Source organism: Nostoc sp. DSM 114160 (genome assembly GCF_053470305.1).
The window spans coordinates 3,661,116-3,717,510 of sequence record NZ_JBPFGO010000001.1 but is presented as its reverse complement, the minus strand read 5'-3'; the positions used below and the strand labels follow the sequence as shown (position 1 = coordinate 3,717,510).

Annotated in this window: 65 protein-coding genes, 1 pseudogene and 2 CRISPR repeat arrays (2 of these 68 only partly in view); of the genes and pseudogenes, 23 read left to right on the top strand and 43 right to left on the bottom strand. The window is 40.9% G+C overall.

Annotation, left to right across the window (positions count from 1 at the left end; all coding sequences use genetic code 11):
• The 5 genes and pseudogenes from NSTCB13_RS16355 to NSTCB13_RS16335 form a co-directional block, all read right to left on the bottom strand.
• A protein-coding gene (locus NSTCB13_RS16355) for a CopG family transcriptional regulator (protein ID WP_445632177.1) crosses the window boundary here: on the bottom strand, nucleotides 1-125 show its 5' portion. It extends 10 nt beyond the left edge of the window; the window shows 125 of its 135 coding nt (coding positions 1-125); it begins with the start codon at nucleotides 123-125; its stop codon lies beyond the left edge, outside the window.
• 76 nt (nucleotides 126-201) lie between these two features.
• Nucleotides 202-393: pseudogene (locus NSTCB13_RS16350) on the bottom strand (HU family DNA-binding protein); the annotation flags it as partial.
• Between the two features lie 214 nt (nucleotides 394-607).
• Nucleotides 608-988, bottom strand: coding sequence for a hypothetical protein (locus NSTCB13_RS16345; protein WP_445627640.1), 381 nt, complete (start codon nucleotides 986-988; stop codon nucleotides 608-610).
• A gap of 512 nt (nucleotides 989-1,500) precedes the next feature.
• Complete coding sequence (locus NSTCB13_RS16340) at nucleotides 1,501-1,821, bottom strand: hypothetical protein (RefSeq protein WP_448273011.1); 321 nt, start codon at nucleotides 1,819-1,821, stop codon at nucleotides 1,501-1,503.
• Nucleotides 1,822-2,088: 267 nt separating this feature from the next.
• Nucleotides 2,089-2,424: a UvrD-helicase domain-containing protein gene (locus NSTCB13_RS16335; protein ID WP_448273010.1), complete on the bottom strand. Its 336-nt coding sequence runs from the start codon at nucleotides 2,422-2,424 to the stop codon at nucleotides 2,089-2,091.
• 16 nt (nucleotides 2,425-2,440) lie between these two features.
• On the opposite strand from NSTCB13_RS16335, the gene NSTCB13_RS16330 reads away from it, so the two are divergent.
• A complete protein-coding gene (locus tag NSTCB13_RS16330) occupies nucleotides 2,441-2,644 on the top strand; it encodes a hypothetical protein (protein WP_448273008.1) in 204 nt (67 codons plus the stop codon).
• 340 nt (nucleotides 2,645-2,984) lie between these two features.
• On the top strand, nucleotides 2,985-3,251 hold the full coding sequence (locus NSTCB13_RS16325) for a hypothetical protein (protein WP_445627644.1): 267 nt from the start codon (nucleotides 2,985-2,987) through the stop codon (nucleotides 3,249-3,251).
• On the opposite strand, the gene NSTCB13_RS16320 is transcribed toward NSTCB13_RS16325, so the two are convergent.
• Nucleotides 3,237-3,731, bottom strand: a complete 495-nt coding sequence (locus NSTCB13_RS16320; protein WP_448273007.1) for a hypothetical protein — start codon at nucleotides 3,729-3,731, stop codon at nucleotides 3,237-3,239. The two genes, NSTCB13_RS16325 and NSTCB13_RS16320, sit on opposite strands and share 15 nt — an antisense overlap.
• 245 nt (nucleotides 3,732-3,976) lie before the next feature.
• Here NSTCB13_RS16320 and NSTCB13_RS16315 point away from each other — a divergent pair, with 245 nt between their 5' ends.
• From NSTCB13_RS16315 to NSTCB13_RS16275, 9 genes are all read left to right on the top strand, one after another.
• Nucleotides 3,977-6,715 (top strand): PKD domain-containing protein, encoded by a 2,739-nt coding sequence (locus NSTCB13_RS16315; RefSeq protein WP_448273006.1) that lies wholly within the window; start codon nucleotides 3,977-3,979, stop codon nucleotides 6,713-6,715.
• On the top strand, nucleotides 6,648-7,232 hold the full coding sequence (locus tag NSTCB13_RS16310) for a hypothetical protein (RefSeq protein ID WP_445627649.1): 585 nt from the start codon (nucleotides 6,648-6,650) through the stop codon (nucleotides 7,230-7,232). The genes NSTCB13_RS16315 and NSTCB13_RS16310 overlap by 68 nt, the downstream gene beginning before the upstream one ends.
• Complete coding sequence (locus NSTCB13_RS16305; RefSeq protein WP_448273004.1) at nucleotides 7,229-8,413, top strand: class I tRNA ligase family protein; 1,185 nt, start codon at nucleotides 7,229-7,231, stop codon at nucleotides 8,411-8,413. Before NSTCB13_RS16310 ends, NSTCB13_RS16305 begins: the two co-directional genes overlap by 4 nt.
• Nucleotides 8,414-8,592: 179 nt before the next feature.
• A complete protein-coding gene (locus NSTCB13_RS16300) occupies nucleotides 8,593-9,504 on the top strand; it encodes an SDR family NAD(P)-dependent oxidoreductase (protein WP_448273002.1) in 912 nt (303 codons plus the stop codon).
• Nucleotides 9,505-9,864: 360 nt separating this feature from the next.
• Nucleotides 9,865-10,296: a cupin domain-containing protein gene (locus NSTCB13_RS16295; RefSeq protein WP_445627653.1), complete on the top strand. Its 432-nt coding sequence runs from the start codon at nucleotides 9,865-9,867 to the stop codon at nucleotides 10,294-10,296.
• 85 nt (nucleotides 10,297-10,381) lie between these two features.
• Complete coding sequence (locus NSTCB13_RS16290; RefSeq protein WP_448273001.1) at nucleotides 10,382-11,131, top strand: glucose 1-dehydrogenase; 750 nt, start codon at nucleotides 10,382-10,384, stop codon at nucleotides 11,129-11,131.
• 122 nt (nucleotides 11,132-11,253) lie between these two features.
• Entirely contained in the window at nucleotides 11,254-11,820 is a 567-nt protein-coding gene (locus tag NSTCB13_RS16285; RefSeq protein ID WP_448273000.1) for an MOSC domain-containing protein, read from the top strand.
• A gap of 221 nt (nucleotides 11,821-12,041) precedes the next feature.
• The gene (locus NSTCB13_RS16280; RefSeq protein WP_448272999.1) at nucleotides 12,042-12,911 is read left to right on the top strand and encodes an alpha/beta fold hydrolase; all 870 of its coding nucleotides are present in this window, start codon (nucleotides 12,042-12,044) and stop codon (nucleotides 12,909-12,911) included.
• 9 nt (nucleotides 12,912-12,920) lie between these two features.
• Nucleotides 12,921-13,229, top strand: coding sequence for a hypothetical protein (locus tag NSTCB13_RS16275; protein WP_448272998.1), 309 nt, complete (start codon nucleotides 12,921-12,923; stop codon nucleotides 13,227-13,229).
• A 22-nt stretch (nucleotides 13,230-13,251) separates the two neighbouring features.
• Nucleotides 13,252-13,662: direct repeats of the CRISPR family, unit length 37 nt; unit sequence GACACTATCCCCGTGAGGGGTAATGAGGTTTGGAAAC.
• A 220-nt stretch (nucleotides 13,663-13,882) separates the two neighbouring features.
• On the opposite strand, the gene cas2 is transcribed toward NSTCB13_RS16275, so the two are convergent.
• The 5 genes from cas2 to NSTCB13_RS16250 all read right to left on the bottom strand — a co-directional run bounded on the left by cas2 (nucleotide 13,883) and on the right by NSTCB13_RS16250 (nucleotide 16,018).
• A complete protein-coding gene (gene cas2, locus NSTCB13_RS16270) occupies nucleotides 13,883-14,176 on the bottom strand; it encodes a CRISPR-associated endonuclease Cas2 (RefSeq protein WP_448272997.1) in 294 nt (97 codons plus the stop codon).
• 74 nt (nucleotides 14,177-14,250) lie between these two features.
• Nucleotides 14,251-14,928, bottom strand: coding sequence for a CRISPR-associated endonuclease Cas1 (cas1, locus tag NSTCB13_RS16265; protein WP_448272996.1), 678 nt, complete (start codon nucleotides 14,926-14,928; stop codon nucleotides 14,251-14,253).
• Nucleotides 14,922-15,146 carry a CRISPR-associated endonuclease Cas1 gene (locus NSTCB13_RS16260; protein WP_448272994.1) on the bottom strand — a complete coding sequence of 75 codons (225 nt, stop codon included), beginning with the start codon at nucleotides 15,144-15,146 and terminating at the stop codon, nucleotides 14,922-14,924. Before NSTCB13_RS16260 ends, cas1 begins: the two co-directional genes overlap by 7 nt.
• Before the next feature lie 54 nt (nucleotides 15,147-15,200).
• Nucleotides 15,201-15,800 carry a CRISPR-associated protein Cas4 gene (cas4, locus tag NSTCB13_RS16255; protein ID WP_448272993.1) on the bottom strand — a complete coding sequence of 200 codons (600 nt, stop codon included), beginning with the start codon at nucleotides 15,798-15,800 and terminating at the stop codon, nucleotides 15,201-15,203.
• Nucleotides 15,801-15,829: 29 nt separating this feature from the next.
• Complete coding sequence (locus NSTCB13_RS16250) at nucleotides 15,830-16,018, bottom strand: DEAD/DEAH box helicase (protein ID WP_445632179.1); 189 nt, start codon at nucleotides 16,016-16,018, stop codon at nucleotides 15,830-15,832.
• Here NSTCB13_RS16250 and NSTCB13_RS16245 point away from each other — a divergent pair.
• Nucleotides 15,957-16,088, top strand: coding sequence for a hypothetical protein (locus NSTCB13_RS16245; RefSeq protein WP_445627661.1), 132 nt, complete (start codon nucleotides 15,957-15,959; stop codon nucleotides 16,086-16,088). The two genes, NSTCB13_RS16250 and NSTCB13_RS16245, sit on opposite strands and share 62 nt — an antisense overlap.
• Before the next feature lie 216 nt (nucleotides 16,089-16,304).
• On the opposite strand, the gene NSTCB13_RS16240 is transcribed toward NSTCB13_RS16245, so the two are convergent.
• The 16 genes from NSTCB13_RS16240 to NSTCB13_RS16165 form a co-directional block, all read right to left on the bottom strand.
• Entirely contained in the window at nucleotides 16,305-16,574 is a 270-nt protein-coding gene (locus NSTCB13_RS16240) for a transcriptional regulator (RefSeq protein ID WP_448272991.1), read from the bottom strand.
• Nucleotides 16,575-16,606: 32 nt separating this feature from the next.
• Complete coding sequence (locus NSTCB13_RS16235) at nucleotides 16,607-16,966, bottom strand: type II toxin-antitoxin system RelE/ParE family toxin (RefSeq protein WP_445627663.1); 360 nt, start codon at nucleotides 16,964-16,966, stop codon at nucleotides 16,607-16,609.
• Between the two features lie 241 nt (nucleotides 16,967-17,207).
• Nucleotides 17,208-18,299, bottom strand: coding sequence for a hypothetical protein (locus NSTCB13_RS16230; RefSeq protein ID WP_448272990.1), 1,092 nt, complete (start codon nucleotides 18,297-18,299; stop codon nucleotides 17,208-17,210).
• Nucleotides 18,277-18,582 carry a type II toxin-antitoxin system HigB family toxin gene (locus NSTCB13_RS16225; protein WP_448272989.1) on the bottom strand — a complete coding sequence of 102 codons (306 nt, stop codon included), beginning with the start codon at nucleotides 18,580-18,582 and terminating at the stop codon, nucleotides 18,277-18,279. The genes NSTCB13_RS16230 and NSTCB13_RS16225 overlap by 23 nt, the downstream gene beginning before the upstream one ends.
• A 140-nt stretch (nucleotides 18,583-18,722) precedes the next feature.
• Nucleotides 18,723-19,787 carry an RAMP superfamily CRISPR-associated protein gene (locus tag NSTCB13_RS16220; protein ID WP_448272988.1) on the bottom strand — a complete coding sequence of 355 codons (1,065 nt, stop codon included), beginning with the start codon at nucleotides 19,785-19,787 and terminating at the stop codon, nucleotides 18,723-18,725.
• Nucleotides 19,788-19,789: 2 nt separating this feature from the next.
• The gene (locus NSTCB13_RS16215) at nucleotides 19,790-20,233 is read right to left on the bottom strand and encodes a hypothetical protein (protein ID WP_448272987.1); all 444 of its coding nucleotides are present in this window, start codon (nucleotides 20,231-20,233) and stop codon (nucleotides 19,790-19,792) included.
• Complete coding sequence (locus NSTCB13_RS16210; RefSeq protein ID WP_448272985.1) at nucleotides 20,230-21,177, bottom strand: RAMP superfamily CRISPR-associated protein; 948 nt, start codon at nucleotides 21,175-21,177, stop codon at nucleotides 20,230-20,232. The genes NSTCB13_RS16215 and NSTCB13_RS16210 overlap by 4 nt, the downstream gene beginning before the upstream one ends.
• Before the next feature lie 30 nt (nucleotides 21,178-21,207).
• Nucleotides 21,208-21,828: a hypothetical protein gene (locus tag NSTCB13_RS16205; RefSeq protein WP_448272984.1), complete on the bottom strand. Its 621-nt coding sequence runs from the start codon at nucleotides 21,826-21,828 to the stop codon at nucleotides 21,208-21,210.
• Nucleotides 21,829-21,830: 2 nt separating this feature from the next.
• A complete protein-coding gene (gene csx7 / locus NSTCB13_RS16200) occupies nucleotides 21,831-22,745 on the bottom strand; it encodes a type III CRISPR-associated RAMP protein Csx7 (protein WP_448273218.1) in 915 nt (304 codons plus the stop codon).
• 7 nt (nucleotides 22,746-22,752) lie between these two features.
• Nucleotides 22,753-23,913, bottom strand: coding sequence for a putative CRISPR-associated protein (locus tag NSTCB13_RS16195; protein WP_448272982.1), 1,161 nt, complete (start codon nucleotides 23,911-23,913; stop codon nucleotides 22,753-22,755).
• A gap of 18 nt (nucleotides 23,914-23,931) precedes the next feature.
• Nucleotides 23,932-24,348: a hypothetical protein gene (locus NSTCB13_RS16190; protein ID WP_448272981.1), complete on the bottom strand. Its 417-nt coding sequence runs from the start codon at nucleotides 24,346-24,348 to the stop codon at nucleotides 23,932-23,934.
• Nucleotides 24,345-25,622 (bottom strand): type III-D CRISPR-associated RAMP protein Csx10, encoded by a 1,278-nt coding sequence (gene csx10 / locus NSTCB13_RS16185; RefSeq protein ID WP_448272980.1) that lies wholly within the window; start codon nucleotides 25,620-25,622, stop codon nucleotides 24,345-24,347. The genes NSTCB13_RS16190 and csx10 overlap by 4 nt, the downstream gene beginning before the upstream one ends.
• Nucleotides 25,619-26,359 carry an RAMP superfamily CRISPR-associated protein gene (locus tag NSTCB13_RS16180; RefSeq protein WP_448272979.1) on the bottom strand — a complete coding sequence of 247 codons (741 nt, stop codon included), beginning with the start codon at nucleotides 26,357-26,359 and terminating at the stop codon, nucleotides 25,619-25,621. The genes csx10 and NSTCB13_RS16180 overlap by 4 nt, the downstream gene beginning before the upstream one ends.
• Nucleotides 26,356-28,659 carry a type III-B CRISPR-associated protein Cas10/Cmr2 gene (gene cas10, locus NSTCB13_RS16175; protein WP_448272978.1) on the bottom strand — a complete coding sequence of 768 codons (2,304 nt, stop codon included), beginning with the start codon at nucleotides 28,657-28,659 and terminating at the stop codon, nucleotides 26,356-26,358. The genes NSTCB13_RS16180 and cas10 overlap by 4 nt, the downstream gene beginning before the upstream one ends.
• An 18-nt stretch (nucleotides 28,660-28,677) precedes the next feature.
• On the bottom strand, nucleotides 28,678-29,598 hold the full coding sequence (locus tag NSTCB13_RS16170) for a CRISPR-associated protein Csx3 (protein ID WP_448272977.1): 921 nt from the start codon (nucleotides 29,596-29,598) through the stop codon (nucleotides 28,678-28,680).
• Nucleotides 29,599-29,655: 57 nt separating this feature from the next.
• Nucleotides 29,656-29,961, bottom strand: coding sequence for a CRISPR-associated protein Csx3 (locus NSTCB13_RS16165; protein ID WP_445627675.1), 306 nt, complete (start codon nucleotides 29,959-29,961; stop codon nucleotides 29,656-29,658).
• A gap of 100 nt (nucleotides 29,962-30,061) precedes the next feature.
• On the opposite strand from NSTCB13_RS16165, the gene NSTCB13_RS16160 reads away from it, so the two are divergent.
• A complete protein-coding gene (locus tag NSTCB13_RS16160) occupies nucleotides 30,062-31,429 on the top strand; it encodes a TIGR03985 family CRISPR-associated protein (protein ID WP_448272976.1) in 1,368 nt (455 codons plus the stop codon).
• An 8-nt stretch (nucleotides 31,430-31,437) separates the two neighbouring features.
• Nucleotides 31,438-31,581, top strand: coding sequence for a hypothetical protein (locus NSTCB13_RS16155; RefSeq protein ID WP_445627677.1), 144 nt, complete (start codon nucleotides 31,438-31,440; stop codon nucleotides 31,579-31,581).
• 60 nt (nucleotides 31,582-31,641) lie between these two features.
• On the opposite strand, the gene NSTCB13_RS16150 is transcribed toward NSTCB13_RS16155, so the two are convergent.
• From NSTCB13_RS16150 to NSTCB13_RS16140, 3 genes are read right to left on the bottom strand one after another with little or no spacing between them, the layout of a single operon-like run.
• Complete coding sequence (locus NSTCB13_RS16150) at nucleotides 31,642-32,124, bottom strand: cyclic nucleotide-binding domain-containing protein (protein WP_448272975.1); 483 nt, start codon at nucleotides 32,122-32,124, stop codon at nucleotides 31,642-31,644.
• A gap of 19 nt (nucleotides 32,125-32,143) precedes the next feature.
• Nucleotides 32,144-32,782, bottom strand: a complete 639-nt coding sequence (locus NSTCB13_RS16145; RefSeq protein WP_448272974.1) for a DUF7005 family protein — start codon at nucleotides 32,780-32,782, stop codon at nucleotides 32,144-32,146.
• Nucleotides 32,766-33,335, bottom strand: coding sequence for a DUF7005 family protein (locus tag NSTCB13_RS16140; RefSeq protein WP_448272972.1), 570 nt, complete (start codon nucleotides 33,333-33,335; stop codon nucleotides 32,766-32,768). The genes NSTCB13_RS16145 and NSTCB13_RS16140 overlap by 17 nt, the downstream gene beginning before the upstream one ends.
• 629 nt (nucleotides 33,336-33,964) lie before the next feature.
• On the opposite strand from NSTCB13_RS16140, the gene NSTCB13_RS16135 reads away from it, so the two are divergent.
• The 5 genes from NSTCB13_RS16135 to NSTCB13_RS16115 all read left to right on the top strand — a co-directional run bounded on the left by NSTCB13_RS16135 (nucleotide 33,965) and on the right by NSTCB13_RS16115 (nucleotide 40,189).
• Nucleotides 33,965-36,220 carry an ABC transporter transmembrane domain-containing protein gene (locus NSTCB13_RS16135; RefSeq protein WP_448272971.1) on the top strand — a complete coding sequence of 752 codons (2,256 nt, stop codon included), beginning with the start codon at nucleotides 33,965-33,967 and terminating at the stop codon, nucleotides 36,218-36,220.
• Entirely contained in the window at nucleotides 36,162-36,668 is a 507-nt protein-coding gene (locus tag NSTCB13_RS16130) for an ATP-binding cassette domain-containing protein (RefSeq protein WP_448272969.1), read from the top strand. Before NSTCB13_RS16135 ends, NSTCB13_RS16130 begins: the two co-directional genes overlap by 59 nt.
• Nucleotides 36,669-37,019: 351 nt before the next feature.
• Entirely contained in the window at nucleotides 37,020-37,952 is a 933-nt protein-coding gene (locus NSTCB13_RS16125; protein ID WP_448272968.1) for a UPF0489 family protein, read from the top strand.
• Nucleotides 37,953-37,959: 7 nt separating this feature from the next.
• Nucleotides 37,960-39,375: a SagB family peptide dehydrogenase gene (locus tag NSTCB13_RS16120; RefSeq protein ID WP_448272967.1), complete on the top strand. Its 1,416-nt coding sequence runs from the start codon at nucleotides 37,960-37,962 to the stop codon at nucleotides 39,373-39,375.
• A 352-nt stretch (nucleotides 39,376-39,727) separates the two neighbouring features.
• Nucleotides 39,728-40,189, top strand: coding sequence for a tetratricopeptide repeat protein (locus tag NSTCB13_RS16115; RefSeq protein WP_445627683.1), 462 nt, complete (start codon nucleotides 39,728-39,730; stop codon nucleotides 40,187-40,189).
• Nucleotides 40,190-40,598: 409 nt separating this feature from the next.
• Here the strand turns inward: NSTCB13_RS16115 and NSTCB13_RS16110 are convergent, their stop codons facing one another.
• From NSTCB13_RS16110 to NSTCB13_RS16050, 13 genes are all read right to left on the bottom strand, one after another.
• The gene (locus NSTCB13_RS16110; RefSeq protein WP_448272966.1) at nucleotides 40,599-42,773 is read right to left on the bottom strand and encodes a TOMM precursor leader peptide-binding protein; all 2,175 of its coding nucleotides are present in this window, start codon (nucleotides 42,771-42,773) and stop codon (nucleotides 40,599-40,601) included.
• A gap of 392 nt (nucleotides 42,774-43,165) precedes the next feature.
• Nucleotides 43,166-43,456, bottom strand: coding sequence for a Nif11 family protein (locus NSTCB13_RS16105; RefSeq protein WP_445627685.1), 291 nt, complete (start codon nucleotides 43,454-43,456; stop codon nucleotides 43,166-43,168).
• A 66-nt stretch (nucleotides 43,457-43,522) separates the two neighbouring features.
• Nucleotides 43,523-43,801 (bottom strand): Nif11 family protein, encoded by a 279-nt coding sequence (locus tag NSTCB13_RS16100; RefSeq protein WP_448272965.1) that lies wholly within the window; start codon nucleotides 43,799-43,801, stop codon nucleotides 43,523-43,525.
• Between the two features lie 140 nt (nucleotides 43,802-43,941).
• The gene (locus NSTCB13_RS16095) at nucleotides 43,942-44,223 is read right to left on the bottom strand and encodes a Nif11 family protein (RefSeq protein ID WP_445627687.1); all 282 of its coding nucleotides are present in this window, start codon (nucleotides 44,221-44,223) and stop codon (nucleotides 43,942-43,944) included.
• 72 nt (nucleotides 44,224-44,295) lie between these two features.
• Nucleotides 44,296-45,012, bottom strand: a complete 717-nt coding sequence (locus NSTCB13_RS16090; RefSeq protein WP_448272963.1) for a hypothetical protein — start codon at nucleotides 45,010-45,012, stop codon at nucleotides 44,296-44,298.
• Entirely contained in the window at nucleotides 45,009-45,386 is a 378-nt protein-coding gene (locus NSTCB13_RS16085; RefSeq protein WP_448272962.1) for a hypothetical protein, read from the bottom strand. Before NSTCB13_RS16085 ends, NSTCB13_RS16090 begins: the two co-directional genes overlap by 4 nt.
• 63 nt (nucleotides 45,387-45,449) lie before the next feature.
• Nucleotides 45,450-45,725, bottom strand: a complete 276-nt coding sequence (locus NSTCB13_RS16080; RefSeq protein ID WP_448272961.1) for a Nif11 family protein — start codon at nucleotides 45,723-45,725, stop codon at nucleotides 45,450-45,452.
• 471 nt (nucleotides 45,726-46,196) lie between these two features.
• Nucleotides 46,197-46,475, bottom strand: coding sequence for a Nif11 family protein (locus tag NSTCB13_RS16075; RefSeq protein ID WP_448265518.1), 279 nt, complete (start codon nucleotides 46,473-46,475; stop codon nucleotides 46,197-46,199).
• Nucleotides 46,476-46,546: 71 nt separating this feature from the next.
• Nucleotides 46,547-47,161: a hypothetical protein gene (locus NSTCB13_RS16070; protein ID WP_448272960.1), complete on the bottom strand. Its 615-nt coding sequence runs from the start codon at nucleotides 47,159-47,161 to the stop codon at nucleotides 46,547-46,549.
• Between the two features lie 98 nt (nucleotides 47,162-47,259).
• Nucleotides 47,260-47,637 carry a hypothetical protein gene (locus NSTCB13_RS16065; RefSeq protein WP_448272958.1) on the bottom strand — a complete coding sequence of 126 codons (378 nt, stop codon included), beginning with the start codon at nucleotides 47,635-47,637 and terminating at the stop codon, nucleotides 47,260-47,262.
• A gap of 42 nt (nucleotides 47,638-47,679) precedes the next feature.
• A complete protein-coding gene (locus NSTCB13_RS16060) occupies nucleotides 47,680-49,917 on the bottom strand; it encodes an NHLP family bacteriocin export ABC transporter peptidase/permease/ATPase subunit (RefSeq protein ID WP_448265515.1) in 2,238 nt (745 codons plus the stop codon).
• A gap of 30 nt (nucleotides 49,918-49,947) precedes the next feature.
• Nucleotides 49,948-51,399: an NHLP bacteriocin system secretion protein gene (locus tag NSTCB13_RS16055; protein WP_448272957.1), complete on the bottom strand. Its 1,452-nt coding sequence runs from the start codon at nucleotides 51,397-51,399 to the stop codon at nucleotides 49,948-49,950.
• Nucleotides 51,400-51,413: 14 nt separating this feature from the next.
• A complete protein-coding gene (locus tag NSTCB13_RS16050; protein ID WP_448272956.1) occupies nucleotides 51,414-52,439 on the bottom strand; it encodes a cyclic nucleotide-binding domain-containing protein in 1,026 nt (341 codons plus the stop codon).
• 770 nt (nucleotides 52,440-53,209) lie between these two features.
• On the opposite strand from NSTCB13_RS16050, the gene NSTCB13_RS16045 reads away from it, so the two are divergent.
• From NSTCB13_RS16045 to NSTCB13_RS16030, 4 genes are all read left to right on the top strand, one after another.
• Entirely contained in the window at nucleotides 53,210-53,557 is a 348-nt protein-coding gene (locus NSTCB13_RS16045) for an Ig-like domain-containing protein (RefSeq protein ID WP_445627697.1), read from the top strand.
• 165 nt (nucleotides 53,558-53,722) lie between these two features.
• Nucleotides 53,723-54,895: a CRISPR-associated endoribonuclease Cas6 gene (gene cas6, locus NSTCB13_RS16040; RefSeq protein WP_448272955.1), complete on the top strand. Its 1,173-nt coding sequence runs from the start codon at nucleotides 53,723-53,725 to the stop codon at nucleotides 54,893-54,895.
• Nucleotides 54,896-55,126: 231 nt separating this feature from the next.
• Nucleotides 55,127-55,599: a CRISPR direct-repeat array (repeat unit 37 nt; unit sequence GTTTCCACAGACCATTACCCCGCGAGGGGACTGAAAC).
• 68 nt (nucleotides 55,600-55,667) lie between these two features.
• On the top strand, nucleotides 55,668-55,835 hold the full coding sequence (locus NSTCB13_RS16035) for a hypothetical protein (RefSeq protein ID WP_292705164.1): 168 nt from the start codon (nucleotides 55,668-55,670) through the stop codon (nucleotides 55,833-55,835).
• A 65-nt stretch (nucleotides 55,836-55,900) separates the two neighbouring features.
• Nucleotides 55,901-56,395: the start of an IS4 family transposase gene (locus NSTCB13_RS16030; protein ID WP_448272954.1), read on the top strand. Its footprint extends 873 nt past the window's final position; the window shows 495 of its 1,368 coding nt (coding positions 1-495); its start codon is at nucleotides 55,901-55,903; the stop codon falls past the right edge of the window.

Sequence of the window (56,395 nt, the reverse complement as noted above, 5' to 3'; positions counted from 1 at the left end):
TTAGGTGTTTCTCCAGTTGGTAAAGAACGGATTAATTCCCGAATGATATCGGTTGTTGGCCGTCCTGTGATTGAGCAGTACTTTTCTAGGCTTTCTGCTTCGCCTGATGTCAGATTTATTGTTATTCGTTTAACTGGAGTTTAGACTAAAAGCGATATGAGAGAACGCAAATCAAATGGAATTAGAGATTAAAAATATTATCTTTGGATTCAGCCCTTCACATTCGGAACGTTCGCGTCGCTCGAATGAGCCAAAACCAACCAATGTTACCTTATCCCCATTCGCTACAGCTTCGGTAACAACTTCTAAAAAAGCTGATATCACTTCCAATGCTTCTTTTTTTGTGATGTTGGCCTTTGCTGCTATAGCATCTACTAATTCACCCTTGTTGATAAATTCCCCTGAAGTATTGCAAGTATTGGAAATTTAGCATCAGTAAGTCTTGTTAGCAAAGGGGAAAAAGGAATAAAAATCAAAAATGTAATACTACTACAAATTCTTTTGAGTTTATAACCACCTATCTAGTGGAAGCAACTTCTCTAATTTTGCCAGAGAAGTTGCAAGATAAATTCGTAAACTCTCAAAATTAGAGATTACGAATTATTGTTTATTTCCTCAAAATATTAATAGCTGCACCTGCTGCTGCGCCATCTAATAAATCGCCAGCCACATCTTCGCGCCCGCCAATAATAGCGCGAACTCCGGCGCTAGTTGCTGCCCCGACTGCGGCATCTCTACCTAAGTTACGTTTTTTCTTACGTCCAACTAAATTGACGGCAGCACCAGCCGCAGCACACTTAGCAGCATTGCGTAAAACACTACCACGTCTTCTAGCAGCTCCAGTTACTACACAAGTACCAGCACCAAGGGCTGCATCTCCTAAAATTCGGTCGTTAGCTGCTGCTGGTTGAAGAGGAACTAAGGAGATTCCAGTTAAACTGGCAGCCATGAAACTGGGTAGAAATGCGCGTTTGAGAATTCGATTCATAGTAGATACCTTCTTAAAAAATCAAACGACTGTTCAAAAGACTAAAGAAAAATTCAATTTGTTGCAGCCACAGATGCGCTCCTGACTAGTTTAGACCTGGAGTTTAGTCAGAAGTGCGAAACCCAAAGCCTTACAGTGATTGAGATAGGGAAAATGTACTCAATCGTAAGGCAGACAATAAGTGTTACAGAAAAAATATCACATTGACCGAGAGTTCAATATTATTATCTTGCTCCTGGGTGGTGAAATGGATAGACAAATGAACTACCCAGGAGCTAGCTTTGCTTGAGCCAGGGGTTTCTCCCGGATTTCTCACAATAAAGAGCGATCGCAATCCTCATAATCCTTAGCCAGAATATGTTTCGGACATTTTTGATAGATGATTTTTGGATTTGTGTGAAAAACCAGAATCTAGATTTTATAAGGGTTTGAGAATTGTGGCGAGAAATGCGGGTTCTACATCCCCTGGGGACTAGCCTGAGATTTTTGACGCTTCTTTTAACCCAGTTTTTTCATGCTTCCCGCAGTCTTACGGGGCTTCTGCACACTCGTATTTGAGGAATAACAACAAAATTTTCAGATCCATAGCCTCGCTCTCGATCTAAATCTATAGCAATATTAATTAAGGTTTTAACGGTAGGTTCTGTTAAGCTACGACCAGTACGTTCAAAAAAATCCTCACATCTTTGCTGAACTGATTCTTCAGGATTTAAAACTAGGCTATAGTCTTTCTGTAAAGCATTAATCAGCAATTGAGTAGAACGATTATTGACTAAAGGTATAGTATTATTTTTCAAAGTATAAGTAGAAATATTTTCTTTTTCTAATAGCAATCTTATATGATTAAGTTCATCTCAGTTACGTGCTAAAATAGCAATCTCATTTGGGAAAGAGCCTGAGTCTAGCCACACTTTGATATTATCTTTAATCCACCCAGCTTGCTAAGATATATTTTTGAAATTCAAAGCTCTAACAGGCTGTCCCTTAGTTACTTGCCTCTCATGGTTAATGCGAATTTGTTCTTCTGGAGCCTATTTACATTTTTTAGGATTTTTTTAAATTAACTCATTAGCAACTTTAATAATATTATCTGTAGAGCGTTAATTTGCGGTCAGTAGTAATCTTTTGGCTTTATATTCTTGTTCAAATTGAAGGATATACTTGGTAATAGCTCCATTAAATTCAAAAATATTTTGGTCATCATCACCAATAGCGCAAAGATTAATTTGCACCGAGCGTGTTTCGTCTTCAGATTGATTTAACCCAACAATTGACTTAATCAGACGATACTCCTTTTCACTAACATCTTGATACTCATCAACAAAAATGTATTCTAATTTTCCTAATAATTGAATTCGTCGCGCTTGAGTATCGTTATCTGCATCTTCAAATTCTTCATCAAAGTCACCCTCTTGAAAGATTTCATTGGTTGTCACCCAAAACCAATCGTCTTTGGCACTGCCAAAAGTGCGATCGCCTTACTACTGCACTACTGGCCACCACAGTCATCAAGCGACCCCAACAGTTCGGTTGAAAGACCGTTTTAAAAAGGCTAAATCGGCATCGGTCAGTGAAAGGTTACGCTTGAGAGGGGCAATCGCACTTGTACACAGCAGGAGCGATCGCCCGATCGTCAAATCTGCGATTCAACATTAGATAATCGAAACTGGCAATTACCGTATAATCAAAAGCACAGTTAATACAAAACTGTTTCAAGCAGAAAGCTTGTCACCTTTATTAGTGGCTTTGGTAATTTTTAGGCTTTTATTAGTTGTACACTAACTCTATAATTGAATGGCACTAAGAAAAGCTCTAAGCTATGTGGAATAGGAGCTATAGCTTGAAATGCGGGACGAGCAGTAATGGCATAGGCAGGCGATCGCTAATGGAGGGATGATGTACAATTGTCCAAAAGTTTTTGGAAGTAAAAAAAGCTTACTCGTCCGTGAAATACTGTTTTTGAGACGAATAAGCCAAAACCAAAATTACTACTACTGTGACACTAAGAGTACAAATCCTCAAGGATAAATTTAATCAGAGTTTAGGTTTACCTTTCAAAGAACTATTGCCAGAGTTTGTAATAAGACAAGCAATTTCCGAATTAAAGATTAAATACAAAAAGCGGTTATTTGATCCGTTTGTAACATTGTGGGCATTTTTATCTCAGGTTCTGGATACCGACAAAACTTGCCATAATGCTGTGAGTAAAATAATTGCACATCTAGCAGAATCAGAAGTAGAAGTTCCCTCAACGGAAAAATAGTGGATATTGCCAAGCCAGAGCAAGGCTCCCAGAGAAATTATTAGAGAAACTTTTCAATTTCTCAGCACAAAATCTAGAAGAGAAAGTGACAAAAAAACATTTGTAGTGTGGTCGCAATGTCTTAGTAATAGACGGTTCAACTGTTTCCATGCCAGACACCATTTGAGGGCGACGACCCCCAGTGACAAATGGCTCCTTGGCATAGGCTCCATCAACTGCAAGATAACGAATTTGGTGAGGTAATTGAGGTTGAGCAATTTCCAGGTGATGGAGATAGTAGTCCATCCGAGTCAGGTCGGGACAGAAGCCTTGGTCAAATGTTTGTTCAGCAAGCAGACTATAGGCCACTTCAGTTTCTACATCTACTACCGCCACCAAGGATACCTCTAATCCTCTCTCGACTCGATTGTGACTGCCATTATAAAATTGGTCGTATCCATTGGTCTTTTTCCCGCTTTTGGCAATGAATGAACAATCCATCACGGCAATCATCGAGTGATCAAGAGACGTTGCTGTTTTGATTAGTTCCGCGTTGAACTGAGCAAAATCAAACTGTTTTTTAACACGAAACCGGACACTTATTAGGTATAATCAACGGCTACAGTGAATTCGATCGCTACATCCAAACCATCAACAACACCAAAACCTTCATCGGCAACAACATCACCGCCACCCTCACGAATGACGGTAGCCACCTCGACTCCAAAATACACCCCTACGACCTGATGAACAACACCCTCGCCCCAGGCGTGCGTAAACTACCATCATGGCTCAACCTCCAAATGCTTAATGCCATCCGTACCGGAGATGGGGGGATGGGGGGATGGGGAGATGGGGAGAATACCCTGCAAGCACCACTTGGCGCGATACTGCTTGCAGACATCACCAACGGCAACTTCGACTTTACTGACACCAGCAAACCCGAATATGGCTGGACAACACGCGGTGCAGCCACCATCATGAATCAAGAAGCAGTCCTCACCGAAGACTCGCCATTTAACAGCAACTTCACCCAAACCTTCATCATCCCCTCACACGCCAAATACCTACAATTCACCATCCTTGACACCCACCTGGGAACCAACGAATTCGCCCCCAACGACGCCTTTGAAGTCGCCCTATTAGATGCGCGTACCCTCACCCCCCTAGTCGGCACATCTATAGGACTCAGCCAAACCGACTCCCTCCTCAACCTCCAGCAAACCGGCAACGCATACTTCAGCGATAAAGTAAAAGTCGCAGGTGCAAACACCTCCGGCGACAAAATAGCCCTGAACACACCGCGCACTGTCAAAATTGACATCAGCAACATTGCTCCTGGAACCCTTGCCACCTTATACTTCGACCTATTAGGCTTCGGTACAAAAGATGGCAAAGTCATCATCGATAACGTCATGCTACTAGACAAAGACCTGATTAGCCCAACAGCGTTCGCAGACACAGCCACCACCGACCAAGCAAAACCAGTATTAATCAACCTCCTCGCCAATGACAGCGACGCAGACAGCAGCATCAACCCCACAACCTTAACCATCAAAACCAATCCTAGCAACGGTGCGATCGCAATCAAAGGGGATGGTACAGTTACTTACACCCCCAACCCCACCTTTGTCGGCACAGACACCTTCACCTACACCTACACCATCACCGACACAGACGGCTTAACATCCAACACCGCCACTGTCAACATCACAGTCAACAATATTGCCCCAGTTATTACGGTAATTACAGGCGACACCACCACAACCGAAGGCACCATAGCCAACTTTAGTGCCACAGCAGTTGACCCAGGTGATGAACTTACCTACCTCTGGAACTTCGGCGACGGTTCCCAGCTACTAGAAGGTCAAAATGTCAGCCACGCCTACGCCGACAACGGCACATACATCGCCACCCTTACCGTTATAGATAGCCAAAGCGTAAATAGCTTCCAGTCTCTAGAAATCACAGTCAACAACGCCGCACCAAAAGCTAATGCAGGCGCAGACCAAAGCATCAACGAAGGTCAAACAGCCACCTTCAACGGGCAATTTAGCGACCCCGGTATTCTCGACACCCACACAATCACTTGGGACTTCGGCGACGGTACAACCATCGCAGGTATCCTCAACCCAACCCACATTTACACATCAGATGGCACTTACGCAGCAAGCTTGACCGTTGCTGACAACGCCAGGGCATCCACAATCGACACCCTCACCGTCACCGTTAACAACCTCGCCCCCACCATTACACAACTCACGGGCACAACTGAAGTTGCAGAAGGCACACCAGCTAACTTTAGCGCCAGTGGTACTGACCCCGGCAACGACACCCTTACCTACACCTGGAACTTTGGCGATGGTTCTGCCCCCGGACAAGGAAAAGATATTAGCCACACCTTCGCTGACAACGGCATCTACACCGTCAGCTTGACAGTCAGCGACTCTGACGGCGCTTCTACATCCCAAACCCTACTGACAAAAGTCAACAACGTCGCTGCCACCGTCAACGCAGGTACAGACCAAACCATGTACCAAAACGAACCCGTCATCTTCGACGGACAATTCAACGACCCCGGTATATTAGATACCCACACAATCGAGTGGAACTTCGGTGATGGTAACACCGTAACTGGCGTTCTTAACCCCAATCACATTTACACCCAACATGGCGAATACACCGTCACCCTCACCATCACTGACAATTCGGGCGCAGTCTCCAACGATACCATGACTGTCACGGTGAAGAAGCCACCCACCATGTCCGTTAGCGATATCTCAATTATTGAAGGAGATAATGGTAACAAGTACGCCGTCTTTACTGCTAGCTTAAACGAAGCCAGTCTGCGTACCATCACCGCCAACTATTCTACCACTGACGGTACGGCAACTGCGGGTAAAGACTACACCGCCACCAACGGTACAATTACCTTTGTTTCAGGGGAAATCAGCAAAACCATCACCGTTCAACTAATTGGCGACACCCTTGACGAATTCGACGAAACCTTCAGAATCAACTTTACTAATGCCACAAATGCCACAATTCTTACCAACCAAGCGATCGCTACAATCCTCGACGACGACGCAGCCCCAACCCTGACAATTGGTAACAAAACCATCACCGAAGGTGACAACAGTACGGCAACCATTACCTACACCGTGAACCTCGACACAGCCAGCGCTAAACCAATCTCAGTTAAATATACAACAGCAGATGGGACAGCGATCGCGGGTAATGACTATACCGCAACCAACGGCACAATTAGCTTTGCTCCTGGTGAAACTACTAAAAATGTTACGGTACAGGTACTTGGCGATACCATTGATGAGTTTGACGAAACCTTCTTCCTCAACTTGAGTGATGCTACAAATGCCACAATTGCTGATAATCAAGGTGTAGGTACAATCGTTGATAATGACCTACCACCTGTACTCACCATCAATCATTGTAGAGGTAATTGGCGATCGCACCAGAGGTGCTGATGAAACCTTCGCGATTAACCTGAGCAACGCCACCAATGCTACCATCAGTGATGCCCAAGGACTGGGTACAATTGTTGACGATGACCGCACAGATGGATTTGGGATTCGAGCCGAAGGAACGGTGACTATCAATGGTAGTAGCGACTTTGACGGCAATCCCCTTGATGTGTACGATGACACATTAATCTATGCAGCCAAGGGTTTCAATATCAATGGAAATTCAGTACTCCCTGTAAAACGAGATGCAGCTGGTAATCCGATTCGAGATGCCAAAGGTAAATTGATTCTAGTTGAAAATGCTGTAGCAGTAGCACCAGGATATACAGTCAGCAATGCTTCAAATGGCAATCAGTATGCCAACTTAATTCCTCCACAAATTGTAGAGCCACAGACTATCGTTGTGCCAGCTTACGCTTTGGTAAAACAGCAAGAACTAGAACGGAGAATTCGTGTCACAGTAGTAGTAATTTTGGTTGGTGTCCTTCTTGCAAGACAGTACTTGCCGATGAGCAGGTGATTGGCGGCGAATGCGAACGGTGTAGCACGATCGCCATTCAACGGGAATTGGAACAGTGGTTTTTCAAAATCACCCAGTATGCTCAACGGTTGTTGGACAATTTGGATCGATTGGACTGGTCAGAAAAAGTCAAAACGGCTCAACGCAACTGGATTGGGCGTGACGAAATAAATGGCACAGTGCAGTATCACTTGCGAGATTGGTTAATCTCACGGCAACGCTATTGGGGCCCGCCAATTCCGATTATTTACTGCGATTGCTGCGGGATAGTGCCCGTGCCAGAGGAGCAATTGCCAGTGCAGTTGCCGGAAACTGAAAATTGGTTGCCTCAAGGAACTGGGAATTCGCCTTTGGCGGACATTCCAGAATTCGTCAATACAACCTGTCCCTGCTGTGGTGGTGCAGCACGGCGAGAAACGGATGTGTCTGATAACTTTTTGGATTCTGCTTGGTATTTTTTGCGCTATCCCTGTTGCGATCGCGCTGATGTTCCATTCGATCCAGCAATTACAGCTAAATGGTTGCCTGTGGATATGTATATTGGTGGTGCAGAACATCATCTGTTGTACAGTCGATTCATCACAATGGTGTTGCACGATTTGGGGCATATCCCCTTTGAGGAACCCTTTCAACGATTCCGCGCCCACGGATTGCTGACTAAACAGGGTGCGAAAATGAGTAAGTCGAAGGGTAATGTGGTGAATCCCGATCGCTATATCGAGGAATATGGTGCAGATACATTGCGGACTTACCTGATGTTTTTGGGTCCATACGACCAAGGAGGCGATTTTTCCGATCGCGGGATTGCTGGTATCCGGCGATTCTTGGAAAGAGTGTATCAATGGGCGAACAAACACAAAAATAGTTTGCAACCAAATCCGCCTGATTTGGGATCGCAGCGGCGTTTACATCAAACAATCCACAAGATTTCCAAAGATATTCAATCGCTGAAATACAATACAGCGATCGCCGCCTTGATGAGTTACTTCAATATGTTGCAATCAAAGTCAAGTATTGCAGAGGTGGAATTGAAGTCGTATCTATTGATGTTGGCTCCCTTTGCACCCCATGTCACAGAAGAACTCTGGCAGCAATTGGGTGCTGATTGCTCGATTCATCAGCAGACTTTTCCCCAGTTCGATCCAGAATTTTTGATTTTGGTGAGAAGGCAGCGGATTTAATTAAAGCAGGTCGCACAGCACGAACGGTTCTCAGCAAATCTAACGTCCAAAATCCGGCGTATTCATCTATTTAGAAACGAGCGATCGTCTTTGATAAATTTCAGATTATCATACCTGTTGAGCGTTTATCGGTCGATGTTAGGCAAACAGAACACTCGACCTCTGTAAAGGGATACACAATGGCTCTGATTACAACACCATTTGGACGACATTCCACTGCCGCCGAGGTCGTAGAAGGAATTGATCTTTCCGGCAAGCGGGCGATCGTCACGGGAGCCGCATCAGGCATCGGCGCAGAAACGGCGCGGGCACTGGCTCAAACTGGAGCGATCGTCACACTAGCTGTGCGTAATACCAATGCTGGAGCGCAAGTCGCGGCTGACATTATGGCTACTACTGGGAACCGGAATATTTATGTTGCTTTGCTTGATTTAAGCGATCGCAACTCAATTGCCAAGTTCATTGCTGCCTGGCGTGAGCCGCTACACATCCTCGTTAATAATGCAGGGGTAATGGCACTGCCCAAACAGCGCACACCCGAAGGCTGGGAGATGCAATTTGCCACTAACTATCTCGGACACTTTGCTCTAACGCTCGGACTACACGACGCTCTCGCTGCTGAGGGTGCCGCCCGTATCGTGTTGGTTAGTTCTAGCGGGCACCTGATGTCGCCCATTGTGTTCGATGATATTCACTTCATGTTCCGTCCTTACGATCCGTGGTTGGCGTATGGACAGTCCAAGACCGCAAGCATCCTCTTTGCAGTGGGTGCTACTGCGCGCTGGTTCAAGGATGGCATTACCGCTAATGCCCTGATGCCTGGGGCGATCGCAACCAACCTCCAGCGTCATACGGGCGGTCTTAGAACCCCACCTGAGCGGCAGAAGACAATAGCGCAGGGTGCGGCAACTTCCGTTCTGTTGGCAACCTCTGGGCTACTAAAGGGCGTTGGCGGACGCTATTTCGAGGACTGCAATGAAGCCACTCTCGTCACCAACGGGAACGGCTATATGAGCGGAGTTGCCCCCTACGCCCTAAACCCAGACAATGCCGATCGGCTCTGGAATGAATCGTTGCGCCTGCTCGCTTGACCTGGCAGTAACAGTGAGCTTCATGCTGTTGATGAACGAATTGCCGGTCGTAAGCCTGCCAGCCTTTTGTCCATCATGCCCACGATCGCCACGGGAAATACAAACGCACCCACTATGATGATTGCTGGGAAGGCAGCAGATTTAATTAAAATGGAGCGTACTTCGCAAAGTGTTCTTAACAAGCTTAATGTTTAAAATCTGACACACTCATCTATTTAGGAGTTCGGAAATCTCCCTTTTCAAGAGTTTATCTGACACTTCGCTTTAGCACTCGGTTTCCATGACGTACTGGCATTGACGGCATGAACGCCTGCTTTATCTGAGTCGTAAGCTTGAACATTCATTAGAAGGATCTATTTTATGATACAATCTTTCTGGCTTTTTGGTTCTCGCCTCACCATCGTCGCCGACCACACTACGACCGATGGTAAATACGATCTGATTGAAGGTTATTTCCCTCCTGGCACACAGACTCCACCCCATCGCCACACACGTTATTCCGAACAACTTTATGTACTCGAAGGAGAGTTCACTGTCTGGGTTGGTAAGAATAAGGTTGTGCTAGGCCCAGGTGAAAGTGCCTTCATTCCGATGGGTACACCCCATGTCGTTGCTGCACTCAGCGATCGACCAGCTCGCGGGTTAGTTGTTGCTTCGCCCAGTGCCTTTGCTCACCTAGTTGAAGCAACAGGGACGCTAAACGAGAATGAGGAAGCTGACTTAGCATTATTCATACGCGTCTCTAGCGAAATTGGCGACGAAACTCTGGGTGTACCTGGAGATATCCCTTAAAGATTAAGTTGACCATTCTTCCTCCTGACTCCGCTCTCCATAAGCAACTGACTGCTTTAAACCCAACAATCAAAGGATCGGCATAATGAAAAAACTAGAAGGAAAAATCGCCCTTGTCACGGGTGGCAACAGTGGTATCGGTCTTGCCACTGCCAAACAGTTTGTTGCTGAAGGAGCCTATGTTTACATTACGGGTCGTCGCCAAGCCGAACTGGATGCTGCTGTAGAAGCCATTGGTAAAAATGTTACGGCTGTGCAGAGCGATGTTTCTAATCTGGCAGACCTCGATCGCCTGTTTGCCACCATTAAGCTTGAGCTTGGACACCTCGATATTATCTTCGCTAATGCTGGCGGTGGACAAATTGCCCCACTTGGAGCGATCGCTGAGGAACATTTTGACAAAACATTCAACGTAAACGTCAAAGGTTTGCTGTTCACCGTACAAAAGGCACTGCCACTGTTGCCAGAGGGCGCTTCTATTATCCTGAATGCTTCGATTACTTCTATAAAAGGTACGCCAGCTTTCAGTGTTTACAGTGCCTCCAAAGCCGCCGTGAGATCGTTTGCTCGGAATTGGATACTCGACCTCAGAGAACGCAAGATCCGAGTGAATGCCATTAGCCCTGGTGTGGTTCCGACTCCTGGTTACGATCGTTTGGGACTCAATGACCAGCAGTTGCAAGAATTTGTGGACAGCCAAGCCAGCACCATCCCACTGGGACGAGTCGGCACACCCGATGAAATTGCCAAAGCCGTTGTTTTTCTGGCTTCAGATGATAGCAGCTTTGTGAACGGCATTGAGTTGTTTGTTGATGGCGGTATGGCACAGATTTGAAGTCCAAAAGGGGTTAAAGATGAAGCTGATCTCTGTTAATGTCGGGCTGCCGCGTGAAGTGACCCTGGAAAGGAAAACCCGTCCGCACTGGAATTTTTAAAGAGCCAGTTAATTCCAGAGTGATGGTGCGCGAACTCAATTTAGATGGCGATCGCCAAGCGGATCTCACCGTTCATGGCGGAATTGACAAAGCCGTATATGTCTATCCTTTTGAACATTATGATTACTGGCGAAGTGAATTGCCTGACACAGAGTTAACGCCAGGAATCTTTGGTGAAAATTTCACAGTTACAGGATTTAAAGAAGAGGAAATTAACATTGGCGATCGCTTCAAAATCGGCAGTGTGGAACTAATGGTGACTCAACCGCGCTTACCTTGCTACAAACTAGGGATTCGCTTTGGGCGAGCGGATATGGTGAAACGATTTCTCGCCAGTCGTCGCACCGGATTTTACTTTCGGGTTTTGCAAGAGGGCGAAGTTGTAGTCGGAGACACTTTAGAGTTGATGAGTCGAGATACCAACAATATTACTGTTGCTAATATCATTCAGCTTTATGTTCGTGAGCGACACAATCCAGAATTACTGCATCGTGCTGCTCAACTTCAAGCGTTACCCGAAAGCTGGCGGGACTACTTTCAGGAGCAGATCCGTCAACGCCCTTCGGGCGGGGAAAAGGGTAAAGGTTAAAGGGTAAAGGGAACCCCATACTAAAGTTAGGGGCTTGATACTATGAGGCTGTATTCCTCGTACTACGTATCTGGAAATACATCTTTTTTCCTTTTCCATGTTTAAAAACTCTTTCTTGCGCCCTTTCCCCTTTCCCCCTCTTCGGTTGTCAGGATGCGAGATAGATCGACCTGTCGGAAAACGCCATCATGTCACTTTTATCACTTACAAGGAGTAATCTGATGACTACATATCGCACAGTTTCAATTGATGGTTTAGATATCTTCTATCGTGAAGCGGGTTCCCGTGATAATCCAACGATTCTGTTATTGCACGGCTTCCCAACTTCCTCTCATATGTTCCGCAATGTCATACCAGCCCTCGCTGATAAATTCCATCTCGTTGCTCCTGATTACCCTGGCTACGGCAACAGTTCGATGCCAACTGTAAATGAATTTGATTACACGTTCGATCGCTTGGCCGAGATTGTGGAGAAATTTATTGACGCGATCGCTCTCAAAAAGTACAGTCTTTATGTGATGGATTATGGCGCACCGATTGGCTATCGGATTGCAGCTAAATATCCAGAGCGCGTGCAATCTCTGATTGTGCAAAATGGCAATGCTTATGAGGAAGGTCTACGCGAATTCTGGGAGCCGATTAAGGCATACTGGCAAGAGCGATCGCCTGAGAATGCAGACAAACTCAAATATCTTGTCACCCTAGAAGCGACGAAGTGGCAATATACGAATGGTGTTCGCAATCTAGAAGCGATTAGCCCCGATACCTGGACTATCGATCAACATTTCCTCGATCGCCCTGGCAACGGTGAGATTCAACTGGCACTGCTGTATAGCTATGGTACGAATCCACCGCTCTATCCCCAATGGCAAGAGTATTTTCGTAAATATCAACCTCCAACTCTGATTGTTTGGGGCAAGAACGATTACATCTTTCCTGCTGACGGTGCTTATCCCTACCAGCGTGACTTAAAAAACCTGGAGTTCCATTTACTCGATACGGGACACTTTGCTTTGGAAGAAGATGGGGATGCGATTGCAAACTATATCGATCAATTTCTCACATCACGACTGCAATCCGTTCTCACCTGATCGGTGGAAATGATGCATTATCCCAGCATGGTTCCCTACCTGCGGGGACATGGATCAACCCGTTTTCTCGACAGCGCCACACCACGCTCCGGGCTGCAAGCTGCGCTCGGTGTCGATGCGATCGCCCTTGGAGTGGCTTGTTGGATTTCCTGTTGTGGAGTAGGTTGTGGTGCTGTTGCGGAAACTGTGGGCTGTTCAATAACCGATGGCTCCCATCCGATTGGCGGCAAGGGGGAAGGTAGGGTTTTCTCTGGGGATAAGGGGCGGGGGAAAAAGGGGAAAGGGTTTAAGAGGATAGTTATTTTGTACAGTGCATAGGTTCTAGTATTATTTCGGGTGAGACACTATCCCCGTGAGGGGTAATGAGGTTTGGAAACAGTGGAGCGCTGGTTGTTTGGTAGGGCGATACGCAAGGACACTATCCCCGTGAGGGGTAATGAGGTTTGGAAACGTTGAGTCGCCTGATAAAAAGAACCTGTAACTGCAACATGACACTATCCCCGTGAGGGGTAATGAGGTTTGGAAACTATACTTAAAAACCACAAAATAATATATACGCAAGACACTATCCCCGTGAGGGGTAATGAGGTTTGGAAACTTAGTCTTAAATAAAAAGCGATCGCCTGAAGTGACAAGACACTATCCCCGTGAGGGGTAATGAGGTTTGGAAACTTCCGCCGCACCGGAGGTCATAAGCATTATTTATGGTTTTAAGACACTATCCCCGTGAGGGGTAATGAGGTTTGGAAACAGCTCGGTGCTGAAACTTAACCAGAGCAAGCTTCCTGGGGAGTGATTTGACGGATCGAAAAAATAGGTCATTTTCAGCCGTCCTTATTGCAAATTATTTGCAACTCTCCCATTTCATGAAACGCTATAACTATTATTTTGTCAAGGTTCTGGCGATTTTGACGAGTCTCCAGGGTTTTTGACCCCGCTTCGACTTGTCAAACATCAAGTTTGTAAATTCATCATAAGACTATTGTTTGCTCTTGTCGAGGAATTTCCGAACCGTATGTGATAGTTTTTTTGACTGCACCTGCATCAAGCACATATATACGTACAGCATCTTCTTCTGATTTGATGAGTTTTTCTATTTTTGTTTGTAGTGTAGCAAATTGAACCGTTGTTAAGAAGCACTCGAATACGCTGTACTGTGTCCATTTACCATAGCCTGACAACATTTTGTGTAAAGGAGTACGACGCTTATTCGCTGCTTTATTATCTGGTAGATCGTAAATAATCAAATAGAATAGTGTAGTCATCGTAGAGCTAGAGCTTTATAAGGAATCCCTTCTTGCAAATGCCGACTTAGTAATCGAGCTTGCAGTTCTATAGCTCAGCGATAGGTACATCTGTACTCAAAAACAGGATGTTTGAACTCATCGTTCATTTTTCGCTCAAATGCTTGCAAGAAGGATTTACGGGCATCTTCCTTTAAGCGATACGCACCCAAGCTTTCAGAGAAATCTTGTGGCTGAATTTCGCGTTTATGCAAAACGGTCAATACCACATTATCAGCTATCAAAGCACGAAACTCTTCCATCAAATCGAGTACCATCGAAGGCTGACCGTGATGTACTTCATGTAGATATCCTATATATGGATCTAAACCAGCTACATGAACCGCAGCTGTTACTTGAACGCGCAGCAAACCATAAGCAAAACTCAGCAAAGAATTCACTGGGTCGGTAGGGGGACGGCGATTTCTGCCATTAAAAGTCCATTGCTTTCCAACCATACGCGGCCAACAAGCAAAATATTCCCGTGCGGCTAAACCTTCGATACCCCTTACTCGATCGATAGTTTTCTGGCTCTTGACCTGGCTTTTACGTTCTTTAAGAGGATTATCTCGCTCGTTATGACGGTATAGAACTTGATACTGATTGTGAATTTTAGCCGCCACGATCGCTTTGACTAATTCTAAACGCCGTACAGGATCGTTATACAGTTGATACTGCGCTAACCGCAATTGTCCATTACGTGAATAGCCAGGAAGTGCCGAACCATTTACCAAAGTGAGAAAGGTAGTAGAACCGGCATTCCTAATTCTAAGGCATAAACAAGCGCATCTCCTGTAACTTGAGGATTGCCCATAAGCACAACTTGCTCTACAGTTTGTGCAGGAATACTTTGTTTTTTCCAAGAACCATCTTCCTGCTTTAAAGTCACATTAAAAGCTTCATAATTCTTGCTCAAAACAGCATCAGCTTGAGTAACGTACAGAACTGACATATCAAAGGTGTGTAATTAGTAGTGAATAAAAGTTGTTAATGGAGTAGCACTGATTCAATCATCAGTTTCAGCAGTTTGTAGATTTTGTAATTGCTTAACTTCAACAGGTAGACAAATTCCTTGTAAGCTGCATGAATGACATTTTTTAGGATGGTCAATTGGGGATGGCATCGCTCTATTAGCCGCAAGTTGAGCAAGAGCGATCGCTTGCTCGGTCATTTGTCTTAGTTGTGGTGTAAATGCTACTGTCTGCCTTCTGCGGTTAGCATGATAGAAAATATCACCGTAAGTAATACTGCGTCCAGTGCGTTCTTCTAAACATAAAGCGGCTGCACAAAGTTGAAAGTGGTCGTTAAGATGCTGTGCCATCTTAGCTTTTTTGTATTCCACAGGCACAAGTTGCTCGTTGCATTCTTCTACGGCATCGATGATTCCAGCAACCTTGAGGCGATCGCTCCAGACCCATTGCTGTTGATGAATTAGTGTTTCACCCTCTTGAAACGTGGTTTCTTCATTGATGTTGCGGTGGATGTGACGACCCAAAATGATGTGTTCGTTATCTTCCATCTCACCCAAGACATATTCTAAATAAAATCTGCGTGGGCAATATTCCCAAGCGTTAAGATACGCCAGGGGCAAATAATCTTCATTCATAAGTTGTTAGTCAAAAGCTATTTAATTAATCAATTGATTGTCCGTGACAGTTGCGTAAGTCCTGCTAAAGTTTCGGCACGTTGGCGTAGGCTGTTAGCCAGGGTTCGCAGGGGGACAACGTAGATAAGTTTGTTGGGGAAGTCAAGGTTGAGATGTTTGGCGAAAAGAAAAGGTGCGATCGCTGTTTCTGTTTTCCCTGACCCTGTAGGTGCGCGCAGGAGGATGTCTTGGCGGTTGAAGATGCGTGCGATCGCTTCAATATATCAAAAAAAGGTAACTGCTTTGTAACCAGCATTTACCTCATAACAATGTGTTTTGTAACTTTTAGTCCCCTTGCGGGGAAGTGGTGAAAACTGAAACAACTGTTCAATCACCATACTAGAGGAGTGTTTCAATCCCCTTACGGGGAAAACACTTTTTCTCTAGTCATAAAAATAATAGCTTGACATTTTTGATAAGTCAAGCTATTATTTAATGCTTTTGTTTTTCAAAAAGAACTAGTTTTTACTCAAATTGAGCAAGAACAATTTCCTCTTGGGGGAAATTAGCTACTATTTTTAGATTCCCACCAAGAGCTTTAATATAGCGCGAGAGAGTGGAAATTTGAATGTCTTCTTGGTTCTCTAACTCCAAAATAGTAGACTCGACATCACTGAGTTTTTTTTCCAAATCATCCTGTGTCACGCCCAATGATTCTTGTAGTTCCATTAGGGTAATATGAAGTGACATAAGTTTAGCGCGGATTTCGCTTTTTGCCCTTTGCTCAGGTGACATTTGTTTTCGCAATTCACTAAAAGGCTTTGTCTTCATATCAATTTTTCATCCTCAAGCTCTTTTAGCAATTCGTCGTAGAGTCTATCAGCTTTTGGGACATTCTCTTCATACCAGCGATCGTTACCTTTTTTGTTACCTCCTAAAAGGAGTACGGCGATCCTACGGGGATCGAAGCAATACAATATTCGGTATGGTTCTCCCTTATGTTGTATCCGAAGTTCCCGCATATTTCCATGACGAGAACCCTTGATATCTGAGCTATAGCGAGAGCGAAGATTTGGGCCATGTTCTTGAAGTAACTTGACTACAGCATCCACAGAGACTTGCTCTGCTGCATCAAGTGTAAGCCACCACTGCTCAAACTCGTCTGTATACTCTACTTCGGTTGCCATGTGTAATAATTGCCTATTTATAAAATACTTCGTGCTGTATGCTGGTTGAAAAGTTGATTCAGTCCTACTGTTTGCTAGTTGAAGAGTTGATTCAGTTGAGCTTGAGCTTATAACAGGGGGCGATTCACCCAAGTATGTGGTTATTTGTGAATTCATGTTTTGTTCCTACAAAGATTGCTGGCTAAGATAGCCTTACTTTATATACTATTAGACCTAATAAATTAGTGGTAAGAATTCATCATTAATCAATAAATTTCACACTTTTAATACTTCCATCATCCTTAAGAGACACGATTTTTACTTGCACAGTTTGTCCTTCTTGGAGAGAAGTGGCTTTTTTTGGTTCCTTCTCGGTTAACTTAATCGTCCCCAAAATTTCATAGGTGACTTTGTTACCATTGATTTTGGTAACTTTAGCTTCGATAATTTGCCCAACTTGAAAGTCTTGCGCTTGGGCTATTTTAGCAATTTCCGCTTGACGTGCTGACTCAAAAACAGGTGTTGAGGGAGGAGCAATTTCCCCTATTGGAACACCAGCATCTCTGTAGTAACGCATCAGGCGAGATACCCAGCCTAAAATTTGCAGCATGGTATGAGCATCGTTCACACCTTTAAGATAATCGCTACAAGCTTTCTCGATGCTGCGGTAATAATCTGTGGTTCTACCACTGTGTCCAATTTGTCTACCACTACTGACTAAGGTTTTCAGGTAAGTGAAAAATCGGGATGTTGCATTTGGTTGCTGAACAGAGGAACGGAGATAAGCAACTGCTTTTCCCAATTCGTTGACATCTGTATTATCTTTGACTAGGGTTTGAGCGATCGCATGGGCAATTTCCCACTGTGGATCTGTGAGAGATTCCAAAGTAGATTCAGTTATGGGCATATTTAATACATTATCGGGAGTTTGTGGTTGTTGGAATAGCAAAACATTTTTAGTGAATAAACTAGATTCAACATGAAAAAAATCTCCTAGCTTTTGCGCTTGTTCTGGAGTAATTTTGTGCTGTCCATTTAAAATCTCCTCCATCAAAATTTTTGATCCTAAAACTACCTCTAAATCTTCTCTGCTTTTCTCAGATTGTTCTAAAAGAAACTCAATCATTGATTTAGGATTAATCTGCTCATCAATTTGATAATATTCTCGTTCAAAATTTTCAATCAAAGTAATCAGTAAGTTAAATAATTCATTTTCTTCAGGAGTAAGTTCCTGGTGCATTAAATCTTGTATGATTGCTAAAGCTTCTTCATTTTCAGTTTCACTATTAATAACTTTATTAGTATAAGTTTTTAGTAAATTTTTATACTTGTTAGTTTTGGAAGTAAGGGTCATTTTTCCATTCCTCCTTATCATATTCAGCATGAGTGAGAATATATTTAATATAAATTAATTGCCTTTGATAATTTATATCAACAATTAATCTGTATTTATTACCTTTGATATTGAAAACTGTAAAATTACTAACAGCTTCAGCTTTCAGAAAAACTTGTTGTACTTCGACTAAATTTGACCATTTAGCTTTACTAGCAATTTTATACCAGTTATTAAGAGCTTCTTGACAATCTGCATGTGTTTTTCCATATTCTTTTAAAATTTTATGACTAATAACGTGCATCTTTTCATAAAAATTTAATTAATACATAACTTCTACTTAAGTTATTGCAATGGACTATGTTCTATCGAATGCGATCGCATGGGCAATTTCCCACTGTGCATCTGTTAGAGATTCTGAGGAGAATTCAGCTATTGTCATGATTAGTACATTCCAGACGGTGGTTCGCGGTCGGTTGGATAGCGCAAAATAGCAGCGAGTTCTTCTAGTTGCTGTTTTTGAATCAGCCGTGAATGTGCTGCTTGAATATTTTTTTGGATGAATTGTTGTAATTTTTCCCCAATCAACTCATCAGATTGATTGAGATTATAGGAAGAATAACGCTGTTTGAGGTTTTGTGGCTGATGGATTTTGTCAATTTTGACCGTCATTGTTCCCATACCTATGGGTTTACCACCGCCCACTTTTAAAGCCATAGGATATTTAGCATCTTGTCCTAAGACAATTAATAAAGTTCCTAATTCTTCATCTGTCAAATTTTTAAAATGTAATTGAGTGGTAAAAATATATTCTCTGCCAGCTTGTTGTACAGGTATCCCAGCATTTTGTCCTTTATCAATTGCTCTAATAGTGTTGTAATAAAACTTACGTCCTGCAACTTTACCTCGAACAAAGTATGCACTACTTTCATCTGGGCGGGGACGATATAAAGAAGGCATAAACCCTGTAGAAAAGTCGATACTTTCACACTTTGCATCGTTAAAATCTATCAACCCTTGCCAATCTAATGCACCAAAAACTCTACTCGCAGGACAAAGTTGTTCTTTGTTGCGACAAGGTAAGCGTTCTTGCGGAATTTTATCTCTATATCTATTAGTAATTACTGCTAAAGTACTATTAGTAATTGCCTCATATACAGACCGGATGCAACCTTTAAGGGAACTGCCTTGAATTGACAGCTTTTGGTCAACACCTTGTACCATCGTTTTAATTAAGGAAATGCGGTTGTTACCAATGTCGCTACCCATAACCACTACTCCAGTAGAGACGTGAAGAGATGTCTGCACTTTTAGGGTGAGGAATAATGTACCATGTAGGCGATCGCTCAAATATTTGTAATGTCCAGCCGGACGCTGTAAATTAGGGCGGTCTTGCGGAAAGGAAACGAATTCATAAGGTTTTGGCGGAAGTTCTGGTGATGAACCCCCACCACTAGGACGGTTAGGTTTACTAGGTGGTTGAGGTCTTGATGGACGATTTGCAGTCATAATTATTGTTTAATTGTCAAAGCGACAAAATGAACTGTAGTGGTTTGTTTATCGATAAAATAGCGTTGGGCGATATTTAATTCTTGAGCAGGAAATCCTTTAGGAAAACGTGTTTCTGTGGGAGAATGTAAATGAGCATTTCTGTCTTGAGTTTCCCAAATTTCACCCACTGGTTTAAAATCAGAGTATTCACCCGCAACACTCAAAAGTAGAACTTCATAACTATCTTTGCGCTTATACTTCCACCTCAATTCACAATTTTGATTAAACATTTGACCTTCCAACATTGGGAAGTCATCTTTTGTGGGTTCTTGTGTCCAATTATCGCTAACTTTGTGACTCCACCGGAAGAAGTAGTAACTAGGTTCAATTGCGAATTTGTTAATTAATACCAGCAATTCTTCAACTGATAAAAGTTCTTGTTTCACACCAACAAAAGCCGTCATTTTGACACCCCTAATAAACTACTCCAAGACCTAACAGCACGTTCAAATAAATCTGTAACCGTACCATCGCGCCAAGTAAGTTGCACACCAAAACCTAAATCCATCTCTTGTGCAGCAACAGGAGTATCTTGATAATCTGGTTTAGAGAAACCATATAATTGTGCATCTTCTGGTTCTAAAAACTCTCCAGCACCTAAAAGAAAAGTATTAGACCATTGTTTTTGACTTCCAATAGCGTGAATTTGTCGTTTATCTTCCGACAAAACACAACCAGGATATTGCACAACGGCTGAGTTTAATTTAACCTGTACAGTACCCAAACCGCGAGATTTTGCAAAACCTAAACCGAACCAACCATCATCTAAATCTCGTAATACTAAACCAATTAAACCCAACTGGGAAAGAGTGAAGTTTTTCAAATGAATCTTGGTATGAAATTCGCCAGCAGTGCAAACTTGATAATTGAACAATGCACCTGGAACAGTAGATCCAAATACTCTATCAATTGCGACACCATTACGTTCTTCAATTTTGAGAGGCTGAGACTTATCTGGATAAGCATCTTCTATTCTTAATCTGCTGGCGATAGAAGTATTACCAAATATTTGGTCAGTAAAACTAGAGAGTTTGTAAATATCTGATGCTGATTTTTTATCAAGATAATCATATTTATCACTTAAAGGATCGTTAGCCCAAGGTAATTTCTTGGAGTTTGGTTTGTCATCACCTACAGTCCTTACAATCCTTTCTGCATGGGCACGGATTGCACCTTTTAAACTACTTCCAGGTAAATAGATAGAACGCCCACCAGCATGATATGTTTCCACAAATTCCATATCTGGCTTAGTCGGATCAGCTCCTTCCTTACCCGGTTTAATCAGAATCGGCCCGTCAGGAATTAGGGTAACATCAATGGTACAATGGTTAACAAATTTTTTGTGCATAAGTATATTCTGTTGAGTAAATATTGCAGATTAGGCAGCAACTAAATTATTTAGCTGCACTTCACATTGTTGAAATACAAAATTAACAGCAGCAAAAAGTTTATTTAGTTCATAAATGGTATAAGGAGTGATATTTCTAGTAAAAATATCACCTCCTAATTTACCAAATTGCCATGTTGCACCATTGGAAACAATACCATAAATCACTATTTGATATTCTCCATTCAGTCTTTGAGCAGCAATCATTTCGGCTAAACATTGCGCCCAACCAGTTTCAAAGTTATCTTGCTTTGCTTCTACTAATATAAAGTATGGTTGATCAAAGACAACTTTTCCTAATGGAGAACGTTTAGCCAAAATATATTCAGGAAAACCTGATAGTTTTTCGTCATAATTTAAGGATTGATGACTCCATAAAATAAACTTACTACGGTAAGTCTTCCAGATTTCTTTCAGTACGGGATAAATGAGATTTTCACAAATAGCAAACTCGGAATTATCAACAACAGCATCCCGCATCATCAGTTCTAAATCTTCGCGGAAATAGTCAGGAATAGTAAAAGCAAGTTCGCTGACAAAATTAGCTTCGGTATAAGTTACTTGAAATGCTTTGAGAACTTCCCCGATAGTTTTGAAACTGCTGAAAGCCATAGTTACCCTCCTGAAGCAATTGATTGGGTGGAATTTTGAGCTAACTTGTCACTCAAATGATTTATCAAATCCTGCGTCCAAGTATTCTTAAACTGCTTACCATCTTCATAAATTGATGTATCGCTAGTATCTTCATTGACTAATGTTTGCAAGTATTTCAACAACTTTTCTGGGTTGTTATCAACATCAATCCATGTCATCGTGTCAATATCTAGTTTAACGACACCCAAGCCACGCGATCGCCCTCCACCCAGAGGTATTTGTTCGGTTTCAAACTGGTGTAACCCAATCATCAATAAACCCAATTCCCAAGGTTCTGCATTCTCGACTACAGCCTTAAACTCAAACTGTGTCGCTGCTGGAACTACTTGGAAATCATATAGTTTCCCATCTGCGGCGGTTTCGGTGTCTCTATCAATAGCTACACCGTCTCTTTCTTGGTATTGTCCAAACCAGGTATCACGCACTACAGTTAAATCTCTGACTTGGAATTTGCTAGCAATCCAGGGTGAACCAAATACAAGAGATGTGAGATCAGTTTCGTTAATAATTTTCTCTGTAAGTAACTGATCCCTTTTTGCACTCCGTTCTTCCGGTGAATATTGCTCAAGTTCTTGTTCTACTCGTTTTTTAATACCATTTTTTCCATTCAGGCGTTCGTTTGTGATTGACCATTCACTCTCTATTGCTGGATTTGCAGCTAAATCTGGATTTATACCTCTGAGGAAACTTTCGAGGCGCGATCGCATTGCACCTTTAAAGCTAGAACCTGGAATTAATGGATTACCCAACGCATCTTTAATTACAGGTAAATCTGAGCCAATTGGTTCGCTAGAACGACCTGTGCTGATGCGTAATGCTGTAATTGTGGTGAGTGTACCTGTGATTTCTAAGCGATTTTTGAATGTGTCAAACATCATATAATTATGGGTTATCGTTGACATAATCATGCTCTCCATAGTGACGTAAATATAAATTGCCATTTTTGGTAATACAACTTACACGCCAACCTGTGTTTTTAATATAAAAATGATCAATTTCATTCTTTCTTACTCCTCCTTCGCATTTTTGTCCACCTTCATATCTAGTAAAATGTAGTCTAGGATCAAAACGAGTAGTGTTTCCATTAAACTTAATCATAGAAGCTGAAACTTCAGCTAATACTTCATGCAAATCAAATTTATTTTGTTGACTGACATTATCTCGTTGGTAATCCTTCATAAAAGAAGAATTTTCCCCATAAATTAAACGAGGGAAAACCACTGGCTTATTACCTGTTAAAAAGTCTCTTTTACTTCTATTCCAAAGCAACCGTCCCCAGTTATTAAGTTTTGCTTCATCTCCAACTTTAAATATTAAACTATCTGGCACATTTTCCAATTCTGATAATTTAACCCAAATATCTACAGATGAAGCCATGAGAGCAAATTGGGCAGGCTTTATGACAGAATAATCAATCTGGAGTGGCAATTTAGGTATCGTAATAAAATCTAAATTCCCCTCAAATATATAGATAATTTCAGCACCGTATAGCATCCCGATGGTGTTTGCATAACCTTGTAGTGCTTTAAAACCACCAACAAGATTAAAATAAATATCATGACTGTCTTTATATGCCAAGAAAATTGTATCCCACCATTCTAAAAATTCATCAATACCATCAGCAAACCTTTCAGTATTGAATGTGGAAAGTTGTTTAGGTACTTGTATGTGAGCGTTAATTCCTTTGTGTTTTAAGAATTTTTTAACAATTTCTGCTGTAATTCTACCTTGATAGGTATCTGTAGAAATCAGCCAATGTATATCTGATTTTCCTTGTTCTAGATTACCCCCGTATAAGCCATAAATACCATTGAGTTCGGCACTAGTGTCTCTAATTTCTTTAGTGTTCTTAGCATTATCAATTTTATCCTCTGCCCTATATTTCAAGTTGAGAATACTTTTTTTAGCGTTATCACTTATTTCTTCTTCTTTATCATTTGCTGATCTTTGTATATGTGTAAAATACTCTTCAGGATCAGTGTATACATCAATCTGATTTGTTAATAAACTTGTTCCTACAGTAGAAACTACAAGATTTGGCATAGCTACCCCCTTGATAATTTAAACTTCACCTTTATTTTTGTAAACCAAATAGCGAGCACCATAGCCTAAATAACGGCGAATTAACTCTATCCAAATAGGGTTTAAATCCTCAGCATCAGACTTGGTTCTGATATCTTTAGCTAGGGTCTTAATTGTGTCGTCTATATCATTAATAATTTTGTGTGCTAAAGAATTTTTACCTCTCCCCCACTTTTTATCCCTTCCAACTTGATAGAGTAAAAAGTTTTTAATTACTTCTACGCTTTCAGTAGTATCTGCAACACGAACTAAATTACGAAATTGAGACTCTTCTAATTTATCGTAAGAGGTTGTATCATTTAATGCATATTGAATAGCCTTGACTAATTCATCTTCAGATTGACGAATTATTTGCTGAATTTTAAGTTGCTTTTGTTGCTCTGAAAAATTGGTCATGCAGCCTCCTCTCTAAATACAATATGAAAATTATTACAAATTTCTACTTGGCCAAAACCTTCACAAGTACGCTCCCCTATACCTTTTAACTCTAAATCAGCTAAAGCGTTATACCAAATATCTGGATGTAAAGTGCTAAATAAATAAACTGCACCTTTATTGGTTATTAGTTCTACATCTTTCATTAATCCCCAAGCTGCATTCCAACCTGAGCGATAATCGTAACTACTGTAAGCAACTTCAAGTTTCAACGATTCATCCTCAATATTTGTAAATTGCTTTAACATCTGTTCAGAAACGATATTAGTACGTTGCCATTTCTCATTGAAAATCGCATCTGATTCTAAATCTAAAGTAAAGTAAGTGCGTTTAGGTACTTCTTTAATTGGATTACCAAAAACTGACCATTTTTGCCAACGTTCCCACAACTTAGCATTAAATACTTCTATTTTGTTTTGGATATTTTGTTGAATATTTCCTAATTTAGCATTAATCTCTACTTTTCCTAAGCCTCGTGAAGTTGAACCTCCAAAGCGAAAATTTTTATAATTAGTGTTGATAAAATTCTGTAATTTATCTAATAAATCATCTAAATTATCTGGTACTAAAATATATGACCTAAAAAATAAAGGATTATGATTTTTAGCTTCAGATTCATTGATGACTTCAATGCTGTATAATATCTCTTCTTCAGATGTTGCTCTTCGGCGATTAATACCAACTCTTGTTAAGAGACGTTTACTAACTGAAGAATTGTAATACATCTCATCTACTTTGCTATAAAAAGTGCTATATGGTTCAACTCTTCCTCCATCTTGTGGACAATTAGGATCATAAGGTAAACCATAATATTCAGCACAAAATCTGTCGATCAAACTATCAAAAACTCCTTTATATTCAGTTGAACATTTTCCATTTCTCTTGCGGCAAAATCCTGGCTTAGTTTTGGAACTTAAAGCAGTAGCAGGTAATAATTTTATTTCTTTTATCCTATTTGTGGAAAAAATTCTACCTCTATCAGCTTTTACATTTGCAGAATAAGCATTTTGAAAAATCGTAGGTTCATCACTCAAAAACAAAGCGTGAAAATCACCACCATTTTTACTCAGATTGTCAAACTGCTTACCTGATTGTTTTAAAATTTCACTTGCAACCGCTCCACGAATTACACTACCTGGAATATAATCCTCACATTCGCTCACCGAACCGCCTGGTTTTTGTCGAGAAATTGCTAAGGGAGATAAGGCTTTAATTTCTAATTCAATACGCTTCACTTCATCCGTCCTTTTCCTAAAAATTGCCAAACTTCAGCATTTACATTAATATTTGGTAACTCCCAATGTAACCATCCTAAACCTGCTGATTTACTTCCCCCCAATGCATGAATTTGTCGTAAACCTGCCCAAATTAATGCTTTTGCATAATCTGGTCTTTCAGGAGTTAAGCTAGGTTGAATGTGAATTTCTCCCTGAAATTGAAGTTTTGTATTCACGGGTGAAGTTTCGAGAAAATAAAGCTTTTGCTCTTCTGCAACACGACGACGGCGATTAATTGTTACACCAGGACGCAAAACTTCAGGTAAATTTTCTGGTTCTTCGGTACATACTAAATCGTCAAAAATTACCCGTGAAGATAAAACTGGATCGCCAAAAATTTGGCTGATTAAACAGTGGTATGCATTTTCATATCCGGTAATTTTGTATTCATCACGATTAAATGTAGAAGGTGCATTATCTCTACGAATAACCATTTTTCCTGCATTAGGAGATTCAGAAATTTCCCACCCTAAACCACGCAGTAGTTTTTCACATTCATGACGTACACGGCCTTTTATCTGTGAACCAGGAATTAGTAAATTACGTTGTGAATTTCTGATAATCGGTTTATCTGCTAAGGAACCAGAAGAACCTCCCGCACCTACACATAATGCTGAGTCAATTATGGCGGTAATGGTGAAGGTTTCAACTTGATTAGGTTTATTATTATCTAATAAAGCTTGAAGTTTTATCATCGCGTAGTCTCCTGATGTGATGTTTGTGGAGATTCGGTTTCTGAAAATGTAATTAAATCAAATAAATCTACCATTTCTCGCCAGATAGTTTCATAGGTTTCTTCTTTTAAGTCGTACATCCAAGGTGCAATATTACCTTTGTTGGTTTTAGCTGGACACCATTTATCTTCAAAGTCGGCTTTCAATGCGTCTTGTCCTTTTTTCAGTCGATGACGAAAATAGTAATAATTTAAACTAGCAGTTCGCTTACCTCGCTCTAAAAAACTACGAATTTGATAAAGTTGTGATTTAGGAAATTCAGTTTTTTGCAGTGCGCGAATAGATTTTAGAAATTTATCTAATTCTGGTATTGTATAAGGTGCAGAGTAAAGCTTAAGTTTTGCACCTCTGTTATCAATAGTTAATGCTTGTTTGCGAAATTCTTCGATATTTGATGAAATCATGGTGACTGATTTCATGGTAAAAAAATCTATCGTCCCACCATAATAGCCCTTTTCTTTTAGAGTTTTAGCATACTTTTTCGCAGACTTCATCAACTGGTTTGTTAATTTTTCTGCATAATAAATTGGCGTATTATAAGCAGTAATCAATACACCAGTAGACATACTAAGTTTACATTGTTCCTCTTCTGATATCGTTTCAGCAAAGCGATGGTGTTTCTTAGAACCTAGTAGATTATTATCTATTTTATATTTGCCTTTGATTTTTACACCTGATATTTTGACTTTTTTTAAAAGTATGTTTTCAAATTGCTCACCTATCATCTTAGCAATCTGTAAAGCTTTATCTGCTGGTACTATTAAGAAAATGTCATCACCACCAATGGTGATAATTTCAAATGGATGAATTAAATCTCCATCTTGAATGTTTGATTCGGCTTCACTGATACCTTTAATTTCACGCGGATGCAGATTATATGCTAAAGCTTGATAAACAGCATATTTTGTGGCATTTTCAACATCTTGGCTAAATTCTCGATATTCTTTCGGTGTGCGGATGTTTTGAATAAAACCACCCATGTTATTACCATCTGCATATATGTAAGCTACATAGTTATTACTTACTTTGCCCAATTGAGTTAAAGATTGGGCAATTTTAATTTCTTTAGTCCCATCGTTTTTAGTACCATAATATTTCTGACATTGTTCGGGATTCTTTTGCAAAAAACCCTCAAATTTATCTAGCCAACTTTCAATTATTCCAGAATCCCAATCTAGCCCAGTATCTTTATACCATTTGGGTGGCTCAGAAATCCCAGTTTTTGCTCTATCGCCTATTCTGCGTTTATAAATTACACTTTCAGAAAGATAAGGTTTGCCAGTTAGTTGATTTATCTGAGCAATAGCAGAACGTTTCTCACCTTCATCTCTTCTTAGGTAAGGATGAGTTTCAAACATTGGCGGATAGCGACGAGTCGGACGCTTTTCGCTATCATTTCCACTACGGCGTTGATTAAAACGAATTGCTAATTTTGTGGTTAATTCGTTAAAACTTTTATGCTTTATAAATGTTTCTTCAAGTTTTGATACATCATCAATTTTTCCGAAATAAGCTTCAACAATGCTATTTTGATACTCCTGCTGATATCTTTCAAGCCAAAATGTTTTTTCAATATTATCTCTAAGCAACCCTAAGCTAGTTTCTAAAACTCTAAAAGTTTCTCCAACTGCACAAGAATTTGCTGTCAGAGTTCTTTGCGTATAACGTTTTTCTATAGCATTAGCTAAATCATCTACAAAATCTGCTGGACAAAAAGCAAGGATATTACCACCAGTTGAATAAATAATCAGTTCAGGAATTAAAGCATCTGATAAATTAAGCTTTTTATCAAAATTTTCATTAAGCCATTTTTTTATTTCTCTGCATTCTATATTGTAGTTATAATTTGGTGACTCTGGAATTACATTAAAGAAAGCAGGTAACTCAACCAAATTTATTTTATCTAAAAGTCCAGAAGCACCACGAATATCTGGAAGTTTAGATTCTTCAAACACATATTGCTTGATTTTGGTTGCACCACCATAAACTAAGCCAATTTGAGAATTCCATAGTAGAGGATATTTCTCTGGTAATTGCTTTAATTTTTCTAGGGTATCTGGAAATTCTAAATTCTGTAATTCCTGCGCCTGCTTCACTAACGTCTGAACTTCCTCCGGTACTTCTTTCCCATCATTCAAAGCCTCACGCATTTGCCGCAACACTTCCAAGCTATACTTAGGCTGTCGTTCATCACCCCAAGCCAAACACCAAGCAATAGCAGTTGTAATAGAATTTTTATTCTGCATCTCTACTTTTTCCATCTGTACGTACTCCTGCAATTACTCCCCTTTATAAAATCCCACCAACAACCGCGCCAAAGCCTGCACCATTGGACGCTGCGATATATCCTCACCTCGTTTTAATCTATGAACGCTACCGCGTAAAATCGGTGATTCTGACTCAACCACATCATTGTTTCCGTCATAGTCGCTAAAAACGATCGCAATAACTTGCAATTCCAACTCATCACAAAACTTGACCCAAGGCTCAATTTCCGTCTCATCTTTGACTAAAATCGCCGCATGGGTAGCTTCTTTCATAATCAAGCGGTTCTCGTCTGATATTTTTCCCCCGACATCAAAAACGAATAGCGGTGTATTGATACCTCTGACTTCCTGCGCTTTAAGTTTGGCAAACTCTGGGCTAAATCCGGCTTTGTATCGTGCTTTTAACTCGGCGGCTAAATCAGGATCGCGCTTGGCTGTTTCACTGTACCAAGAACCATCGCCATCGGGACAGCCGGAAATAAAGTATGATTCTGGTGCATTGGGAATCTGCAAGAGTGCTTGTTTTAATCCGTCCCGAAAGCAAGTCTTTCCAGTGTTAGCAAAGCCACAGAGTACAAGTTTAATGTTTGATAGTGGTTGCGATCGCACCACATCTAAAGTATCCCCTACTCGATAGTCTGGATGTCTGCTAATAGTAACTACATATCTATCAAGCCCTTTATCTCCAATTTTAGGATCGAAGATGGCGATCGCATCATATACTTTCCCTAACTTATCCCCTAAGACCTGACTAACTAATACAGATATCCGTCCGTTGATTTTGATGAGAGTACCTCCGGGTATCTCTTTTGTAGCAATCATTTCATCTAATTTTGTTGCTACATCGCAGACAATGCGATCGCCTGTGGCTTGTGTATTGCCAAATCCTACTTTAAGAATGTCACCCTGTAACTCTATATGATAAGTAGTCATGATTATTGCAGATTTATCAAACCAATCTACTCCTCTTTTTGCTTCGCCTATCAAATATCAATCAATTAAGTCTCCCAATTTATAACTAGGATTGTGTGTAATAGAAATCACATATTTACCTAACTTAGGATCGTAAAAAGCAACTGCTCCGTATATATGAGCCAGCTTGTGTGCTAAAACAAATGCTACAGGTATAGAAATCGGCCCGTTAATCTTGAGTAACTGACCTCCGGCTAATTCACCTGATGCTGCCATTTCTTCTAACCGGGCTGCGGCATCCCGTACAATCTGGTCATTTTGGGCAGGTTCGCCAAAACTAACTCGTAATAGGTTGTCTTTAATCTCAATCTTGTAAGTAGACATTACCATTACCTTAATTTGCTTGGTACATCATACACGCCGTTGGAAAAGATGTCTTCCAAAAAGTTGTATCTTAAAGAAAGTTATTTATCGAGATTTGGCTGTGTCTGAATTAGTGTTTCAAGATGCTCCCCAAGTTGAATTATTGCAATGGTTAGCACGCGGTTCGCTGAAGCAAAAACTGTTGCGGACGATTCGATTGTGGGTATGGTTGCGATCGCTTTACGGCGATCGTCAAGAACGTTTAGCTTTAGACGATTCATTTACTTATGCCGAATGGCGGGACGCATTTTTTAGTTCCACTCATACTAAAGGCGAAGAAGTTCCCAGCTTGCACGATCCTGATTGCCCTTGTGCTAAAACAACCCAGCAGTGGTTATTTAACGAAAAAACAGGTGTTGTTGCTCACCAATGGCAAGAATCATTGATGGCTCACACTGGGATAACAGATTCTAGCAAACTATTAAAGCAAAGATTATTTGGTGTAACTCGTCGTTCCTTGCAAGGCGATTTAGAAGTTTTAACAGACTTGGGTTGGTTGGTTTATAAAAACGAAAAATATTACCGTGTCAGCGAGTTCCCACAACGTCCGGTTACACCAAAAGATGAAGCTGAATCTAACAAACTGAGTGTTTATCAATTAAATTTTCTGCACGATGATTTGATGGGGTTTGCTCAAAACAATTTTCAAAAAATTAACGGGGTACAACGCTTTTTTTTGAAAGTAGACTATGTTGTACCTCGTAGTACCTTGGATACTGTTGATGATTGGCAGCACCAGTTAAGAGAGGTTTGGGCAAAAACTCCAGTCCCACCGATTAAGCTAACTTACGCAAGTGCCAAAGTTGGAAATAAGCTTGATTGTATTATTTATCCAGTCTGTATTTACTATGTACAAAGAGCAGTTTATTTATGTGCTTACGGTGAAAGCCCTGATAAACAAACCCAATGGTATAACTTCCGCCTTGACCATATTAAAAAGATGATTCCTTTGAGTTGGGATAATTCAGAGTTACCTTTAAATTTACGTCAACACTATCAAAGTCATACTTTACCCAGCCCAGATGATATTGCTTTAGAAATGTCTAAAGCTTGGGGATTCGATTTCTACTTGCCTTCACAATTAATGTTGATGCGCTTTGATAGAGATTTTGGCGATCGCTATGTTAGGGGTACTGAACGCCATGAAACTTTTGAAGAGATTTCTTACCAACAAGCACAAAAACTAATCAAACAAAAAATCAAACAACCAGAACAACAGACTTTGCTAAAAATTCTGGCCAATCGCTCACCAGAAGATACTTATTATCAAGTATTTATTCGTTATCAAGATGAGAAATACAGAGACAACAACGTTATCATGCGCCTACGTGCATGGCGGCCTAAATGTGAAGTTCTCTTTCCTTACGAACTAAGGCAAAGTATTGCCGCTGATGTCGCCAAAGAATTTCAGCTTTACCACCAGAATTGAATTTTCTTATGAATACATTACACTTAACACCAAAATTTGAAGAAGCATTAATTTATGCAACTCGTCTTCATACCAATCAAACACGCAAGATTAGCGGTGTTCCTTATATAGCCCAATACGGTTCAGTTAAGGCTGAAATAGTTGTAAATTAAGTATTGTTTTCAAAAATAGAAATCAAATACAGTGCATCTCAAGGAATTGTCATTGGTGTCTCACAAGATACAAAGTACTGAGAGATTCAAAGCAATAGAGACAGCTATCCCAGCTGCTTCAATCGAACAGGCGATCGCTCGATAAAATCGAGATGCAAAACCAATATCCTGCTGCAATTTTGCGGTCAATTGCTGCCGAGAAATCGATATTACCACCGACTTTTGAGCAGCTTCAACAGTAGTAACAGCTGGGCGAACATTAAGAAACGGGATTTCTCCTACTATCTCACCGCTTGATAACCTACCAATCTCTCGTCCTAATGTTTCACTATCCTCCATAGCTGCAAAAGCTCGATCCAGAGGATTGTTTGTAGCTTGTGACACAGTGATTGTGAATGTTCCATCTAGTATGATGTGTAGGATATCCAGGGCTTTTCCTTGCTGTACAAGGATAGTGCCAGCAGGGATCTCCTTTTTCTGACCCGTAGCGATCATCCAATTGATGTCGCTATTACTCAATTCCTTAAGTAGAACTTCTGTCATAACTCATATCAATTGTGGTTTAGATTTTGGATGCATCTGTGCATTTTTTCAGACTTGTCCGCAATTGGTCTAGAATTTTCTGAATATATGAGTGCGCCTCAGAAGAAGCCAATTCTTCTAATGTCAAATAAGTCAAAGCTATTAACATAATCGGTTGACTATTGAGAGTCCTTAACTCACCTCCATGTTCAGCATCAAAGCGTTCCAAATTCTCAGCAGCAGACTTCACCAATGCTTGCAGAATCTTAAATGCACCCTCTGAAAGCGGCGGTTGACCCCGGTAATTTTGCAATCTCCCTCCTTCTCGGTAATCTGGAAACGACTCCAGCCCCAGAAAACGCAAAAACCAATCAGCCCGATAGTGTCCGATAGCTGCCACAATACCTCTGTAGTCGGCAATCAGTTCGTCGAGTAAATTATTCCGCATGGAGCCAAATAAGCGGTGTGTGAAGTAGTGAGTACATTCATGTTCCAGCCGAATTTTTAGGGAAAGACGCCGCCATTCTACTTTTGAAAGTCCGATGTCGTTGTTTGAAACATTGCTATAGAAACCGTCACTCAAAATAATCAACCGATCTTGATAAAGCTGCTTTTGCGGGATTAGTCGCCCAAATTCTTCTAACCAACTACTTTCAGAGCAGTTACCAAAATTTTTCACTGACCCATTGTTGGCGATATTGGCGAACCCGATCCCAGTTGTTGAAACCAGTAACCATGCAAGCTCCCATAGAAGCAGGGACTGGTAGTGGTTCATTCCGCATCGTTAACGCCTGTACCAAAGAAACAAAATCTTCTCGGTTCCTGGTGAGCAAAACCGGGATGACTCCAGCCAAGCTTTGATGTAGGATCAGTTGGAGTTGTTCGGGTTGCTGCAAAATCAAACCAGTCGCCTCGACCATACCATCCACTGAAACACCCTTACGAGTAGCAAAGCGGTATGCCTCTGTTTGGCTAATGCTTTCAAGTATGGGGAACTGTAACTGTACCAACTTGCTTGATAAAGCTTGAAAAACTCCCACCTCTTGAGCAAAAGTGGCGTATTCTTCCCAAGCGGCTACATGGGGTTCGGGTGGAAGCGGAAACTTGGCGCTTAGTGTTGAAAAACTGCGATTGAAGATGTTTTGATTGTAGGCAAGCAATTCTTCTGTCTGTTGGGCAGTAGCACCATAGTCAGCAAGTACATTAGTACGAAGTTGGTGTTGATTGCTCAAAAGCGATCGCCTCCCACTAATACCTTTCTATCCTAACTCTCGCTCGGCAGCATACGGACCTCCGTATCCGCCACAACTGTTTGTGCAATGAATCTGCGTTTGACTGTCCCTTTTAATTGCTGTGCGGTTTCCTTCAGCAACGCGAATCATTAAAGAATTTACTACAAAAAGGGGGAAGGGAGAGCCTGCCTGCGGCAGGCTCTCCCTTCCTCCTCGGAATGATTATCGAAACAATCAGGTCTAAAACCTCGCCTTAAAAGGCGAAAAATTTTTTGAGCGGGGTATAAATCCCTGTTACAAAAACGGCCTCCTGCCTCCTGCCTTCGTTAACATTCTTATACATTGTATATTTTATTTTCTGGAAGTCCCTTAATTAGAGAAAAAGATAGTACCACTGTTGAAAGCAAGTTTAATATGATTTAGGTAAAATTTTGATTACGTTCAGTCTATATGGCATTTCAGATCGATATTTTTTCCCCTACAATGCTCTGCACTTCGCGCAGAGTGTGTTTCGGCGGGCTTGTTACCCGGTCAGGTATAAAATAAACAATAAAGTTGGGAAATTTCTGCGAATTGGCGTTGAGATAAATAGTTATAAGCGTAGAAATAGAAAATACTAAGATGAGGGAATGACTAATAATTTGAATTATAGTAATTCTGAAACTATTGTTAAAGGCAATAATCCTCTAAAGTTGGCTCGTTCTGATACTGCATGGTTGGTATTATCAGGGACAATGGCTTTGTTTGCTGTCGGAACAGCAAACGGTATAGAGCAAGGATCGCGTCGTTACTTATTCGATATCAATCCAGGGGATGTTATATTCGGAATTCCTGTAAATTTAGAAGGGAATTCTTACTCGCTGATTGCTATTGGTTACGAAGAAACTCTCTTGCAAGCAGTAGATATAACAAACTGGGGACAATACAGCCTAGAGGGGAATGAAAGGTTATCTCCAATTCCCGATCGCCTGCGTCAATGGAGCGATCGCTTAGTTGTAGTTTTTGACAATACTGATATTGTTTTAGATGGAATTAAGCCAGAAGAAATTAGTAGCACAACTGCAACCTTAGAACGCTTGCAGCAATTTCACAGCGATTTTTGGCGCTGTTTGCACGAACTAGAACAGCAGGAAGAAAAAACCCGTTTTCAGCAGTTTAACGCCCGTTTGCAACTTAATCAACAAGCTAGCGAACGGGCGTTAGGGGAATTGACGAGTATTTTTCGCCCTCAAGAAGCAGAATTTCTGCAAGAAGGAACAGAATTATTAATTGCTGTGGGTGCGGTTGGTCGGACGTTGGGAATTGAAATTCGTCCGCCTGCTAGATCGGAAGATCCCAAGCGGGTAAAAGATCCCTTAGAAGCGATCGCTCGCGCTTCGCGGATTCGCACAAGGCGGGTTATTTTAAGTGGTAAGTGGTGGGAGTCTGATAGCGGCCCGTTGTTAGCATACACCGCAGAAGGCGATCGCCCAGTGGCTTTATTACCTGTAGGTAGCGATCGCTATGAAGTTTTTAGTCCTCACGAACGCCGTCGCATCCGCGTCAATATTGACACAGCCAGGTTAATTTCTCCAATTGCTTATATGCTTTATCGCCCGTTTCCCGAACGGGTACTAAAAACAGTAGATATTATCAAGTTTGCGTTGCGCGGACGCGATCGAGAAATTTTGACCGTGCTAGTGTTAGGGGTTATTTCTGCTTTGCTAGGAATGCTTACCCCCCAAGCAACAGGGATTTTGATTGATAAAGCAATTCCCGATGCCAATCGGGGAATTTTATTACAAATTGGTTTGGGTTTATTAGCAGTTAGTTTTGGGAATGCAGTTTTTAATTTAGTGCAAAATATTGCGATCGCTCGAATTGAAACTGTACTAGAGGTGCAAAACCAAGCCGCAGTTTGGGATCGGTTATTAAAATTACGAGTATCTTTTTTTCGTAAATATTCGACTGGCGACTTGCAATCTCGCGTTTCGGCGAGCGCCCAAATTCACAAACTTCTCAGCAGTAACATTATCGGCACAATATTTTCTAGCTTTTTTGCGCTGCTGAATTTGGGATTGTTATTTGTTTATAGCAGTCAATTAGCATTGGTAGCTTTAGCGATCGCCTTTATTAACTTGTTAGCCACAATAATTTCTAGCATTTTTTCTCGCAGAATTATTAAGCCGATGCAAGAGTTACAAGGCGAGATTTTCGGGCTAACAGTAGAACTTCTCAACGGCGTATCTAAATTGCGGGTAGCGGCGGCAGAAGAACGGGCATTTGCTTACTGGTCAAAAGGATTTAGCCAGCAACTAAAATTCATGCTCAAAAGTACAGCGATCGCCGATACAGTAACAGTTATCAATCAGGTTCTGCCAACTATTAGTTCGATGCTAATTTTTTCCTTAACTGTCGGGATTATCATGCATCAGTTAGGAGGAGGCGCAAAATTTTCGACTGGAACTTTTTTGGCATTTAATAGTGCTTTTGGGCTATTTCTTGGCGGTGCAACTAAATTGAGCAATGCGATTGTTAGCGTCTTAGAAGTTGCCGTACTTTGGGAACGCGCTCAACCGATTTTAACAGAATTGCCAGAAGTGGATTTCAATAAAAGCGATCCTGGTCGATTAGAAGGCGGTGTCAAATTCGATCGCGTTAATTTTCGTTACCGAGAAGACGGCCCTTTAACTTTAGATAAAGTATCAATTGAAGCCAAACCAGGAGAGTTTATTGCTTTAGTCGGGCCTTCTGGTAGCGGTAAATCTACAATCGTGCGTTTGCTATTGGGCTTTGAACAACCAGAAGACGGCACGATTTATTATGATGGGTCAGGATCTATCGGGGTTGGATATTTCAGCGATCAGGCGGCAATTAGGAGTAGTGCTGCAAAACGGTCGTATTAATAGCGCCTCTATTTTTGAGAATATTTCTAGCGGTGCGTTAGTAACAATAGATGAAGCTTGGGAAGCAGCAAGAATGGCGGGTTTTGCTGCTGATATCGAACAAATGCCGATGGGAATGCACACAGTAATTTCTGAAGGTGGCTCAAATTTATCTGGAGGACAACGACAGCGTTTATTAATTGCTCGTTCTTTGGTATTAAAGCCGAGAATTTTGATTTTTGATGAGGCGACTAGTGCTTTAGATAATCGCACGCAAGCAATTGTCGGTCAAAGTTTAGAACAGTTAAAAGTAACTCGGATTGCGATCGCTCACCGCCTTAGTACAATTCGCAATGCCGATCGCATTTATGTAATTGCAGCAGGACAAGTAATACAGCAAGGCACGTTCGATCGGTTAATGGCTCAACCTGGAATTTTTGCCGATTTGATGGCTAGGCAAGTTGCTTAATGCTATTGTCAATTGTCGATGATGAAACTATCATTGCAGCTTAGACTAGTAGTTCGCCAAGTGAACTTGGCTCTTTTAAGGGGAAAGGGGAAAGGGGAAAGGTTTTAAATCCCTTACCCTTTACCCCTTCCCCTTTCCCCAGCCCTCACTCAGCATTTTTGGGTTGGCAGACTACTAGGCAATACGGTTCGGATAAGCATTTTGAACTAACAATTGGTTTGGGGAAAAGGTTACTGGGTTTGGGTTAAAGGTTTTTTATTCCCCTTTCCCCCTTACCCTTTCCCCTTTAACCGAACCGTATTGGACTACTAGGTATCTATAATTCAACAATTGGATTTAAAAGGTATAAATATGGCTGCCATTCCCGTTTTTATCATGGAAGAACATCACGAAGCATTTTGGATTTGGCATTATGCTATTAGCCAAAATATCATACCAAAATCAAAAAATATCTTGCTCCATATTGACGAACATTCAGATTTGGCAACACCTAGATTTACTCGTTCTCTCAGTTCTCTAAATGGTAATTTTCAAGAAATTTATGAGTTTACTTATCGTCAGTTAAATATTGCTAGTTTTATTATTCCCGCAGTTTATCAGAGAGTATTTAATCAAGTTTTTTGGTTGCGACCAAGGCTAAAAGAGCCATCCTCTGAGTTTATGTGTGTTTATGCTTGCGATCCAGAAGAAACGATATTTCTAATCAAAAATGTCAAGAATATCGGAGCATTTTTACTCGATCCTAAATATAAAACTGCTAAATATACTTGTTTAACAGTTAAAGATGAGTTTACTGAAAATCAAACTGTGGTTTTAGATATCGATCTAGATTATTTTTCTTGCAACAACAGATATTATAACGATAAAGGCAGAATAGAAATTACTAAAGACCAATATCAAAGTTTTCAGAGAGATAATTATCAATTTTTACGAATAACTTATGGTAGCTCAATCAAAGCCGAGATTGAAGACGGCAAATATTATCTATTGTTTAACCAATTTCCCGAAACAGAATTATTCCCCAATATCCTTAAACTTTCTGAAGACAAAATTCTGGAGAGAATTGACCAATTAATTGAGTTTTTAATCCAGAAAAAAGTGCAAGCGAGCATGATTGATATTTGTCGATCGCGCATTAGCGGTTATACTCCTGCCGATCAATGCCAGTTTATCGAAGATAATTTATTAAAAAGATTGGGAGAATTGTACCATCTTAATTTTGTCAGTTTAGAGCAAATTAAACCTCAGCCTTTAGATGCTAGCACAGCATTAAGCCAAATTTGATTAAAATATGCCATCAGAATTATTAGTTTCATTGAGAAAAGACATTGCTGCGATCGCGCCACCGGAAGATCGTTATATAATTCTTGAGTTTGAGGATAGACGGCTGACATTTAAAAATCCCAAACCTGGACTGAGAACAGCTTTAAAAACTTTAGCAACTGTTCCAACTCCACCTTCGCAACTCAAAAATATTGTTTGGGAAAGTGACGGTTTTGAGGGATGGCAAAAATTTAATTTATATCTCAAAAAGCTTACCAATCTAGGATGGCTTTGCTATTCAATTGTAGTAAATGATGTGGCGATCGCTACTGCCGTACCCATCAGCCCAGATTTGCAAATTTCCCCCGAACCAATATCAACTACAAGCAAGTATGTTCTCTCGCGCTTTGCTTATACTCACCAAATAGCAGGGGAAACTATATTAGAATCGCCTTTATCTTTTTGCCAAATTCGGCTCGATTGGCGAGGTGCAGCTTTAATTGCACTCCTTAGCAGCCCTCAGAATATTTATGAACTTTCCTCGCAAATTCCAGGTATTTCTGTAGACATAGCCGAGCAATTTATCAGTTTGCTTTTCACCAGTCAAATGCTCTCAACAGTAGATGAAAACGGCGTAATTGCTGAGGATGAAAACTTAACTCTAGCTCAATGGGAGTTTCACGATTTGTTGTTTCATACCCGCAGCCGTGCAGGAAGACACGCGAATCCCTTTGGTGGAACCTATCGTTTTGTCGGCAAAATTGAGCCGCTACCAGTCCTAAAACCACTAATATCTAACGATTTAATCGACCTTTATAAACCTGACTTAACCGCTTTAGCAGAAACAGATATTTCCTTAACACAAGTTTTAGAAGCAAGAAAATCAATTCGTCAGTGGGGACAACCAATTACTGTAGAACAATTAGGAGAATTTCTTTATCGAACCGCCAGAGTTAAGAATATTATTAAACATGACTTGGTACAACTTAGCCAACGTGCCTATCCTGGTGGTGGAGCAATTTATGAATTAGAAATTTATCCAGTTATTAATCGTTGTCAAAATTTAGCATCTGGTTTATATCATTATCAACCGCTATCGCACCAACTAAGCCATCTTACTGATAAAAACGAACTAGTAGAAGCCTTACTACAAAATGCTGCTAGTTCAATGGGAGTTGAAGAAATACTGCAAATTTTACTAGTGATTTCGGCTCGCTTTCAACGCTTAACTTGGAAGTATCAATCTATGGCTTATGCACTTATTCTCAAGCACGTAGGCGTTTTGTACCAAAATTTTTACTTAGTAGCAACAGCAATGAATTTAGCACCCTGCGCGATCGGGGCTGGAAATGCTGATTTATTTGCTAAAGCAGTGGGATGTGATTATTATGCTGAAAGTTCTGTTGGTGAATTTGTTCTCGGTAGCCGTCCCGTTAATTCTTAAACTTAGAAAAGTAAGGATTTTAGTACTAATAGAAAATGTCAAGCAATTTTTTTGATTTTGATAAAATCATTTATCCCTTTAATAAGTCTGTATTTTTTAATGAATATTAGGAGCAAAAGCTTTTATTCCTCACTCGGAATTCACCAAATTACTACTCAGATTTAGTATCTTTAAAAGATGTTGATTCAATAATCAGCTTTACCAGTGCTAATGATAGTAAAGCGGAAGTAAGAGATTTTATGAATGATCCTAACAACTACATACTTGAACCCATTAGTCCTAATCGTTCTAGAGGCGGAAAAACCCAAGACCGTTATAGACGACCTGAAATCTAAATTAGCCACCAAATTTTATGAACTCATCACAAGGTGAATCGAAATCTTACCCTGATATTGATGATAATAGTTACTCTAAAATATTAAATTTTTGCAAACAAGGAGATACTTATGCAGAGCAGAAAGAATTTGCACAAGCCATTGAAAGCTATCATCAAGCTTTTGATTTAATACCTGAACCCTTTGAAGCTTATGCAGCATCCACTTGGGTGTTGACAGCCATTGGCGAATCATACTTACTCATGGGTGACTATGAAAATGCATCTCATGCGCTTCAAGAAGCTATGTATTGTCCCAATGCAATTGGAAATCCTTATATTCATTTAAAGTTAGGGCAAGCTCAGTTTGAATTGGAAAATTTCGAGCGCGCCCAAGATGAACTTGCAAGAGCTTATATGATAGAAGGGAAGGAGATTTTTAATGATGAAGATCCTAAATATTATGAATACCTGAAAACATTCCTCCGAGAAGTAGAGTAGAGTAAAAATCCGTTGAATCAATTATAGTTTGATAGATTAATAATTATTAAGATACTGCTACTCATCCCACTGAACCAACACCCCATTCACCAGCCAGGGGAAATGCATCTAAATTACTCTTGATCGCAACTAAGGTTAAGAACCAACGAAAAAATCTTTCCTTTCGCATTTAATTGTTTTTTTAGCCCCAAAGCGATCGCCTAAATTTTTCGCAATAAGCAAGAGTTAATGACATAAATTTTAACTCTATTGAGAATATACTTTGCTTATTGACATGATGCGGCCGCCCTGGTACCTCAAGGACTCCCCGACCTAAAGGTAGGGGAAGTGTAAAATTAAGTCCAGTTAGATAAACATCGGTATCGGGTTAAGTTCTTCTTCTTTTAAAGGTGCTGATAACCAACCTAACTTAACTGGGATATCGTAAAGGCGACCCTGGAGCAAACCTAGTCCAAAAGTGGCGCAATTCAGGGACAATAACTTTGACTACGTTCAAGCCAATATCAGGGCGAGTTTGGTCTAGAACTAGCATTTCTAGACCTAATTTTTTGACAATTTCTACACAGATTTCTATATCTTCGCGCAAATCGCACTTGCTACCTAAATAATGATAGTCTGCATAAACTTTAGCAGGAGTGCGATCGCAAGGTACTAGATAAGGCTGATTTTCGACAGTAGCATTAGCATACCAGTAGGCCATATCAAGATTTTTAGAATCGAACTCAATTTCATTATCCGAATCGTAAGTCAAACTTTGATTTACTTCTGTTACTGCCCGTAAAATAGCAATAGTCGGATCGAAATGCGTTCCAAATCCGATTAAAATATTTTCTTTCTCTCCCTGAGTGTGGCGAGAAATTGCAGCAAAGCTGGGAATATTTAAATCGCTGGTGATATCCAGCACCCACAATTGGCGGTTGAATTTTGTTTGGTAATAATCTTGCAAGTTGAGCAAATAAGGTTCGTTGAAACTCGCTAAATCAACTTGCGGTCTTTTTACGCGGTTATACCACCACAGTGCCACGCTATCCCGTTCAACTAATTCCATAAACCCTTGCAGAATAGCTTCTTCGAGAGTATTACCTGCTGCATTCCCGTTGGAATCTCCAAGGCAGAATTTATGTCCTTCGGGTAGCGAATAATCAAAATAGCAGAAAGCGGTAGGTAAATATTTTTGCGTTTGGTTAGTCAGCGACCAAACTTGTGTCCACTCAATCTCTTGAGTTAAATCGTAAGGGTCAGGAACCTGTGCAAAACTTCCGTGCTGAGGGTTCCATTCGTGACGATTTTGATATTGTTTGTCGCTATATAAAAGACATTTATGAGGGTGAATGGCTGCATCTCCGAGTTGAGCAAAAGTAGCTTTGATGCGATATTCCTCACCTGTAAAAATTCCCGAATAGCGTTCTAGAGCTTCACAAAGTGCGCTAGCTTTAGATTGGCTATCTGTCTTGCCTTTACCCGCACTCATAGAATAATCTAAACTCTTTCGCAGGCGCTCGTAATTATCGAGATTCTCAGCACTTTTGTAAGTTGCAACATAAGTATGAATTATATTTTCTGCTGTATTTAGTTTCACCAATTCTTTAACAATACCCGTTACCAAACTAACTTGATTGCTGTATTTCTCTACAGTTTGTTCTGGTCTAACTGTACGGTGTCCCCCATCATCAGTAAAATTTTTAGGACGACTTTGCAACTCAATTGGCTGTAATTGTTGCTTTTGCCAAAACTCTGGATTGCCGCAAACAGAACATTGAGGACGTTTAATTAAAGTGTGGTTTTGAGTTGATAAAGTTTCTGCATCAAAAGTGATTATTTTACCTTCTAGCTGTGGGCTTTTTTGCAGTACGATCCATTTAGCAACTTCTTGAGCAGCAAGATTTAAACTTATTTGCCAGCTAGAAGGCAGTAAAGCAATTGAAGTAATTAGAGAAGTATCAATACTTTTTTGCTGTTTAATAGAAGTTTCTACGGAGAAATTTCTTTGCAATCTATGAGCGAGACATTGCCAACAAGCTGTTTGTCCTGGAATCAAAATTGGCCCAATCCACGAAAACATTCCTATAGGCTTAATTAGCAACCAAGGTTTTTGGCTTTGGCGATTAAATTCTGCTAATTCTGGTTGCAAATAATCGTCAGTTAAAACAACAGTAAAGTCTGCTTCATTACTGATATTAATATGCAGACTTTTTAAAGCTTCTATAAATGGTGCTGATTGAATATTGCCGAAAGTTTGCACGGCAACGCGAGTAGTTTGCAATCTGCTGAAAGCGGTTTGGGCATCAACCCCTAAGTAACTCCAAAAGGCTTGAACAGCATCGGGTAGGCGATCGCTTGCTTCAGTAATGTAACCTTTATCCGCTAATTTAGTTAAGATGCGATCGATCTGTGCGCGGTTGGTTGTCCATTTCAGTCTATTAGTAATTTGCTCTACAGTGTAGTTGCCATCAAGCAAAGGTGCTAAGAGTACATAAAGATTACCTGTTAAAGCAAAGCTTTTGCACTCGCTTAATAGGTAAACTTTTTTAGGCTGGACAATTTCAACTCGAAATTCTGGTTTAAATCTAGGTTTATTAAGCATCGGGTTTTAATTAGGTATTTTAGAGGATGTTTGTCAAGTAGCTTCATTAGACTTCTTACAGAAGTCGGTAAAAGGGAAAGGGGGAAAGGGGGAAAGGTATGTTATTTTCGCTTTCCCCTTTAACATGCATCCCTTTTCCCACCTCTTGCAAAAGTGTTTTTTGCAAGAGGTCTATTAGATCGATATCCACTCTATCCCCACTTAAAGAAGGGGTAATATTCTTCTTAAATTCCGCCTTTATAAGGGGATGCAAGGGGAGCGAGAAACTTTTGATATATACAAAACTAGCTTTTAAAACATCCTCAACAGTTTATTGAGCCGCCACAGAAAAACAGGAATTTCGTCCTATTTTTATCCCTCCCGCCACTCGTTCCAATGTGACGATGCTTCGCCTATCTATATCCACTACAACATACAACACAACCAGATGACCTTCTCCCTCCCGCCACCTGTTCCAATACCTCATCATCAAGTTCCCCTTCTGCTTGGGCCGTAACTTCTTGATACTTTTGGATAGCTTCGGCGGCGGTAAATTCATATCCATGCTTTGCCCCAAGCAATACAAAGGCATTAGCTGCTTCTTCAATCTGCTCTTTGCCTTCTAAAACGCTAGTTGTTTCTTGTTGCAAAGCCGTATCGCTATTGATTTTGCCTAAAAATTCTGTACAAGCTGCTAGACTCATTGGTTCTCTCCCTCTAGAAAGATGATTTTTATTGCCACTTATTGTATGCGATTAATGATGTTTCGGCTATGTACTATAAACAGAACCAGATACCCTTCTCCCTCCCGCCACCTGTTCTAATACCTCGTCATCAAGTTCCCCTTCTGCTTGGGCCATAACTTCTTGATACTTTTGGATAGCTTCTGCGGTTGTAAATTCATATCCATGCTTTGCCCCAAACAAGACAAAGGCATTAGCTGCTTCTTCAATCTGCTCTTTGCCTTCTAAGACGGTAGTTGCTTCTTGTTGCAAAGTAGTATCGCTATTGATTTTGTCTAAAAATTCTGTACAAGCTGCTAGACTCATTGGTTCTTTGCCTACTAGTAAATACTAAAAAAAGTGTTGCACAGGGTTTCTGGAGAAGTTTATCAGACCGCCGCCGGAAAATAAGAATTTCGTCCTATTCTTCTCCTGCCGCCACCTGTGCCAATGTGGCGATGCTTCAGCTATGCAGAGTTATAACAACCACGAACCCTCAATCTCCCTCCTGCCACCTGTTCTAATACCTCGTCATCAAGTTCCCCTTCTGCTTGGGTTATAACTTCTTGATACTTTTGGATAGCTTCTGGAGCAGTAAATTCATATCCATGCTTTGCTCCCAGCAAGACAAAGGCATTAGCTGCTTCTTCAATGTCCTTTTTGCCTTCTAAGACGGTAGTTGTTTCTTGTTGCAAAGCGGCATCGCTATTGATTTTGTCTAAAAATTCTGTACAAGCTGCTAGACTCATTGGATCTCTCCCTCTAGAAGGATGATTTTTTTCGCTCTTCATTATATTCAGTTTTTTATTTTGCAGCTATTTTTAGGTTCGCGGTACAAGAATATTTAAATAAGAACAAGTGAGATAAGCTTTGGCTTCAAAGGGTAGTCCAGGCTGATAGACCATTTTAATTTGACCGAAATTTCTCTCCATGACGTTGAGCAGTCGATTTTCTTGGAGCGCCGCAGCATTCTCTATTATCTGGTGGAAAGTTGGCGAACTTCCTTTGATTTGTGTATAACCTGGCCACTTTCGTAATGCTTCCCGTTTTTCTGGGCTACATAACTGATGTTTGACGAGGATTTCTAAAAATTCCTGCCAAGGCGGAGCGTCTTTGGTAGCGCAGGAATAAAAATACTTTAATCCAATTCTCGGATATACTTGTTCGTCTACATCAAAAGTTAGTGTGAAAGGGCTAAAATTAGCAGGAGCGATCGCCATCATTTGAGCTAAACGGTCTGATTCTCCTTGCCAACCAATCTTTTCTAAATATGGAATGGTTTGTTCTTTTGTAAATCCTGATAACTGAAGTCTGGTAGTTTGCACGGGACGAGCAAACATCATGCCAACCATATTAATGTCAGTATTGGCAGGCATCAAATCGAAGCATTGTTCGAGTTTTTGCTCGACAGCAGGGGGTATATTTTCTTGTTTCACTAATCCCCAAACTTGAGTCAGAATTTCTTTAGCATTATCCAGCGTTTTCAGCGTTACCTGTTCAGTTATATTGCCGCTTGTATCCTGAAATTCTTGAGTCAATTCTTTGTATAAGCCAAAAAAAAACTAGGAATAGGTGGAGCTGTTAAAACGTCCTCAAGATCGAACTCTAGACCAGCTATTGAAATATCGTGTAATGGAGAAGCCGGATCTAACCACTGTTGGTAGAAGTTTTGAATGCGTTGCCAAAGCGGGTGTTTAAAAATGTCTGTGCGAACAGGTAATTTCTGTTGCATATATGTAGAAAAATCTACTTGAGGATTATCATCCACTAAACGGCACTCTAAAATAAATTTAGAAAATTGCGGTAACTTGGGAACTAACTGTTCAATTTTTTGCCAAGCTTCTGAAGAAATTAGTTCTTCAGAGGTGTATTGTTTAACTAAATCTAGTTCGCTTTGTTGGCATAAATTCATATTAACAATTTCCTTCACTAGCTTTTTTGGGTAAGGATTATTGGCAAGTAATACCAATAAAACTTACGCAAGACTTACACCATAATTCCTTCTCCCTCCTGCCACCTGTTCCAATACCTCATCATCAAGTTCCCCTTCTGCTTGGGCTATAACTTCTTGATACTTTTGGATAGCTTCGGTGGCGGTAAATTCATACCCATGCTTTGCCCCAAGCAATACAAAGGCATTAGCTGCTTCTTCAATCTGCTCTTTGTCTTCTAAGGCGGTAGTTGCTTCTTGTTGCAAAGCGGCATCGCTATTGATTTTGCCTAAAAATTCTGTACAAGCTGCTAGACTCACTGCATCTCTCCCTCTGGATAGGTGATTTTTATCGCTTCTTATTATATGTAGCTTTTCCTTTTGACGCTACTTCTGGGTTCGAGATGCAAAAATATTTAAACAGAAACAAGCATATTCTCAGGTTTTGCGAGTGTTATTAGGCTTTACGAACACTTATAAGTAAGTGGACACAATTATTTAGAAGACGCATTTCGACTGCGCTCAATGCTCGATCCTTGAGAAGACGAGGGTTGAGCGAAGTCGAAACCCGGCAACCTCAAGTTAGGTTTAATTTAGTCCTTCTACTTATTTAGTTAATAAAAAATCTGAAATCCTGACTTTATAACAGTTTGGCAACAGTTCCAACAGATGCGTTCAAAAGTGCAAGAGAAAAAGAAACCAACAAGTAAAAAGTTTCATTGGAGAAACAAGTTAATCGTTGGTTTTTCCGCTGCTTCGCTGCCTAAGTAGCAAATACTAAAAGAAGACTATTTATAGTCCCTCATTCCATCTTCGCAAGCGTACCCCGCCTGCAACCTGTTCCAATGCGCGATCGTCAAGTTCCCCTTCTCCTTGGGCAGTAATTTCTTGATACTTTTGGGTAGCTTCGGCGGCTGTAAATTCATATCCATGCTTTGCTCCTAGCGAGACAAAAGCGTTAGCTGCTTCTTCAACTCCCGCTTTATCTTCTAAGGCTGTAATTGCTTCTTGTTGCAAAGCGGCATCGCTATTGATTTTGTCTAAAAATTCTGTACAAGCTGTTAGACTCATTTTACCTTTCCCTCAAGAAAGTGATTTTTATCGCTCCCATTATAGTTACCTTTCTCATTTTTCAGATATTTCTAGGTTCGAGGTACAAAAATATTTAAACAAGAACAACGGAGATAAGCTTTGGCTTCAAAGGGTAGCCCAGGCTGATAGACCATTTTAATTTGACCGAAATTTCTCTCCATGACGTTCAGCAGCCGATTTTCTCGAAATGCCGCAGCATTCTCTATTATGTCAACCCAAGTTGGCGAACTTCCTTTGATTTGCGTATAACCAGGCCACTTTTGCAATGCTTCCCGTTTTTCTGGGCTGCATAACTGATTTCTCATTAAGATTTCTAAAAATTCTTGCCAAGGCGGAGCGTCTTTGGCGGCGCAGGAAGAAACAAACTTTAACCCAATTCTTGGATATACTTGCTCGTCTACATCAAAAGTTAGTATGAAAGGGCTAAAATTAGCAGGAGCGATCGCCATCATTTGAGCTAAACGGTCTGATTCCCCTTGCCAACCAATCTTTTCTAAATATGGAATGGTTTGTTCTTTGGTAAATCCTGATAATTGAAGTCTGGTAGTTTGCACGGGACGAGCAAACATCATACCAACTATATTAATGTCAGTATTAGCAGGCATCAAATCGAAGCATTGTTCGAGTTTTCGCTCGACAGCCGGGGGTATATTTTCTTGTTTCATTAATCCCCAAACTTGAGTCAGAATTTCTTTAGCATTATCCAGCGTTTTCAGCTTTACCTGTTCAGTTATATTGCCGCTTGTATCCTGAAATTCTTGGGTTAATTCTTTGTATAAGGTAAAAAAAAACTAGGAATAGGTGGATCTGGTAAAACGCCCTCAAGGTCAAACTCTGGGCCAGCTATTAGAATATCGTGTAATGGAGAAGTTGGATTTAACCACTGTTGATAGAAGTTTTGAATGCGTTGCCAAAGTGGGTGGTTAAAAATGTCTATGCGATCGGGTAATTTCTGTTGCATACACATAGAAAAATCTACTTGAGGATTATCATCCACTAAACGGCACTCTAAAATAAAGGTAGAAAATGGTGGTAACTTGGGAACTAACTGTTGAATTTTTTGCCAAGCTTCTAAAGAAATTAATTCTTCGGAGGTGCATCGTTTAACTAAATCTATATCGCTCTGTTGCCATGAATTCATATTAACAATTGCCTTCAGTAACTTTTTTGGTTTTGGTAATTTTTATTCAGCTTTAATTAATCGAGCATAAGCACCATCAACATCTTTCATTTCTTCGTGAGTACCTCTTTGCACTACTTTCCCTCGTTCTAAAACAATAATCTCATCGCAATCCCGAATTGTACTCAAGCGGTGAGCGATAATAATGCAAGTACAACCTCGCCGTCGAATGTGGCGATCGATAATTTTTTCTGTCTCTGCATCTAAAGCACTGGTTGCTTCATCCATCACTAAAATTGCCGGATTATTAACTAAAGAACGGGCAATTTCTAAGCGTTGACGCTGACCTCCGCTTAAATTAACACCCCCTTGCAATAATTTGCCATCTAAACCCCCAGGAATTGCCATTACTACATCTAAAATTGCGGCATCTTGACAGGCTTTTAGTAATTGGGAATTAGGAATTGTTTCATCCCACAGCGTCAAATTATCTCGTACTGTACCGCCAAATAGAAAAATATCTTGTTCAACCATTGAAAGGGAATTAGCTAACACTGCGCGGGGAATTTGTTGTCGAGTAATGCCATCAAATATAACTTCTCCTTCCCAAGGTTCGTACAGTCCCGTAACAATTTTAGAAAGAGTAGATTTACCAGAACCGCTAGTACCTACAAATGCTACTCTTTGTCCTGGTTTGAGTTGACAGCTAAAGTTTTGAATTAATGGTTCTTCTATCCGACTGTAACCAAAGGTAATGTTTTGCAGTTCGACATATCCTTGCAAACGACAAGGCTCTGAAAATTTAGCATATTCAATTGGAGTTTTATTGCTCTGTGATTCTGAGTTTAAATTTGGATCGATCGCGTTATCTAAAGCATCATCTAACCGCTTCAAATCGCCATCAAGTGCTTGAATTGTACTGCCCAAACCAACTAAACTATTAACTGGTTGCTGTAATCTGGTCATTAAAGTTTGAAAAGCCACTAACATCCCAATACTGATATAGCCATCTATCACTCGCAAACCACCAACAACTAGCAACAGCATGGAAGTTAAAGCTGTTAGTAAAGGTGGTAAAGCTTCCAAAATTAAATCGGTTTGTAGCAATTCTTGTTGTGAGTTAGTAGCTTTAGCATAATATCCTGCCCAGCGACTAAAAAAATCTGATTCTAATGCTGCTGATTTAATGGTTTCAATACTTTCTAAAGCCCCAATTTCTACGCCAGCAATTTTGCCATAATCTACACTTAGGCGCGTATTTGTATCAATTCGTTTTCGCGCTACCCATTGCAAAAACCCAATATTAATTGCTACTGCTACTAAACCGATCGCTGTTAGCATCCAATCGTAAGCTAACATCACCGCCGCATAAAAAACTAACATTACTGCATCTATAGTCGTTCGCGCTAACTGACCGGAAAGTATTTTCGCTACCTTATAATTAAGAGCGGCGCGATTGCTAATTTCTCCCGCAAATCTCTGAGCATAAAAACCAATTGGCAAACGGAGAACGTGCCATAAAAAATTTCCTGTCATACCGATTGACAATCTAATTTGTAAATACCGCAGCTTTCGGGTTTGCAGAATTGTTAATATTGCTTGCAACAATACTGCAAATCCCATTCCTAACACTAAAGGCTTTAACCAATCAAAGCGATTTTCAATCAAGATATTATCAACAAAAACTTGGCTGAGGGAAGCAATAGCTAATTCGGGAATAACTAAAAAAAATCCAGCCAGAATGCAGAAAAAAAGCTCGTAAAACGAGCCTCGCAAGCGATTGTAAAGCGCACTAATAATACTGGGTTTTCTGCCGCCTTTTTTAAATTCTTCCCCTGGCTCCATGAGTAAAACTACGCCTGTATAAGCTTCGTCAAACTCTTGTAGAGTTACGCTACGAGGCCCCGTAGCTGGATCGTTCAACCAAACCCGTTGTTGTCCGAAACCTTCTACTACTAAAAAATGATTGAAGTTCCAGAAAACAATAAAAGGTGGTTTTATTTGTTGCAGCTGATTAAGTCCTTTTTTAAAGCCTTTTGCTTGTAACCCGTAGTTTCTAGCTGCTTTTAAAACGTTTGATGCTTTAGAACCATCGCGGGAAACGCCACAACTAACCCGCAGTTCTGCTAAAGGAACGATGCGACCATAGTAACCTAATACTATTCCCAAAGCTGCCGCACCACATTCTACTGCTTCCATTTGTAATAAAGTTGGCGTTTTAAAGCGAATATTTTGAAATTTGGAAACTTGAGAATTTGTGTTTTCTGAATCTGATTTTTTAAATCTTTTAAAGAAATTCATCGTTAATATATTTGATTAGCAAAATATAAACTATTTGATTCCAGTAAGTTCTCGCAAAATTGGCAGTACAAAAGTAATTGGCGCTCTTTCTTCAACGGTGACTCGAACTGAAGCTGTAGTTCCCGAAGTAATTTTTGAATTTGGCCCTTGAGAAGATGACCATTTATAACCAGTAACAGTGCTACTATCGTTAGTAAGATTAGCAGTTGCTTCGATCGCGCCAGTTTCACCAATCAAACTTCTGACAACTTCTGGATTGCCAATTACCGAAACAGTTCCTTCTTGAGTTACTGGTAGTGGCGAAACGCGAGCAATCTTTCCCACAATTCCCCCAAATCGCTCTCTTTGGACTGTATCGGGAGTAATCAAAATCGACATTCCTGGCTGAATTTGTTTGCCGTCTTTAATCGCAAAATAAGCGATCGCCTTAGCTGACTCCTGAGTGCTACCTATACGCAATACTCCCAATCGAGTTCCAGCTTGAACCACTTGCCCCAATGTTGTATTCAATTCCAAAATACATCCAGCTTGGGGACTTAAGATTTGACTATTATCTTTTATTTGCTGTTCTAATCTAGCAATATCTCGGTTAACTGCGGCAATTTCTTTATTCCTTTGATTTGTAGTTTCTAAATTTTCTTGATCTAAGCGTTTACTTTTAGCATTCAGTTCTCCTAACTGAATCTGAACGTCGCTCACAGAACGGATTTGTTCTAAATAAGTGCGCTCAACTTCACTATTGCGAGCTTCTAGTTGTTTGAGTTGAACTTGAATATCAGCAAGATTCTGACGTGTTTGCACGTACTCTTGTTCGGCTTGCAGCAACGAATCTTTTGATAATCCCCCCGCATCTGCTAAACTTTGTCGTTGCTTGAGCCTTGTTTCCATCACTGGTACTAAAGTTTGAGCATCTCGAAGACGCTGTTCTAAACTTTGACGCTGTTGAGCGATCGCTGTTAGTTCTTTATCTCTGAGTAGCGGTGCAACCGCACTAATATCTTGGAGACGTTGTTGCAAGCTGGTGCGATTGGCAGCAATGGTATTTCTTTCTGTTTCTAGGCGTTGTTTAGATAAAACCAACGTATCTTGAGCTTGTCTTTGCAATTGAGCTAACTGTTGACGCGCTAGCTGTAACTGTTTTTGCAAGTCAGCCGGATAAATTGTGGCGAGGAGTTGGTTTTTCTTAACACATTGTCCGCTAGCAACATTTAAAGCTTGAATTTGTCCGGCGATAGATGATTGAAACTCAACTACCTGACGAGGTTGAATAAATATACCTCGACCGTCAACGGTAATGGGAATGCGACCAACTATGCTCCAGATTACGCCGCTAATTGCCAAACCATTCAACGCGATCAACGCCAGCCAATCTTTCGGGCTAACTACTTGCATTAACCGATCTAAGCGTTCCGGTGAGGATAGGCGTTCTAAAGATTCTTGGCGGAAAATGCTCTCTTTTTGATTATTTCGATTAAAAAGCATCTGTTTTGATCTAGTTAGCGGCGGAGTTGATTAATCATCCAGTCGAAACGAGTACCTGCGATCGCTGTTCTTGCCAACATATCTAGATCGAGTTCGTCTTCAACTTCAATATCGGCAGACAACATTTCTACCGTCTCGGATGAGAGCATAGCAGTGCTGCTCCTTGCTAATAAATCTAGACAGCGATTGGCTAAAGTCAAGGCAATAGAACGATAAAAACGACTGGCAAATGCCCGATCTGCTTTTAACTTAGCAGTTAGGGTTTGTCTTGATATCGCTAGAATCCAGGCATTTTCTAGGGCTTTGACAGTTACCGAAGCTGTACCGCCATCAACAAACGACATATCGCCTAAAATCTCGCCTTTAACCCGTTTGGCAATCTCCTTTTCTTGCACTCCATAATTGTTGTTTATTTGTAAGTAAATGCCGACTAACCCTTCTAATAAAAGATAAACGGCTGGTACTTCTCGATTTTGTTGAATTAGAACAGTATTCAATGCTGCTTTTTCGGCTCTGCCATTAGCTACCATCCAAGAGATATCACTGTCGTTAAGAACCGCAAATACAACCAGAACTTTCCGTAATGGTTCTCCTTCTCTGATGTTTTGTTTGCCCATCAAATTAGTTAATTTCCGCAACCGTTCTGACAGGTTAATCGATAATAAATGGTAGAAACTAGCTGCAAAATCGCGATCGCTTTGCAAACGGTGTTCGATATTGTGTTTAGGTATGGTTAGTAATTGGGCAGTTTCAGTAACTGTGACCGAGCATAAATCTGGGCGATCGTCTAGTAAGGAAGTTTCGCCAATCAGTTCGCCAGCCGATATCTCCATTAATTGCTGCTTGCTGTCATCTGCTTGGCTAGAAGTGGCTGTAAGACTGCCATTTAAACAGAGATAGATGCAAGGAGAAAATTTACCTGCTTTGATTAAAACTGTTCCAGGTTGATGGGTTTCGGCTTGAGCCATTGACTCTATCCACTCGAACTCGCTTGCTTGTAAATTCCGAAAATTATCAAAGCTAGAAAATATCTGAGTCATATTGATTTGGGCTGTTAATTAAGAACTCGTTTAGAAACATAATTAATAAGGTTGTACGCTCAGATAAGGTTTAAACGTTGTTAGTTTGAAAAATCATCTATAGCAAATAGTATTTTTGTACCATTAATTCAACTCATGTATGCGTTGCTACTTTTGTTGTGTAATTTGTGTCGTTCGGTTGACGAATTACAATCAAAGTCTTCAAAACAGAGTCTAACTTTAAGCTTTCCCTAAGCAGTAACTTTTCTAACACAAAAGCTCCAAAACGAATCTTCGCGTCAGATTTCTCACCAACATCCCATCACTTCAATAGCCCACATCAGCAGGACTTTCGGTAATCACTCGTGAGAATCGATTGGGGAGGCGATGGACTATGCCCCGTAAGAGCGATGTCTACGATGGTCACTGACTTGTACTGAGTTTCGACTGCGCTCAACTACCGCGCAGCCGAAGTAGCTTGTCGTACCACTTTGTGGAAGCAAGCTAGCAAGAGCGTCTCCAAGAGTTGTGCGGGCTGCACCTACGCTACTTTCTCCATCCCCAAATTTCCTTATTCAGCACCCATCGGTGAGAGGTTAAGGTAATTGCACAAATGTCCGTGAAGGTGCAGGAAAAAGCGATAAATCCAGCTTGGAGACTGGCTTTCGGAGATATTTAACCACGCCTAAGTCTTGATTTTCTGGAGCAGCAAAGTACTTAATGGGACTTAGACAAAAAGTAGCCTGAAAAACGTATAGACCAAGAATTGCTCAAAGACTTTAAAAAAGTCAATGGCAAGACTAATTTACTATTTCAAAAACGTCATGCTACTAGACCTAGACCTGATTAGCCCAACAGCGATGGCTTCGCCAACGCCAAGGGCGAACGCAGACACAGCCACCACAGACCAAGCAAAACCAGTATTAATCAATATCCTAGCCAATGACAGCGACGCAGACAGCAGCATTGACCCCGCAACCCTAACCATTAAAATCAACCCCAGCAAGGGTGCGATCGCACTCAACCTTGATGGTACAGTTACTTATACCCCCAACCCCACCTTTGTCGGCACAGACACAGACGGCTTAACATCTAACACCGCTACTGTCAACATCACAGTCAACAATATTGCCCCTTGAAGTTCTCTTCCATGAAACTTTATTCTATGCATCTTCATAGAGAATTGGTATCACGGGGGCTGAAACTTTTGAAGCGATCGCTCCCTCACCAGTTCGGAATTAATTTTCCCCCAAAGGGGATGAAATCGCTTAAAATATTGGACATTCTTCAACCTAAATCAAGCGATGCCAAGAGCAGCCACAGTCCCCAAGCGCAAGCCAAAAGCCAAATCAGCGCCCACTTCCTCAGTTGGGACATGGGCAGATGAGACTGAATTGGTAGGCTTGGTGTTCGATTTTGAGGCAACGGCAACGGCTTCTCTGTACTCGCAGTACACAATTGGACTTCATGCGTGGTTTCTCGACCAAGTGCGGCAAGTTGACCCACAGCTATCAGCTTATCTCCATGATGGAGAGTCGGAAAAACCCTTCAATATTTCGGCGCTAGAAGGACAACTGTTACCTAGTGGCAAGCAACTGCAATTAGTGGCCAACCAAATTTACCGTTGGCATATCAACGCTTTGTCTCAAAGAGTGGTATCCTTCCTCAAACAGTGGTTAACCAATTTACCAAAGACTATCGACTTAAGAGGAGCATCCTTACAAATAAAGCAGGTGAGCATCGCTCATACTCCGATTACTTACGCACAATTGCTGCGATCGCCAAGCGAACAATCTGTAGTAGATCTCAGTTTTGTTTCACCAACGAGTTTTCGCCGCAAAGGTCATCATTTCCCGCTGCCAGTCCCAGAGAATTTGTTCCATAGTTATCTGCGGCGGTGGAATGACTTTTCCCAGCAGCCAGTAGAACAAGAGATTTTTATCAAATGGATTGATGAAAGCGTTATCATCCACCAGCACCGTTTGGAATCAATGAAGGTGGCTGCTGGCAAGCAAGGGTCAGTCACAGGTTTTACAGGTGCGATCTCCTTGGGTTTGAGCAAACAAGCTTTAGCAAATACTGAATTCACTCAGCTATTCTACGCTTTGGTCAGGCTTGCACCATACTGTGGAACAGGTCATAAAACTACCTTTGGCTTGGGACAAACGCGCTCTGGCTGGTTAGCACAACAAAAGTCAGCTATAGCCGAACAGTTGATCGCGGATACGTTAGCTCAAAGGATTGAAGAACTCACAGAAATATTTACTGCACAACGCAAACGCAAGGGCGGCGATCGCACCGATAAGATTGCCGTTACTTGGGCGACTATCCTGGCTCGTCGTGAACATGGGGAGTCATTGCAGGCGATCGCCCAAGATTTGCAAATGAAATCTGAGACGGTCAAAACTTACGTCAAGTTAGCTCGAAAAGCTCTCAAGCAGGGTACAGTTGAGGAAGCTATCGACAATCGTCAGTAATTGTCGTATTATGTCTGTATCAACTTGATGTTTGGCAAGTCGAAGCGGGGTCAAAAACCCTGGGTATCTGCCAAAATCGCCAGAACCTTGACAAGATAATAATTACAGCGTTTCAAGAGTTGAAAAAGTTGCAAATTACTTGCAATAATGACGGCTGAAATCGACTTGATTTTGAGACTCGTCAAAATCCTCTCCAGGATGCTTGCTCTGGTTCAGTTTCAGCACCGAGCAGTTTCCACAGACCATTACCCCGCGAGGGGACTGAAACGATTCTAATCGCTGCTTGATGAAGTTATCAGCCATCAAAGTTTCCACAGACCATTACCCCGCGAGGGGACTGAAACTAGAAGCGGGATGGAATCATGCAAATGATTCTTAGTTTCCACAGACCATTACCCCGCGAGGGGACTGAAACTTAAAAAAGGGGGAGAGACAACCAATGGATCGACAGTTTCCACAGACCATTACCCCGCGAGGGGACTGAAACAGTATATCTGACTATATCAACTAATAGACTAATATCGTTTCCACAGACCATTACCCCGCGAGGGGACTGAAACAAGTTTGCCAGCGACTATAAGCTGTTGCGTCGAAGAGTTTCCACAGACCATTACCCCGCGAGGGGACTGAAACTGCAAGAATGATTCCACTTGGTTAGCGTCAGTTTGTTTCCACAGACCATTACCCCGCGAGGGGACTGAAACGAATGGCACTAAGAAAAGCTCTAAGCTATACAGGATAGGCGCTACAGATTTCAAAGCTATTAAGCAGTGTGGCGACGGGGCAGGCGATTGTTCTTGATGAAGTGTTGCGATCGCTAATGAAGTTTGCTCCCGGCGTAACCGCCCGCCTTGTTGGGATGCCTGCGGCGGTAAACTACGCTATGGTTGACTCCAGACAGTGCAAAAATGTACGGGTTGTCCAAAAAAATTTTAGGTAGGAAAAGCTTACTCGTTCATGAAATACTTTCCTTGAGACGAGCAAGCAAACATCATAAATACTACTGTGACACTACGAGTACAAATCCTCAAGGATAAATTTAGCCAAAGTTTGGGACTACCGTTTAAAGAACTATTGCCAGAGTCTGTGATAAGACTTGCAATCTCGGAGCTAAAAATTAAATACAAAAAACGGTTGTTTGACCCATTCGTAACTTTATGGGCATTTTTATCTCAAGTATTAGATACAGACAAAACTTGTAATAATGCTGTGAGTAAAATAATTGCACATTTGGCTGAGTCAGAAGTAGAAGTTCCCTCAACAGATACGAGTGCTTACTGCCAAGCACGGGCAAGATTACCAGAAAAATTGTTAGAAAAAGTTTTCAATTATTCAGCACAAAAACTGGAAGAGAAAGTAACCCAAGAACATCTATGGTGTGGTCGAAATATTTTGGTGATAGACGGCTCGACGGTCTCTATGCCTGACACTGTAGAAAACCAAAAAGAATACCCACAACCCAGTAGTCAAAAGCCGGAATGTGGATTCCCAATTGCCAAA

Coding starts and splice junctions, on each gene's coding strand:
- NSTCB13_RS16345 (WP_445627640.1), bottom strand. CDS start 988: ATGAATCGAATTCTCAAACGCGCATTTCTACCCAGTTTCATGGCTGCC.
- NSTCB13_RS16320 (WP_448273007.1), bottom strand. CDS start 3,731: ATGGATTGTTCATTCATTGCCAAAAGCGGGAAAAAGACCAATGGATAC.
- NSTCB13_RS16315 (WP_448273006.1), top strand. CDS start 3,977: ATGAACAACACCCTCGCCCCAGGCGTGCGTAAACTACCATCATGGCTC.
- NSTCB13_RS16310 (WP_445627649.1), top strand. CDS start 6,648: ATGACCTACCACCTGTACTCACCATCAATCATTGTAGAGGTAATTGGC.
- NSTCB13_RS16300 (WP_448273002.1), top strand. CDS start 8,593: ATGGCTCTGATTACAACACCATTTGGACGACATTCCACTGCCGCCGAG.
- NSTCB13_RS16295 (WP_445627653.1), top strand. CDS start 9,865: ATGATACAATCTTTCTGGCTTTTTGGTTCTCGCCTCACCATCGTCGCC.
- NSTCB13_RS16290 (WP_448273001.1), top strand. CDS start 10,382: ATGAAAAAACTAGAAGGAAAAATCGCCCTTGTCACGGGTGGCAACAGT.
- NSTCB13_RS16285 (WP_448273000.1), top strand. CDS start 11,254: ATGGTGCGCGAACTCAATTTAGATGGCGATCGCCAAGCGGATCTCACC.
- NSTCB13_RS16280 (WP_448272999.1), top strand. CDS start 12,042: ATGACTACATATCGCACAGTTTCAATTGATGGTTTAGATATCTTCTAT.
- NSTCB13_RS16275 (WP_448272998.1), top strand. CDS start 12,921: ATGATGCATTATCCCAGCATGGTTCCCTACCTGCGGGGACATGGATCA.
- cas2 (WP_448272997.1), bottom strand. CDS start 14,176: ATGACTACACTATTCTATTTGATTATTTACGATCTACCAGATAATAAA.
- NSTCB13_RS16260 (WP_448272994.1), bottom strand. CDS start 15,146: ATGTCAGTTCTGTACGTTACTCAAGCTGATGCTGTTTTGAGCAAGAAT.
- cas4 (WP_448272993.1), bottom strand. CDS start 15,800: ATGAATGAAGATTATTTGCCCCTGGCGTATCTTAACGCTTGGGAATAT.
- NSTCB13_RS16240 (WP_448272991.1), bottom strand. CDS start 16,574: ATGTCACCTGAGCAAAGGGCAAAAAGCGAAATCCGCGCTAAACTTATG.
- NSTCB13_RS16235 (WP_445627663.1), bottom strand. CDS start 16,966: ATGGCAACCGAAGTAGAGTATACAGACGAGTTTGAGCAGTGGTGGCTT.
- NSTCB13_RS16230 (WP_448272990.1), bottom strand. CDS start 18,299: ATGACCCTTACTTCCAAAACTAACAAGTATAAAAATTTACTAAAAACT.
- NSTCB13_RS16225 (WP_448272989.1), bottom strand. CDS start 18,582: ATGCACGTTATTAGTCATAAAATTTTAAAAGAATATGGAAAAACACAT.
- NSTCB13_RS16220 (WP_448272988.1), bottom strand. CDS start 19,787: ATGACTGCAAATCGTCCATCAAGACCTCAACCACCTAGTAAACCTAAC.
- NSTCB13_RS16215 (WP_448272987.1), bottom strand. CDS start 20,233: ATGACGGCTTTTGTTGGTGTGAAACAAGAACTTTTATCAGTTGAAGAA.
- NSTCB13_RS16210 (WP_448272985.1), bottom strand. CDS start 21,177: ATGCACAAAAAATTTGTTAACCATTGTACCATTGATGTTACCCTAATT.
- NSTCB13_RS16205 (WP_448272984.1), bottom strand. CDS start 21,828: ATGGCTTTCAGCAGTTTCAAAACTATCGGGGAAGTTCTCAAAGCATTT.
- csx7 (WP_448273218.1), bottom strand. CDS start 22,745: ATGTTTGACACATTCAAAAATCGCTTAGAAATCACAGGTACACTCACC.
- NSTCB13_RS16195 (WP_448272982.1), bottom strand. CDS start 23,913: ATGCCAAATCTTGTAGTTTCTACTGTAGGAACAAGTTTATTAACAAAT.
- NSTCB13_RS16190 (WP_448272981.1), bottom strand. CDS start 24,348: ATGACCAATTTTTCAGAGCAACAAAAGCAACTTAAAATTCAGCAAATA.
- NSTCB13_RS16180 (WP_448272979.1), bottom strand. CDS start 26,359: ATGATAAAACTTCAAGCTTTATTAGATAATAATAAACCTAATCAAGTT.
- cas10 (WP_448272978.1), bottom strand. CDS start 28,659: ATGGAAAAAGTAGAGATGCAGAATAAAAATTCTATTACAACTGCTATT.
- NSTCB13_RS16170 (WP_448272977.1), bottom strand. CDS start 29,598: ATGACTACTTATCATATAGAGTTACAGGGTGACATTCTTAAAGTAGGA.
- NSTCB13_RS16165 (WP_445627675.1), bottom strand. CDS start 29,961: ATGTCTACTTACAAGATTGAGATTAAAGACAACCTATTACGAGTTAGT.
- NSTCB13_RS16155 (WP_445627677.1), top strand. CDS start 31,438: ATGAATACATTACACTTAACACCAAAATTTGAAGAAGCATTAATTTAT.
- NSTCB13_RS16150 (WP_448272975.1), bottom strand. CDS start 32,124: ATGACAGAAGTTCTACTTAAGGAATTGAGTAATAGCGACATCAATTGG.
- NSTCB13_RS16135 (WP_448272971.1), top strand. CDS start 33,965: ATGACTAATAATTTGAATTATAGTAATTCTGAAACTATTGTTAAAGGC.
- NSTCB13_RS16125 (WP_448272968.1), top strand. CDS start 37,020: ATGGCTGCCATTCCCGTTTTTATCATGGAAGAACATCACGAAGCATTT.
- NSTCB13_RS16120 (WP_448272967.1), top strand. CDS start 37,960: ATGCCATCAGAATTATTAGTTTCATTGAGAAAAGACATTGCTGCGATC.
- NSTCB13_RS16115 (WP_445627683.1), top strand. CDS start 39,728: ATGAACTCATCACAAGGTGAATCGAAATCTTACCCTGATATTGATGAT.
- NSTCB13_RS16110 (WP_448272966.1), bottom strand. CDS start 42,773: ATGCTTAATAAACCTAGATTTAAACCAGAATTTCGAGTTGAAATTGTC.
- NSTCB13_RS16105 (WP_445627685.1), bottom strand. CDS start 43,456: ATGAGTCTAGCAGCTTGTACAGAATTTTTAGGCAAAATCAATAGCGAT.
- NSTCB13_RS16100 (WP_448272965.1), bottom strand. CDS start 43,801: ATGAGTCTAGCAGCTTGTACAGAATTTTTAGACAAAATCAATAGCGAT.
- NSTCB13_RS16095 (WP_445627687.1), bottom strand. CDS start 44,223: ATGAGTCTAGCAGCTTGTACAGAATTTTTAGACAAAATCAATAGCGAT.
- NSTCB13_RS16085 (WP_448272962.1), bottom strand. CDS start 45,386: ATGAATTTATGCCAACAAAGCGAACTAGATTTAGTTAAACAATACACC.
- NSTCB13_RS16075 (WP_448265518.1), bottom strand. CDS start 46,475: ATGAGTCTAACAGCTTGTACAGAATTTTTAGACAAAATCAATAGCGAT.
- NSTCB13_RS16070 (WP_448272960.1), bottom strand. CDS start 47,161: ATGAAACAAGAAAATATACCCCCGGCTGTCGAGCGAAAACTCGAACAA.
- NSTCB13_RS16065 (WP_448272958.1), bottom strand. CDS start 47,637: ATGAATTCATGGCAACAGAGCGATATAGATTTAGTTAAACGATGCACC.
- NSTCB13_RS16060 (WP_448265515.1), bottom strand. CDS start 49,917: ATGAATTTCTTTAAAAGATTTAAAAAATCAGATTCAGAAAACACAAAT.
- NSTCB13_RS16055 (WP_448272957.1), bottom strand. CDS start 51,399: ATGCTTTTTAATCGAAATAATCAAAAAGAGAGCATTTTCCGCCAAGAA.
- NSTCB13_RS16050 (WP_448272956.1), bottom strand. CDS start 52,439: ATGACTCAGATATTTTCTAGCTTTGATAATTTTCGGAATTTACAAGCA.
- NSTCB13_RS16045 (WP_445627697.1), top strand. CDS start 53,210: ATGGCAAGACTAATTTACTATTTCAAAAACGTCATGCTACTAGACCTA.
- cas6 (WP_448272955.1), top strand. CDS start 53,723: ATGCCAAGAGCAGCCACAGTCCCCAAGCGCAAGCCAAAAGCCAAATCA.